Annotated in this window: 52 protein-coding genes (1 of these 52 running past the window's edge); 24 read left to right on the top strand and 28 right to left on the bottom strand. The window is 62.3% G+C overall.

The features are described from left to right. Together betT and epsC are read right to left on the bottom strand one after the other, a co-directional pair. On the bottom strand, positions 1-887 hold the 5' portion of the coding sequence (gene betT / locus BM70_RS0108050; protein ID WP_177326539.1) for a choline transporter BetT. It extends 1075 nt beyond the left edge of the window; 887 of the gene's 1962 nt are visible here — the first part of the coding sequence; it begins with the start codon at positions 885-887; its stop codon lies beyond the left edge, outside the window. 401 nt (positions 888-1288) lie between these two features. Beyond that, the gene (epsC, locus tag BM70_RS0108045; RefSeq protein ID WP_025855527.1) at positions 1289-2215 is read right to left on the bottom strand and encodes a serine O-acetyltransferase EpsC; all 927 of its coding nucleotides are present in this window, start codon (positions 2213-2215) and stop codon (positions 1289-1291) included. Between the two features lie 166 nt (positions 2216-2381). On the opposite strand from epsC, the gene BM70_RS0108040 reads away from it, so the two are divergent. The 12 genes from BM70_RS0108040 (at position 2382) to BM70_RS0107985 (ending at position 14350) form a co-directional block, all read left to right on the top strand. Continuing rightward, positions 2382-3377, top strand: a complete 996-nt coding sequence (locus tag BM70_RS0108040; protein WP_025855526.1) for a D-cysteine desulfhydrase — start codon at positions 2382-2384, stop codon at positions 3375-3377. A gap of 282 nt (positions 3378-3659) precedes the next feature. After that, positions 3660-4454 (top strand): cystine ABC transporter substrate-binding protein, encoded by a 795-nt coding sequence (tcyJ, locus tag BM70_RS0108035; RefSeq protein WP_025855525.1) that lies wholly within the window; start codon positions 3660-3662, stop codon positions 4452-4454. Then, on the top strand, positions 4454-5119 hold the full coding sequence (gene tcyL, locus BM70_RS0108030) for a cystine ABC transporter permease (protein ID WP_010214112.1): 666 nt from the start codon (positions 4454-4456) through the stop codon (positions 5117-5119). Before tcyJ ends, tcyL begins: the two co-directional genes overlap by 1 nt. 3 nt (positions 5120-5122) lie before the next feature. Continuing rightward, a complete protein-coding gene (tcyN, locus tag BM70_RS0108025) occupies positions 5123-5869 on the top strand; it encodes an L-cystine ABC transporter ATP-binding protein TcyN (protein ID WP_025855524.1) in 747 nt (248 codons plus the stop codon). 367 nt (positions 5870-6236) lie between these two features. Then, positions 6237-7001 (top strand): hypothetical protein, encoded by a 765-nt coding sequence (locus BM70_RS0108020; RefSeq protein WP_025855523.1) that lies wholly within the window; start codon positions 6237-6239, stop codon positions 6999-7001. Positions 7002-7188: 187 nt separating this feature from the next. Further along, entirely contained in the window at positions 7189-8430 is a 1242-nt protein-coding gene (locus tag BM70_RS0108015) for an SfnB family sulfur acquisition oxidoreductase (protein ID WP_025855522.1), read from the top strand. 24 nt (positions 8431-8454) lie between these two features. Beyond that, positions 8455-9648, top strand: coding sequence for an SfnB family sulfur acquisition oxidoreductase (locus tag BM70_RS0108010; protein WP_025855521.1), 1194 nt, complete (start codon positions 8455-8457; stop codon positions 9646-9648). Continuing rightward, positions 9649-11001, top strand: a complete 1353-nt coding sequence (locus BM70_RS0108005; protein ID WP_025855520.1) for an LLM class flavin-dependent oxidoreductase — start codon at positions 9649-9651, stop codon at positions 10999-11001. Positions 11002-11122: 121 nt separating this feature from the next. Beyond that, positions 11123-11938, top strand: a complete 816-nt coding sequence (locus BM70_RS0108000; protein ID WP_025855519.1) for a MetQ/NlpA family ABC transporter substrate-binding protein — start codon at positions 11123-11125, stop codon at positions 11936-11938. After that, positions 11935-13050, top strand: a complete 1116-nt coding sequence (locus tag BM70_RS0107995) for a methionine ABC transporter ATP-binding protein (protein ID WP_025855518.1) — start codon at positions 11935-11937, stop codon at positions 13048-13050. Before BM70_RS0108000 ends, BM70_RS0107995 begins: the two co-directional genes overlap by 4 nt. Further along, positions 13040-13684 carry a methionine ABC transporter permease gene (locus BM70_RS0107990; RefSeq protein WP_025855517.1) on the top strand — a complete coding sequence of 215 codons (645 nt, stop codon included), beginning with the start codon at positions 13040-13042 and terminating at the stop codon, positions 13682-13684. The genes BM70_RS0107995 and BM70_RS0107990 overlap by 11 nt, the downstream gene beginning before the upstream one ends. 39 nt (positions 13685-13723) lie before the next feature. After that, positions 13724-14350, top strand: coding sequence for a bifunctional 2-polyprenyl-6-hydroxyphenol methylase/3-demethylubiquinol 3-O-methyltransferase UbiG (locus tag BM70_RS0107985; RefSeq protein ID WP_025855516.1), 627 nt, complete (start codon positions 13724-13726; stop codon positions 14348-14350). A 71-nt stretch (positions 14351-14421) separates the two neighbouring features. Here BM70_RS0107985 and BM70_RS0107980 read toward each other — a convergent pair whose 3' ends face one another. From BM70_RS0107980 to BM70_RS0107970, 3 genes are read right to left on the bottom strand one after another with little or no spacing between them, the layout of a single operon-like run. Further along, entirely contained in the window at positions 14422-17475 is a 3054-nt protein-coding gene (locus tag BM70_RS0107980) for an efflux RND transporter permease subunit (protein ID WP_025855515.1), read from the bottom strand. Continuing rightward, a complete protein-coding gene (locus BM70_RS0107975) occupies positions 17472-18542 on the bottom strand; it encodes an efflux RND transporter periplasmic adaptor subunit (RefSeq protein ID WP_025855514.1) in 1071 nt (356 codons plus the stop codon). The genes BM70_RS0107980 and BM70_RS0107975 overlap by 4 nt, the downstream gene beginning before the upstream one ends. Further along, positions 18539-19621 (bottom strand): efflux RND transporter periplasmic adaptor subunit, encoded by a 1083-nt coding sequence (locus tag BM70_RS0107970; RefSeq protein WP_025855513.1) that lies wholly within the window; start codon positions 19619-19621, stop codon positions 18539-18541. Before BM70_RS0107970 ends, BM70_RS0107975 begins: the two co-directional genes overlap by 4 nt. Before the next feature lie 121 nt (positions 19622-19742). Here BM70_RS0107970 and BM70_RS0107965 point away from each other — a divergent pair, with 121 nt between their 5' ends. Then, entirely contained in the window at positions 19743-20903 is a 1161-nt protein-coding gene (locus tag BM70_RS0107965; RefSeq protein WP_025855511.1) for an AAA family ATPase, read from the top strand. 134 nt (positions 20904-21037) lie between these two features. On the opposite strand, the gene BM70_RS0107960 is transcribed toward BM70_RS0107965, so the two are convergent. From BM70_RS0107960 to BM70_RS0107905, 11 genes are all read right to left on the bottom strand, one after another. After that, on the bottom strand, positions 21038-21898 hold the full coding sequence (locus BM70_RS0107960) for a transporter substrate-binding domain-containing protein (RefSeq protein ID WP_025855510.1): 861 nt from the start codon (positions 21896-21898) through the stop codon (positions 21038-21040). Continuing rightward, positions 21895-22671, bottom strand: a complete 777-nt coding sequence (locus tag BM70_RS0107955; RefSeq protein ID WP_025855509.1) for an amino acid ABC transporter ATP-binding protein — start codon at positions 22669-22671, stop codon at positions 21895-21897. Before BM70_RS0107955 ends, BM70_RS0107960 begins: the two co-directional genes overlap by 4 nt. Next, positions 22668-23327, bottom strand: a complete 660-nt coding sequence (locus BM70_RS0107950; protein ID WP_025855508.1) for an amino acid ABC transporter permease — start codon at positions 23325-23327, stop codon at positions 22668-22670. Before BM70_RS0107950 ends, BM70_RS0107955 begins: the two co-directional genes overlap by 4 nt. Beyond that, positions 23308-23973, bottom strand: a complete 666-nt coding sequence (locus tag BM70_RS0107945) for an amino acid ABC transporter permease (RefSeq protein ID WP_003187615.1) — start codon at positions 23971-23973, stop codon at positions 23308-23310. The genes BM70_RS0107950 and BM70_RS0107945 overlap by 20 nt, the downstream gene beginning before the upstream one ends. Before the next feature lie 469 nt (positions 23974-24442). Then, the gene (locus tag BM70_RS0107935) at positions 24443-25225 is read right to left on the bottom strand and encodes a MetQ/NlpA family ABC transporter substrate-binding protein (RefSeq protein ID WP_025855507.1); all 783 of its coding nucleotides are present in this window, start codon (positions 25223-25225) and stop codon (positions 24443-24445) included. A gap of 127 nt (positions 25226-25352) precedes the next feature. Further along, a complete protein-coding gene (locus BM70_RS0107930; protein ID WP_025855506.1) occupies positions 25353-26279 on the bottom strand; it encodes a sigma 54-interacting transcriptional regulator in 927 nt (308 codons plus the stop codon). 49 nt (positions 26280-26328) lie between these two features. Beyond that, the gene (locus BM70_RS0107925) at positions 26329-26910 is read right to left on the bottom strand and encodes an alpha/beta hydrolase (RefSeq protein WP_025855505.1); all 582 of its coding nucleotides are present in this window, start codon (positions 26908-26910) and stop codon (positions 26329-26331) included. Between the two features lie 287 nt (positions 26911-27197). Beyond that, entirely contained in the window at positions 27198-27599 is a 402-nt protein-coding gene (locus BM70_RS0107920) for a biopolymer transporter ExbD (RefSeq protein WP_010565408.1), read from the bottom strand. Position 27600: 1 nt separating this feature from the next. After that, positions 27601-28323: a MotA/TolQ/ExbB proton channel family protein gene (locus BM70_RS0107915; protein ID WP_025855504.1), complete on the bottom strand. Its 723-nt coding sequence runs from the start codon at positions 28321-28323 to the stop codon at positions 27601-27603. Positions 28324-28374: 51 nt separating this feature from the next. Continuing rightward, a complete protein-coding gene (locus tag BM70_RS0107910; RefSeq protein WP_025855503.1) occupies positions 28375-29187 on the bottom strand; it encodes an energy transducer TonB in 813 nt (270 codons plus the stop codon). A gap of 240 nt (positions 29188-29427) precedes the next feature. Beyond that, on the bottom strand, positions 29428-30279 hold the full coding sequence (locus BM70_RS0107905) for a LysR family transcriptional regulator (RefSeq protein ID WP_025855502.1): 852 nt from the start codon (positions 30277-30279) through the stop codon (positions 29428-29430). A 106-nt stretch (positions 30280-30385) separates the two neighbouring features. On the opposite strand from BM70_RS0107905, the gene BM70_RS0107900 reads away from it, so the two are divergent. Next, complete coding sequence (locus tag BM70_RS0107900) at positions 30386-30847, top strand: nucleoside deaminase (protein WP_025855501.1); 462 nt, start codon at positions 30386-30388, stop codon at positions 30845-30847. Beyond that, positions 30834-32006 (top strand): CynX/NimT family MFS transporter, encoded by a 1173-nt coding sequence (locus BM70_RS0107895; protein ID WP_025855500.1) that lies wholly within the window; start codon positions 30834-30836, stop codon positions 32004-32006. The genes BM70_RS0107900 and BM70_RS0107895 overlap by 14 nt, the downstream gene beginning before the upstream one ends. Here BM70_RS0107895 and BM70_RS0107890 read toward each other — a convergent pair. Further along, a complete protein-coding gene (locus BM70_RS0107890; protein ID WP_025855499.1) occupies positions 32003-34351 on the bottom strand; it encodes a TonB-dependent receptor in 2349 nt (782 codons plus the stop codon). The two genes, BM70_RS0107895 and BM70_RS0107890, sit on opposite strands and share 4 nt — an antisense overlap. Positions 34352-34506: 155 nt before the next feature. On the opposite strand from BM70_RS0107890, the gene BM70_RS0107885 reads away from it, so the two are divergent. Both BM70_RS0107885 and BM70_RS0107880 read left to right on the top strand, forming a co-directional pair. Beyond that, the gene (locus BM70_RS0107885) at positions 34507-35451 is read left to right on the top strand and encodes a LysR family transcriptional regulator (protein WP_025855498.1); all 945 of its coding nucleotides are present in this window, start codon (positions 34507-34509) and stop codon (positions 35449-35451) included. Positions 35452-35640: 189 nt separating this feature from the next. Continuing rightward, entirely contained in the window at positions 35641-37239 is a 1599-nt protein-coding gene (locus BM70_RS0107880) for an alkaline phosphatase family protein (protein ID WP_025855497.1), read from the top strand. Between the two features lie 32 nt (positions 37240-37271). Here the strand turns inward: BM70_RS0107880 and BM70_RS0107875 are convergent, their stop codons facing one another. Further along, entirely contained in the window at positions 37272-38177 is a 906-nt protein-coding gene (locus tag BM70_RS0107875) for a TauD/TfdA family dioxygenase (protein ID WP_025855496.1), read from the bottom strand. Positions 38178-38359: 182 nt separating this feature from the next. Between BM70_RS0107875 and BM70_RS0107870 the strand changes: the two genes are divergently transcribed. Further along, on the top strand, positions 38360-39280 hold the full coding sequence (locus tag BM70_RS0107870) for a LysR family transcriptional regulator (protein WP_025855495.1): 921 nt from the start codon (positions 38360-38362) through the stop codon (positions 39278-39280). A gap of 33 nt (positions 39281-39313) precedes the next feature. On the opposite strand, the gene BM70_RS0107865 is transcribed toward BM70_RS0107870, so the two are convergent. Then, positions 39314-40315: an ABC transporter substrate-binding protein gene (locus BM70_RS0107865; RefSeq protein WP_025855494.1), complete on the bottom strand. Its 1002-nt coding sequence runs from the start codon at positions 40313-40315 to the stop codon at positions 39314-39316. A 288-nt stretch (positions 40316-40603) separates the two neighbouring features. On the opposite strand from BM70_RS0107865, the gene BM70_RS0107860 reads away from it, so the two are divergent. The 3 genes from BM70_RS0107860 to BM70_RS0107850 are packed head-to-tail and all read left to right on the top strand — an operon-like array spanning position 40604 to position 44639. Continuing rightward, the gene (locus BM70_RS0107860; RefSeq protein WP_025855493.1) at positions 40604-42202 is read left to right on the top strand and encodes an ABC transporter permease; all 1599 of its coding nucleotides are present in this window, start codon (positions 40604-40606) and stop codon (positions 42200-42202) included. After that, entirely contained in the window at positions 42199-43014 is an 816-nt protein-coding gene (locus BM70_RS0107855) for an ABC transporter ATP-binding protein (protein ID WP_025855492.1), read from the top strand. The genes BM70_RS0107860 and BM70_RS0107855 overlap by 4 nt, the downstream gene beginning before the upstream one ends. A gap of 14 nt (positions 43015-43028) precedes the next feature. Further along, positions 43029-44639 (top strand): arylsulfatase, encoded by a 1611-nt coding sequence (locus tag BM70_RS0107850; protein WP_025855491.1) that lies wholly within the window; start codon positions 43029-43031, stop codon positions 44637-44639. Here the strand turns inward: BM70_RS0107850 and BM70_RS0107845 are convergent. Then, a complete protein-coding gene (locus BM70_RS0107845; protein ID WP_025855490.1) occupies positions 44611-45690 on the bottom strand; it encodes a fatty acid desaturase in 1080 nt (359 codons plus the stop codon). The two genes, BM70_RS0107850 and BM70_RS0107845, sit on opposite strands and share 29 nt — an antisense overlap. A gap of 101 nt (positions 45691-45791) precedes the next feature. On the opposite strand from BM70_RS0107845, the gene BM70_RS0107840 reads away from it, so the two are divergent. Further along, positions 45792-46796: an AraC family transcriptional regulator gene (locus tag BM70_RS0107840; protein ID WP_025855489.1), complete on the top strand. Its 1005-nt coding sequence runs from the start codon at positions 45792-45794 to the stop codon at positions 46794-46796. 123 nt (positions 46797-46919) lie between these two features. On the opposite strand, the gene BM70_RS0107835 is transcribed toward BM70_RS0107840, so the two are convergent. Next, complete coding sequence (locus BM70_RS0107835) at positions 46920-47285, bottom strand: response regulator (RefSeq protein ID WP_025855488.1); 366 nt, start codon at positions 47283-47285, stop codon at positions 46920-46922. A gap of 37 nt (positions 47286-47322) precedes the next feature. Next, positions 47323-48009 carry a Crp/Fnr family transcriptional regulator gene (locus BM70_RS0107830; RefSeq protein ID WP_025855487.1) on the bottom strand — a complete coding sequence of 229 codons (687 nt, stop codon included), beginning with the start codon at positions 48007-48009 and terminating at the stop codon, positions 47323-47325. Between the two features lie 83 nt (positions 48010-48092). On the opposite strand from BM70_RS0107830, the gene BM70_RS0107825 reads away from it, so the two are divergent. Then, on the top strand, positions 48093-48617 hold the full coding sequence (locus tag BM70_RS0107825) for a DUF962 domain-containing protein (RefSeq protein ID WP_025855486.1): 525 nt from the start codon (positions 48093-48095) through the stop codon (positions 48615-48617). 133 nt (positions 48618-48750) lie between these two features. On the opposite strand, the gene BM70_RS0107820 is transcribed toward BM70_RS0107825, so the two are convergent. The 6 genes from BM70_RS0107820 to dibA form a co-directional block, all read right to left on the bottom strand. Next, positions 48751-49731 carry a sulfate/molybdate ABC transporter ATP-binding protein gene (locus BM70_RS0107820; RefSeq protein ID WP_025855485.1) on the bottom strand — a complete coding sequence of 327 codons (981 nt, stop codon included), beginning with the start codon at positions 49729-49731 and terminating at the stop codon, positions 48751-48753. A gap of 3 nt (positions 49732-49734) precedes the next feature. Further along, positions 49735-50607, bottom strand: a complete 873-nt coding sequence (gene cysW / locus BM70_RS0107815) for a sulfate ABC transporter permease subunit CysW (protein WP_025855484.1) — start codon at positions 50605-50607, stop codon at positions 49735-49737. 13 nt (positions 50608-50620) lie between these two features. Beyond that, positions 50621-51439 (bottom strand): sulfate ABC transporter permease subunit CysT, encoded by an 819-nt coding sequence (cysT, locus tag BM70_RS0107810; RefSeq protein WP_012721625.1) that lies wholly within the window; start codon positions 51437-51439, stop codon positions 50621-50623. A gap of 153 nt (positions 51440-51592) precedes the next feature. Further along, positions 51593-52603 (bottom strand): sulfate ABC transporter substrate-binding protein, encoded by a 1011-nt coding sequence (locus BM70_RS0107805; protein WP_016975030.1) that lies wholly within the window; start codon positions 52601-52603, stop codon positions 51593-51595. Between the two features lie 74 nt (positions 52604-52677). Then, positions 52678-52860, bottom strand: a complete 183-nt coding sequence (oscA, locus tag BM70_RS0107800) for a sulfur starvation response protein OscA (RefSeq protein WP_003170956.1) — start codon at positions 52858-52860, stop codon at positions 52678-52680. 295 nt (positions 52861-53155) lie between these two features. Next, entirely contained in the window at positions 53156-55081 is a 1926-nt protein-coding gene (gene dibA / locus BM70_RS0107795) for a phosphodiesterase DibA (RefSeq protein WP_025855483.1), read from the bottom strand. Positions 55082-55246: 165 nt separating this feature from the next. Here dibA and desA point away from each other — a divergent pair, with 165 nt between their 5' ends. Further along, the gene (gene desA, locus BM70_RS0107790) at positions 55247-56431 is read left to right on the top strand and encodes a delta-9 fatty acid desaturase DesA (protein ID WP_025855482.1); all 1185 of its coding nucleotides are present in this window, start codon (positions 55247-55249) and stop codon (positions 56429-56431) included. Positions 56432-56593 lie beyond the last annotated feature (162 nt).

Below are 56593 nucleotides of genomic sequence, written 5' to 3'. Positions count from 1 at the left end.
GCGTATACATCGAAACTCTTGGTCGGCAAGGCGCCCAGGTAGTCACCGATGTTCTGGATCAAGGTATTGAGCAAATGCTGGGTGGGCCCGGCGAACAACACGAACAGCAGCAGCGCGCAGGCCAGCAGCATGTTGATGTCGGACATCACCCGCACGCCCTTGTCGACGCCGGAGACGGCGACCAGGATCGCCGCGCCCATCATCAGGGTGATCAGACCGACCTGAATCCACTGGGTGTGGGCGACACCAAACAGGTAATCCAGCCCGGAGTTGAGGTGCAGCACGCCAAAGCCCATATCCGCGCCGAGGCCGAACACCGTGGCGATGATGCCAAAGCCATCCACTGCGTAACCGATGGGGCCATTGATGCGCTTGCCGATCAGCGGGTACAGCGCCGAGCGCAAGGCCAGCGGCAGGTTATGCCGGTAGGCGAAGTACGCCAGGGCCATGCCGACAAAGGCGAACACGCCCCAACCGTGCAGGCCCCAGTGCAGAAACAGGATCTGCATGGCCTGGCGCGCGGCATCAGCGTTCATCGGCGCGCCCTGGGGCGGTTGCACCAGATGCGTCAGCGGCTCGGACACGCAGAAGAAGAACAGCGTGATACTGATCCCTGCGGCGAACAGCATCCCGGCCCAGGACAGGTAACTGAATTCGGGCTCGTCGTGGTCGGCACCGAGTTTTATCTTGCCGTAGCCCGATAGCGCGGTGACCACCACGAAGACCAGATACAGGGTCATCGCCAGCATGTAGTACCAGCCGACCGTATTGGCCGCCCAGTTTTGCGCCGCCAGCAGCCAGGCGCCGGCCTGTTGCGGGATAGCGATGACAGTGATGCCGAACAGCAGGATGAAGGTCGCGGCAAAGTAGAAGACGGGCGCATTCATGCGCACCAGGCCGCTGGATGGGGTGGACGATGCACTCATAAACGATGCACCCCGAGGGCAGGGGATGTGGCTGTCAATAACGGACTCAGCAAAGGTAAGCCTCCTGTTGTGAGCGGGCAGCGAACCACCGGTTTAACTTGAACGAACATTCAAGTTAAACATACGAAGGCGGTCTGGGACTAATCGCAGGGCTGAGTGGTAGGTAATTCCTACACTAGCTCAAGGACTGGTATGACGGGCGGGGACGACAAATCGTTCAGCGATTGCGAGGGAAATTTGGAATACGGTCAACCCTGTGGGAGCTGGCTTGCCGGCGATGGCGGTAGGTCAGCAACCTATCCGCTGACGGGTACACCGCTATCGCCGGCAAGCCAGCTCCCACAGGGGTTTGCGTAAGCTTTCTATTTTTGCGTGCCGTCATCGTGTTGCAGGTTGGCCTGGGTGATATTCGCCCCTGCCGGCACGCTGCGGGTCAGCCACACGTTGCCGCCGATGGTCGACCCCTTGCCGATGGTGATGCGCCCCAGGATGGTCGCGCCGGCGTAGATCACCACATCGTCCTCGACAATCGGGTGACGCGGATGCCCCTTCTGCAACTGCCCGTCCTCGTCGGCCGGGAAGCGCTTGGCGCCCAGGGTCACGGCCTGGTAGATGCGCACACGCTCGCCGATGATCGCGGTTTCGCCGATCACCACACCGGTCCCGTGGTCGATGAAGAAGCTCGGACCGATCTGCGCGCCCGGGTGGATATCGATGCCCGTGGCCGAGTGAGCGATTTCCGCACTGATGCGCGCCAACAGCGGCAAACCAGCGCGGTACAGGTGGTGCGCCAGGCGATGGTGAATCACCGCCAGGATCCCCGGATAGCACAGCAGTACTTCATCCACGCTGCGCGCCGCTGGGTCGCCGTGGTAAGCGGCCAGCACATCGGTGTCCAGCAGGCTGCGCAGTGACGGCAGGGCCAGGGCGAAATCCTGGATCAGGCGGATAGCATGGGCGTCGACGGCGCCGTCATCCTGGCCGCTCTGGCGCGCGGCGTAGCGCAACTCCAGGCGGGCCTGGGCGAGCAGCGCATTGAGCGCCACATCCAGGGTGTGGCCGACGTAGAAATCTTCGCTTTCTTCCCGCAGGTCCACTGGCCCCAGGCGCATCGGGAACAGCGCACCGCACAGCGCTTCGAGAATCTGCGCTACCGCCTCGCGGGCCGGCAGCTCGCGGCCGCCATGTTCGCCACTCAAGCGGCCATTGCGCGCTCGCCACTGGTCCCGGGCGCCGCGCAGTTGGCTGACGATGGTCTGTAATTGCCAATGACTGGAACGCTCACTCACGGTATTCACTCCTGACGTAATGGCGCTCACTTTACGGTATGCACCCGGGCCGCCCTTAAGAACCAATGGTGCAATGCTAAGAACCATCCGGAATAAGCGATTGGCGGTTGCCCGATGAGAAAGTGCCTGCCTATAGTCGCCCCATACTTCTCAACCGTGCGTAGCCATGATCAAACAACAGCTCGACCGTTTTAACCGCCTGGAACTACTGGGCGGCGCCACTGCCCTGGAAAAGCTCGAGCGGCTGTCGGCCTGGTTGGGCAGGGATATCTACGTCAAGCGCGACGACACCACGCCGCTGGCCATGGGTGGCAATAAGTTGCGCAAACTCGAGTACCTGGCCGCCGATGCCATCGCCCAGGGCGCCGACACCCTGGTGACCGCCGGCGCCATCCAGTCCAACCACGTGCGCCAGACTGCCGCGCTGGCCGCCAAGCTAGGCCTGGGCTGCGTCGCGCTGCTCGAAAACCCCACCGGCACCGAAGACCCCAACTACCTGGGCAACGGCAACCGCCTGCTGCTGGAGCTGTTCGACGCCAAGGTGGAACAGGTGGAGAACCTCGACAACGTCGACGACCAGCTCAACGCCCTCGCCGACCGTCTGCGCAGCAACGGCAAGAAGCCGTACCTGGTGCCCATCGGCGGTTCCAACGCCCTCGGGGCCCTGGGTTACGTGCGCGCCGGGCTGGAGCTGGCCGGACAGATCGAAGACAGTGGGATCGAATTTGCCGCCGTGGTGCTGGCGTCCGGCAGTGCGGGGACCCACAGTGGCCTTGCCCTGGCCTTGAGCGAAGTGCTGCCGAACCTGCCAGTGATTGGCGTCACCGTGTCCCGCACTGACGAAGCCCAGCGCCCGAAAGTGCAGGGCCTGGCCGAACGCACCGCCGAGTTGCTGGGTGTGGATGTTCCCGAAGCCTTCAAAGTGATCCTGTGGGACGAATACTTCGGCCCGCGCTACGGCGAACCGAACGCCGGCACACTGGCAGCGGTCAAGTTACTGGCGAGCCAGGAGGGCCTGCTGCTGGACCCGGTCTACACTGGCAAGGCCATGGCCGGCTTGCTGGACGGCATCGGGCGTCAGCGCTTTGAGGACGGGCCGATCATTTTCCTGCATACCGGTGGCGCGCCAGCGTTATTTGCCTACAACTCGGTATTCAATTGAATAAAAGCGGACTAAAAAATGTGGGAGCTGGCTTGCCTGCGATGGCGGTCTGTCAGCTACAAATGTGCTGACCTTTGCACCGCTATCGCAGGCAAGCCAGCTCCCACATTAAAAAGGTCGTATATTCAATAATCGAATAACAATTTATATTTATATTATTTTCAAGTCTTAAAAACCCGCTTTATAGTCGCGCCGTAGGCGAAGACGCGCTTCGCGCTTTAAGGCAGGATACGACTACTGCGTCACCTGCTTCGCTCAACATAAAAAACACAGGGGCTCTTCATGACTATTTCTGTATTCCGTCGCACGTTGTTGGTTGGCACTTTGGGCCTGGCACTCGGGGCTGGCCTGATGGGCCAAGCCATCGCGGGTGAACAGCTGGACAGCATCAAGAAGGCTGGCGAGATCAAGATCGGCCTGGAAGGCACCTACCCGCCGTTCAGCTTTGTCGATGAAAGCGGCAAGCTCAGCGGTTTCGAAGTGGAGCTGTCCGAAGCCCTGGCCAAGGAGCTGGGCGTGAAGGTCAAGCTGCAGGCTACGCCATGGGACGGCATCCTCGCGGCCCTGGAATCCAAGCGCCTGGACGCCGTGGTCAACCAAGTGACCATCTCTGAAGAGCGCAAGAAAAAGTACGACTTCTCCAAGCCTTACACCGTCTCCGGTATCCAGGCGCTGACCCTGAAAAAGAACGTCGACACCATCAAGACCGCCGACGACCTGGCCGGCAAGAAAGTCGGTGTGGGCCTGGGCACCAACTACGAACAATGGCTCAAGGACAATCAACCAAAAGCCATCATCAAGACCTACAACGATGACCCGACCAAGTTCCAGGACCTGCGCATCGGCCGTGTCGACGCCATCCTGATCGACCGCCTGGCCGCGCTGGAATACGCCAAGAAAGCCACCGACACCGCTGCCGCAGGCGCTGCCTTCTCCCGTCAGGAAGCCGGTATTGCCCTGCGCAAAGGCGAGCCTGAACTGCTGGCCGCTGTGAACCAGGCCCTGGACAAGCTGCGCGCCGACGGCACCTTGAAGAAGCTGTCCGAGAAGTACTTCAACGCTGACGTCACTCAATAATGGAAGCAGGTTTCCAACTCGCGCTGGACTCCGCGCCCTTTCTGCTCAAGGGCGCGTACTACACGGTGATCCTCAGCCTCGGCGGGATGTTTTTCGGTTTGCTGCTGGGCTTCGGCCTGGCCTTGATGCGTCTGTCGCGCTTCAAGCTGGTGAGCTGGCTCGCCCGAGTCTACGTGTCGTTCTTTCGCGGCACGCCCTTGCTGGTACAGCTGTTCCTGATCTACTACGGCTTGCCGCAAGTGGGCATCGAGCTGGATCCGATCCCGGCAGCCATGATCGGCTTTTCGCTGAACATGGCCGCCTACGCCTGTGAAATCCTGCGTGCCGCCATCGGTTCCATCGAGCGTGGCCAGTGGGAAGCCGCCGCCAGTATCGGCATGACCCGCGCGCAGACCCTGCGCCGGGCCATCCTGCCGCAGGCGATGCGCACCGCCTTGCCGCCCCTGGGCAACAGCTTTATTTCGCTGGTCAAGGACACGGCGCTGGCCGCCACCATCCAGGTGCCCGAGCTGTTCCGCCAGGCACAGCTGGTGTCTGCACGGACCTTCGAAATCTTCACCATGTATCTGTCCGCTGCCCTGATCTACTGGATCCTGGCGAGCATCCTGGCGCATTTGCAGAATCGTCTGGAAGACCGGGTCAACCGGCATGACCTGGAGTCCTGAAGCATGATCGTGGTTGAAAAACTGACCAAACAATTCAAGGGTCAGGTGGTGCTCAACGGTATCGACCTTGAGGTCAAGGAAGGCGAAGTCATCGCCATCATCGGCCCCAGCGGTTCCGGCAAGACCACCTTCCTGCGCTGCCTGAACTTCCTCGAACAACCCACCAGTGGCCGCATCAAGGTGGGTGACATCGAGATCGACACCAGCAAGCCGATCAACCAGCAACAAAGCCTGGTGCGGCGCCTGCGCCAGCACGTGGGTTTTGTGTTCCAGAGCTTCAACCTGTTCCCCCACCGCACCGCGCTGGAAAACGTCATCGAAGGCCCCACCGTGGTCAAGAAGATGCCGCGCGAAGCCGCTGTCGCGCTGGGGCGCCAGTTGCTGGCCAGGGTCGGCCTGGCGGGCAAGGAAGACGCCTACCCACGGCGCCTGTCCGGTGGCCAGCAGCAGCGCGTGGCGATTGCCCGTGCGCTGGCCATGGAGCCGGAGGTGATCCTGTTCGACGAACCCACCTCGGCCCTCGACCCGGAGTTGGTGGGTGAAGTGCTGGCGACCATTCGCAGCCTCGCCGAGGAAAACCGCACCATGGTCATCGTCACCCACGAGATGAGCTTCGCCCGCGATGTGGCCAACCGGGTGATCTTCTTCGACAAGGGCGTGATCGTCGAACAAGGCGAAGCCAAGGCGTTGTTCGCCAACCCCAGGGAAGAGCGCACCAAACAGTTCCTGAGCAAATTTCTCGCCCACTGATCCCCCTGTAGAGCCGGCTTGCCGGCGAAGAACGCTCAGGCAACACGGTAAATCCGGTTGACCGCTTTATCGTTGACGTTCTTCGCTGGCAAGCCGGCTCCTACAAGGGAATCGTCGTCACCGCGGGTAAAACATCCCGCCGCACCTACCTGAATATCCCCGCGTCAGTCAGACCCTTCTGAATCTCTCCAACACTGCCATTTAGCCCTTTGCCGCCATTGACGCCCATCGTCCAACCCTCTTATCTAGCGCCCAGAGGATTGGATCCTATCCCGGCTATTCACTGAATCGTTCTGTTCGGCCCACCGCGCTCACTCGCGCCAAAGGTCCGGAGCGATTGCTGCTGGCTGCATCAAGGAGATTACATATGACGCCCCCCCTGCTCACCGCCCCGACACTGCCCCAGGCCATCGACAATGGCATCAATGCGCTGGCCGCCACACACCTGCAGGTCGACATCGCGCCGTATCCCGGCATGGATGAAGGCGACCTGATCGAGCTGTTCTGGAACAACTGTTTCGCCGCCTCACGCCGGGTCACCGCCTGCAAGATCGGCATGGCCACCCGTCTGCGAGTCCCGGAAAGCTTCGTGCTGGATGGCCCGACCCGCGTGCATTATCAGGTCATGCAGGTCGGCCGCGCGCCTGCACGTTCGGCCGAGACGCTCGTACGCGTGAAGACCCGTTCGCCAGGCGGACGTCCCTCGCCGCTGTACCGCGACGAGAACCAGAATCTCGCCCCCGTGGGCCTGCCCGACACCATCCGCCGCTACGGCGTCAACGCCAGCCAGGTTCGACGCGGTGTCCCCCTGACCATCGAGCCCTACCTGAACATGACCAGCGGCGATGCCATCACCCTGCGCTGGGGCGATGCGCGCCTGGACCTGCCGAAGATACAGGCCGGGGATGTCGGCCTGGCGGTGCAGGTGTGGGTGCCTTCGACATTGATTGTCGAGGCCGGCGACGACTGCCGGCTGGAGGTGACGTACTGCATTCTTGACCGCGTCGGCAACAATTCACGTTGGGCGCCATCCCGCACTTTGCGCATTGCCGGCGAGGCGCCGACCCGCCCCGCCGGGACCGCGCTGATCTACCAGCAACGCCCGCTGGGCTCACCTTGCGAACGTGGATGACAGACCTTCTATGCATATTCCCAAAAGTTAGTTTATTTAAATATTTAACGCGCTTAGGGTATATACACCGGACCACCGGACATCACTGATTTTTCTGTTTTTATTTCATTGAATGCGAGGTCGGTATGGTCAGAATTACCCCGGTGCATAACGCCAGGGCATTACGTGCAGCCAAGGAGCGGCGCTGATGTCTAACTTGGCTGTAACACCCCCCCAGAGTGATCTGGACGTAGCCCCCCTGCTGTTGCCGGCCGCCGTGCTGCGCAACGACGCAGAGGCGCTGAAGGCTGCCCATGAGCTGGCCCAGGCTGCACGCCTGCAAGCCGCCAAGCGCGACCAGCAGCGCAAGCTGCCGTGGGCGCAGATCGAGCAGTTCACCCGCAGTGGGCTCGGCAGTATTTCCATTCCCCGTGAGTACGGCGGCCCGCAGGTGTCGTTCGTGACCCTGGCCGAGGTGTTCGCGATCATCAGCGCGGCAGACCCGGCCCTCGGACAGATCCCGCAGAATCATTTCGGCATCCTGCACCTGTTGCAGGGCGCTGCCACCGAACGCCAGAAAAAGCAGCTGTTCCAGAGCGTCCTCGACGGCTGGCGCATCGGCAATGGCGGCCCGGAACGCGGCACCAAGAACACCCTGGAGCTCAAGGCACGCATCACTGCCGAAGGTGACGGCTATGTGATCAGCGGCCAGAAGTTCTACTCCACCGGCGCATTGTTTGCCCACTGGGTCGCCGTGAAAGCCCTGAACGATGAGGGCAAGCAAGTCATGGCGTTCGTGCGCCGTGGCACCGAAGGCCTGCGCATCGTTGACGATTGGTCCGGCTTCGGCCAGCGCACCACCGCCAGCGGCACCGTGCTGCTGGACCAGGTGCCGGTGGACGCGGAGCTGGTAGTTGAGAACTGGCGCATCGGCGAAACCCCGACTATCCAGGGCGCCGTCTCGCAACTGATCCAGGCCGCCATCGACGCCGGCATCGCCCGCGGCGCACTGGATGACACCATTGCGTTCGTGCGTGAACGCTCGCGCCCATGGATCGACGCCAAGGTCGAACGCGCCAGCGATGACCTGTATGTGATCGCCGACATCGGCAAGCTGAAGATCGAACTGCACGCCGCCGAAGCCCTGCTGCGCAAGGCCGGCCAGGTGCTGGACCAGGTCAGCGCCGCGCCGATCACCGCGCAGTCCGCTGCGCGCGCATCCATCGCGGTGGCCGAAGCCAAGGTGCTGACCACCGAAGTGTCGCTGCTGGTCAGCGAAAAGCTCTTCGAACTGGCTGGCAGCCGCGCCACCCTCGCCGAGTTCAACCTCGACCGCCACTGGCGCAACGCTCGCGTGCACACCCTGCACGACCCGGTGCGCTGGAAGTACCACGCGGTGGGCGCCTATCGCCTGAACGGCACTCTGCCGGCTCGCCATTCCTGGATCTGACCGACCAGACATCTGGAGAACATCATGACTTTCTCTCACCCCGTCGCGGTCATCACCAGCGACGAACAAGCCCTTATTGTGGCCAGCGACCTGGCTGAAGACTTTCGCCGCGACAGCGCCCAGCGCGACCGCGAGCGCCGCCTGCCCTTGCCCGAACTGGACGTGTTCTCGCGCTCCGGCCTGTGGGGCATCAGCGTACCCAGGGAATTCGGCGGCGCGGGGGTTTCCAACGTCACCCTGGCCAAGGTCATCGCCCTGATAGCCCAGGCGGATGCTTCCCTGGGCCAGATCCCGCAGAACCATTTCTATGCCTTGGAAGTGCTGCGTGTGAACGGCAGCCCGGCGCAACAACAACGCCTGTACGCAGAAGTATTGGCCGGCCAGCGTTTCGGCAACGCCCTGGCGGAATTGGGCACGAAAACCGCGCATGACCGCGTCACCAAAATCACTCGCGATGGTGATGGCTTTCGTATCAGCGGCCGCAAGTTCTACTCCACCGGCGCGATCTACGCCCAGCGTATCCCCACCTCGGTGGTGGATGAATACGGCGTGCAGCAACTCGCCTTTGTGCCCCGCGACAGCGAAGGCCTGAGCGTGATCGACGACTGGAGCGGCTTCGGCCAGCGCACCACCGGCAGCGGGTCGGTGGTGTTCGACAACGTGTGGGTCGCGGCGCAGGATGTGATCCCGTTCCAGAGTGCCTTCGAGCGCCCGACCACGGTCGGCCCCCTGGCGCAGATTCTTCACGCCGCCATCGACACCGGTATCGCCCGCGCCGCCTTTGAAGATGCGTTGCACTTTGTACGCACCAAGACCCGCCCGTGGATCGACGCCGGCAACGACAAAGCCACCGAAGACCCACTCACCCTGAAAAGCTTCGGCCACCTGAGCATCCGCCTGCACGCCGCCGAAGCGCTGCTGGAACGCTCGGGTGAATTCCTCGACCGCGCCCAGGCCGACAGCAATGCCGAGACGGTGGCGGCCGCCTCGATCGCCGTCGCCGAAGCGCGCGCCTTGAGCACCGAAATCTCCCTGGCCGCCGGCAGCACCTTGTTCGAACTCGCCGGCAGCCAGGCAACCCTGGCCGAGCACGGCCTCGACCGCCACTGGCGCAACGCTCGCGTGCACACCCTGCACGACCCGGTGCGCTGGAAGTACCACGCGGTGGGCAATTACTACCTCAACGATGAAAACCCGCCACTGCGGGGGACCATCTGAATGGCAAAGAAAAAAATCCTGCTCAATGCCTTCAACATGAACTGCATCGGGCATATCAACCATGGCCTGTGGACTCACCCACGGGACACGTCCACCCAATACAAGACCATTGAGTACTGGACCGAGCTGGCCAAGACGCTGGAGCGCGGGCTGTTCGACGGTTTGTTCATCGCCGACATCGTCGGCGTCTACGACATCTACCAGAACTCGATCGACGTGCCGCTCAAGGAGTCGATCCAACTGCCGGTGAACGACCCGTTGCTGCTGGTCTCGGCCATGGCGGTCGTCACCCAAAACCTCGGCTTCGGCCTCACTGCCAACCTCACCTACGAGCCGCCTTATCTGTTCGCCCGGCGCATGTCCACGCTGGACCACCTGAGCCGTGGCCGAGTGGGCTGGAATATCGTCACCGGCTACCTCGACAGCGCCGCCAAGGCCATGGGCCTCACCGAGCAGGTCGAGCATGATCGCCGTTACGACCAGGCCGATGAGTACTTGGAGGTGCTCTACAAACTCTGGGAAGGCAGCTGGGAAGACGGCGCGGTGCTCAACGATCCGCAGGCGCGGGTGTATGCGCAGCCGGGCAAGGTGCACAAGGTCGAGCACCACGGCGAGTTCTACCAGGTGGAGGGTTACCACCTTTGCGAACCTTCGCCGCAACGCACACCGGTACTGTTCCAGGCCGGCAGTTCGGACCGCGGCCTGCTGTTCGCCGGGCGCCATGCCGAGTGCGTCTTCATCAGCGGCCAGAACAAGGCCGCGACCAAGGTCCAGGTGGATAAGGTGCGCGCCAGCGCAGTCGAGGCCGGGCGCAATCCGGATGACATCAAGGTGTTCATGGGCCTCAACGTGATCGTGGGCACCACCGAAGAACTCGCCTGGGCCAAGCACGCCGAATACCTGAGCTACGCCAGCCCGGAAGCCGGCGTGGCGCATTTCTCGGCGTCCACCGCCATCGATTTCGCCCAGTACGATCTGGACGAGCCCATCCAGTACGTGAAGAGCAACGCGATCCAGTCGGCCACCAAGAACCTGCAGAACAACGACTGGACCCGGCGCAAGTTACTGGAGCAGCACGCCCTCGGCGGCCGCTATATCACCCTGGTCGGCTCGCCCGAACAGGTCGCCGGCGAACTTGAATCCTGGATCAGCGAAACCGGCCTGGACGGCTTCAACCTCACGCGCATCGTCACCCCGGAAAGCTACGTGGACTTCATCGACCTGGTGGTGCCGGAGTTGCAGCGCCGTGGCTCGTACAAGACCGCCTATGAGACCGGCACGCTGAGGGAAAAAGTCTTTCACGGCACGGCTCGCCTGCCCGAACAACACACCGGATCCCACTACCGACACTGACCCCTGTAGGAGCCGGCTTGCCGGCGATGGCGGTAGATCAGACAGACCGCTATCGCCGGCAAGCCAGCTCCCACAGTTGATCGCGTTATTAACAACGACACCTTATGACTGGAAAACCATTATGAAAAAGACGCTCCTCACCCACCCAGTCAAAGCACTGGCCCTGGCTTTCGGACTGTTCAGCTCGGCCGTGTTCGCCGCCGATGCACCCTTGAAGATCGGCACCACCGCCGCCTTCGCCATTCCCCTCGAAGCCGCCGTTGCCGAAGCCGGCAAACAAGGTTTGAAGGTCGAGCTGGTGGAGTTCACCGACTGGATCGCGCCCAACGTCAGCCTGGCTGCCGGCGACATTGACGTGAACTACTTCCAGCACATCCCGTTCCTGGAAAACGCCAAGGCCGCCGCCGGCTTTGACCTGGTGCCGTACGCGCCGGGCATCATCAACAACGTCGGCCTGTATTCGAAGAAGTACAAGAGCATCAACGACCTGCCCCAGGGCGCCAGCGTGGCGATTGCCAACGACCCGATCAACAGCGGTCGCGGCCTGCAACTGCTGGCCAAGGCGGGCTTGATCACCCTCAAGCCGGGCGTGGGCTACAAGGCTACCGAAGAAGACATCGTCAGCAACCCGAAGAAGATCAAGATCCTGCAAGTCGAGGCCGTGCAACTGGTGCGCGCCTATGACGATGCCGACCTGGTGCAGGGCTACCCGGCGTATATCCGCCTGTCCAAGACCTTCGATGCCGAGTCGGCGCTGCTGTTCGACGGCCTCGACCACCCGGAATACGTGATCCAGTTTGTGATCCAGCCCAAGAGCAAGACCGACCCGCGCGTAATCAAGTTCGTCGATATCTACCAGCATTCGCCAGTGGTGCGCGCTGCGTTGGATAAATCCCTGGGCAAGCTGTACCAGGTGGGCTGGGAAGATAAAAAATGACCGCCGCCAACACCCAACTGCGCGACCTGGGTTCTACGCCCAGGGACGCCGAGCAGACTGAACTGCATCCGGACCTCAACCGTGCCCATGTGCGCTTTATCAACCTGGGCAAGACCTACGACGGCACCGTGCATGCACTACAGGGCATCGACCTGGCGATCCAGCGCGGTGAAGTGTTCGGCATCATCGGCCGCAGCGGCGCCGGCAAATCGTCGCTGATCCGCACCATCAACCGCCTGGAACAACCCAGCAGCGGACGCGTGCTGATCGACCAGGTGGACATCGGCGCGTTCGATGAAGACCGCCTGGTGGCGCTGCGCCGGCGCATCGGCATGATCTTCCAGCACTTCAACCTGATGTCGGCCAAGACCGTGTGGCAGAACGTCGAGTTGCCGCTGAAAGTCGCCGGCGTGCCCAAGCCCCAGCGTGAACAAAAAGTCCGCGAGCTGCTGGAGCTGGTGGGCCTGCAGGACAAGCACAAGGCTTACCCCGCGCAGCTCTCCGGCGGGCAGAAACAGCGCGTGGGCATCGCCCGTTCGTTGGTGCACGACCCGCAGATTCTGCTGTGCGACGAGGCCACCTCGGCCCTCGACCCGGAGACCACCCAGTCGATCCTCGGCCTGCTGCGCGAGATCAACCAGCGCCTGGGCCTGACCATCGTGCTGATCACCCATGAAATGGCGGTGATTCGCGAAATCTGCGACCGCGTGGTGGTGCTGGAGCACGGCCGTATCGTCGAGCAAGGCCCGGTATGGCAAGTGTTCGGCAACCCGCAACATGAGGTCAGCAAGACCCTGCTGGCGCCGCTGCAACACGGGCTGCCGGATGAACTGCAAAACCGTTTGCAACCCACACCAACGTCGGCGGACGCGGCGGTCGTACTGCGCTTGCAGTTCACCGGCAGCGACACCGACGAACCGGACCTGGCCGCCTTGTTCGGTGCGCTTGGCGGGCGCGTACGCTTGCTGCAAGGCGGCGTGGAGCGCATCCAGGGGCATGCCTTGGGGCAATTGCTGCTGGCGGTAAGTGGCTCGACCCACGGCGCCGAAGAACTGCGCAAACGCGCCGGGCAGTGGGCACAACAGGTGGAGGTGCTGGGCTATGTGGTTTGATCGTTTAGTGCAGGGCGCCATCGACACCTTGTTGATGGTCGGCGTGTCATCGTTGATTGCGCTGCTGGTGGGCATCCCGCTGGCGGTGTTTTTGGTCACCAGCGACAAAGGCGGCATCTACCAGGCGCCGGCGTTGAACCGCGTGCTGGGGGCGTTCGTCAATCTGTTCCGCTCGATTCCGTTCCTGATCCTGATGGTGGCGCTGATCCCGTTCACCCGGCTGATCGTCGGCACCACCTATGGCGTCTGGGCTGCGGTGGTACCGCTGACCATCGCCGCCACGCCGTTTTTTGCGCGGATCGCCGAGGTGAGCCTGCGTGAGGTCGACCACGGTTTGATCGAGGCCGCACAAGCCATGGGCTGCCGTCGCTGGCACATCATCTGGCACGTGCTGTTGCCGGAAGCGCTGCCGGGAATCGTCGGCGGGTTCACCATCACCCTGGTGACCATGATCAACTCGTCAGCCATGGCGGGCGCGATTGGCGCGGGCGGCCTGGGTGATATCGCCTACCGCTACGGCTACCAACGTTTCGATACGCAGATCATGCTGACCGTGATCCTGCTGCTGGTGATTCTGGTGGCCGTGATTCAACTCGGTGGTGATCGCCTGGCCCGAGTGCTGAACAAGAGGTGAGGTATAGTCGGGCCATCTCAGCGCCCGGTATTGCCCACCATGACCCTCAAGCCCGACGACCTCGACCAGATCACGTCCACCACCCTCGGCCACTACAACAAGGTGGCCGAGGACTTCCGTGAAGGCACGCGCGACCACGATGTGAGCCAGAACATCGACGCGCTGCTGCGGCATATCCAGGGCACGGCGCCGTTTACCGTGCTGGACTTCGGCTGCGGACCGGGCCGTGATTTGCAGACCTTTACGCGCATGGGGCATATCGCCGTCGGGCTCGATGGCTCGGAGCGGTTTGCGCAAATGGCGCGGGAAGACAGCGGCTGCGAAGTGTTGCAGCAGGACTTCCTCAAGCTGGAGCTGCCCGCCGAGCGCTTCGATGGGATCTTCGCCAACGCGGTGCTGTTTCATATCCCCAAGCAGGAACTGCCGCGTGTGCTCAGGCAACTGCATGGAGCGTTGAAGCCAGGGGGCGTGCTGTTCAGTTCCAATCCTCGAGGCGAGAACCAGGAAGGCTGGAATGGGCCACGGTATGGGTCTTATCACGACCTGCAAGCGTGGCAAACGCTGCTGACGACGGCGGGGTTTGTGGAGTTGGAGCATTACTACCGGCCTGCTGGGCTGCCTCGGGAGCAGCAACCGTGGCTGGCCAGTGTATGGCGTAAACGCTAGATATTCGGCGCCTGCACCGGCCTCATCGCCGGCAAGCCGGCGATAGCCATTTCACAAGCACCGCAGCCCTATCAAGCCTGTTCTTTTTTCGGCTCGCGGATCTTGTACCAGGCCACATACAGCGCCGGCAAAAACAGCAACGTCAGCAATGTCGCGATGATGATCCCGCCGATCATCGCGTAGGCCATCGGCCCCCAGAACACTTCCCGTGCAATGGGGATCATGCCCAGGCTCGCAGCGGCCGCCGTCAGCAGGATCGGCCGGCGTCGATGCTCGGTGGCTTCCACCACCGCATCCCACGGCGTGTAGCCGGCGACTTCGTATTCATGAATCTGCGTCACCAGGATCACCGAGTTACGGATGATGATGCCGATCAACGCCAGAATCCCGAGGATCGCCACGAAGCCCATGGGCGTGCCCGTGGGGATCAGCGCCAATACCACGCCAATCAGCCCCAGGGGCGCGACACTCGCCACCAGGAACATCTTCTGCACGCTGTGCAGCTGGATCATCAGGAACGTCGCCATCAGGAACAGCATCAGCGGTACCACGCTGGCAATCGGGCCCTGGGCCTTGCCGCTTTCTTCCACGGTGCCGCCGGTGGCGACCTTGTAGCCCACCGGCAGGCCGGCGCTGAACGTGTCGATCTCTGGCTTGAGTTGCTTCACCAGGTCCGTCGGTTGCATCTCATCACGCACCGCCGCCTTGATGGTGATGGTCGGCTTGCGGTCGCGACGCCACACCAGCGGCTGTTCCAGCTCATAACGCACGGTGGCGAAGGCCAGCAGTGGAATCGAGGTGCCGTTGGGCGTGACGATCTGCAGGTTCTGCAAGGTTTCCGGCGTGCCGCGCTCGGCGTCTTCGGCGCGGCCGACCACGCTGATCAGGTAGATATCGTCGTGCACCTGGGTCACCGAGGCGCCACTGACCACGCTGTTCATCAACTGCGCCACGTCTTCCGACGACAGCCCCAGTTGCCGCGCCTTGTCCTGGGCGATGTCGATGCGCAGCACTTTGCCCGGCTCGTTCCAGTCGTAGATGATCTCGCCCAGGTGGGTGTTCTTGTCCAGCAAGGTCGCCAGTTCGATGGCGTGCTTGCGCACCTGGTCGGTGTCTTTGCCAGAGACGCGGTACTGGATCGGCCGCCCCACCGGTGGGCCCATTTCCAGCGGCTGCACGAAGCTGCCGATGCCCACGAAATCATCGCGCAGGCGCTTCTGCAGGCGGGCAATCAGCTCGCCGCGTTCCTCCAGGCCCTTGCTCACGATGACCAACTGCGCGTAGTAGGGGTTTTCCAATTGCTGGTCGAGGGGCAGGTAGAAACGGATCGCACCCTGGCCGATGTAAGTACTCCAGCGCGCAATATCCGGGTCGTCCTTGATGATCGCTTCCAGGCGGTCGACGGCCTTGCGCGTCTCGTTGATCGATGCGTTTTGCGGCAGGTTCAGGTCGACCAGGATTTCCGGACGGTCCGAGGAGGGAAAGAACTGGTTCTGCACAAACTGCATGGAAAACACCGATGCCACAAACAGCGCCACGGTGATGCCGATCGCCCACCAGCGGTTGCGCATGGCCCACAGCATGCCGCCATTGAAGGCGCGACCAATGCGCCCCGGCTCGGCATTGTGGGCTTTCACATTGGCGCTGAGGATATGCACGCCGATCACCGGCGCAAACAGCACTGCCACCACCCACGACACCAGCATCGCCACGGCAATCACCGCGAACAGGGTGAAGGTGTATTCGCCCGCCGAGCTGGCGTTGAGGCCAATCGGCACAAAGCCCGCCACGGTCACCAGCGTACCGGTCAGCATCGGGAACGCCGTGGAGGTGTAGGCGTAGGTCGCCGCCTGTTCCTTGGTCTCGCCTTTTTCCAGGCGCGTGATCATCATCTCGACGGTGATCATCGCGTCGTCCACCAACAGGCCGAGGGCGATGATCAACGCGCCCAGCGACACCCGCTGCATGGTGATGCCGCTGTATTCCATGAACACGAACACCAGCGCCAGCACCAAGGGAATCGAGCACGCCACCACCAGCCCGGCACGCATGCCGAGGCTGATAAAGCTCACCACCAGCACGATGATCACCGCTTCGAACAGTGCACTGGTAAAGCCGCCGACGGCCTCCTCCACCACTTCAGCCTGGTCGGACACCTTGTGCACGCCGACGCCCACCGGCAGGTCGGCGGTCAGTTCGTCCATTCGCGTGTGCAGGGCCTTGCCGAACGACTGGATATTGCCGCCCTTCTGCATGGCAATCGCCAGGCCGATCGCCGGCTTGCCGTTGAAGCGGAACATCGGCCGCGCCGGGTCGACATAGCCTCGACTAATGTCGGCAATGTCCGCCAGGCGATAGAAGCGGTCGTTGAGCCGCAGGTTGACGTTGGCCAGGTCCTTTTCCGAGGCGAACTGCCCCGACGTGCGCACGGAAATCCGCTCCGGGCCCGCCTCGATCACCCCGGCCGGCGTCACCGCGTTCTGCGATTGCAGGCTCTGCACGACCTGGCGCTGGTCAATCCCCAGGGCAGCCAGTTTGCGCGTGGAGAAGTTCAGATAAATCACTTCGTCCTGCTGGCCGATCATCTCGACCTTGCCCAGCCCCGGTACCGAGCGGATCTCGGCGCGCACCTGCTCCACGTAATCGCGCAACTGGCGCATCGACAGGCCGTCGCCGGTAAAGGCGTAGACCGAGCCGAACACGTCACCGAACTCGTCGTTGAACGACGGCCCCTGCAAACCCTGGGGGAAGGTGCCGCGAATGTCGTCGATCTTCTTGCGGACCTGGTACCAGATCTCCGGGATGGCCTTGGCGCTGGTGGTGTCCTTGAGGAACACGAACACCGTGGACTCACCCGGCCGCGTGTAGCTTTTCACGTAGTCGAGGGCGTCCAGCTCTTCGAGTTTTTTCTCGATGCGGTCGGTGACCTGCTTGAGGGTTTCTTCCTGGGTCGCACCCGGCCAGCGGGTCTGGATCACCATGGTCTTGATGGTAAACGAAGGGTCTTCCTCGCGGCCCAGGTTCATGTAGGAGAACACGCCCATCAGCAGCGCGACGAACATCAGGTACCAGACGAAGGACTGATGCTTGAGGGCCCAGTCGGATAAGTTGAAGCTCCCTTTCATCGCGGGCTGTCCTCGTCGATTTTGACTTTTTGCCCAGGCTTCAGGCTGTTCACGCCGGCGGTGACGATACGCTCGCCGGGTTTGACGCCGCCGTTGAGCAAGGCGCTGTTGGCATCACGGCTGATCAGGCTGATGTCGCGCGGTTGCACGGTCTGGCTTTGGGTGTCGAGCAACCAGATGCGGGTCTTACCGTCGACCTCCTGCAAGGCGCTCAGGGGCACTTCGATGCGCGGCGCGATGGCGGTGCTCAGGGTCACGCTGATCGCTGTGCCCAGGCGGAACGCGGGCGGTGTTTCGGCCAGGGTCAGGCGCGCGCGCCGGGTGCGCGTGGCGCTTTGGGCCTGGGGTTCGATCTCGCGCACGATGGCGGTGGTGTGCACGCTGGGATCGAGTTGGCCGGCGACCAGGAACACCACATCCGGCGGCAGACGCTCGGCAAGGCCGGCCGGCAGATCGATCACCGCTTCCTTGATGTCCGGACGGGCCAGGGTCACCACTTGCTGGCCGGCGCTGACCACCTGGCCGGCCTCGGCATTCCAGGCGGTGACGATGCCCGCGTGGTCGGTGCGCAGTTCGGCGTAGTTGAGTTGGTCCTTGGCTTGATTGACCGAGGCCTGGGTCTGGTCGAGGGACGCCTGGGTAGTCTTCAGGTCGGTCTGGGCGATATCCAGCTGGGCCTGGGCGCCGACGCCACGATTGAACAACTCCTGCTGACGACGGGCGTTGGCCTGGGCATTGATGTATTGCGCCTGCACGCGGGCCAGATCGCCCTGTGCCGAGCGCAACTGGTTCTGTTGGTCGGTGGGGTCGAGGACGGCCAGCAAGGCACCCTGCTCCACCTCGGCGCCCACGTCCACGGCACGGCGGGCAATGCGGCCGGGAACGCGGAAGCCCAGGTTGCTTTCGTAGCGGGCCTGGATGGTGCCGGCGAAGCGGCCCAGGTTTTCCTGGTCCTCGGACGTCACTTCCATGGACAGCACCGGGCGCACAGGCTCGAGCGGCGGTTCTTCCTTGGAGCAGGCCACCAGCAACAGGCTGGCGGCGAGTATCCCTGTCAGGTACTTCATGGCTGCGCTCCTTGCTGGGCGATCTCGACCAGCATGCCGGGGTGCAGCAATTGCCCGCCGGCTACCACGACTTTTTCGCCGCCCTTGAGGCCGTCGCCGATAATCACTTTGCCGGTGAGGTAACGCGCCACAGTGACCTTGTGCAACTGCGCCTTGCCGTCGCCGTCGATCAGCCATACCGCCGGTTCGCTGAGGTCTTTGGTCAACGCCGCCCAAGGCAGCTCGATACTGGCTTTGGCCGGACCATTGGCGGTGGCACTCACGACGGAGCCCAGTTCCATGCCTTTGGGCAGGGTCTGCAGGGCGATCTTGACCTGCACCGTGCCGGTGTTGGCGGCCACGGCAGGCGTGACTTCGCGCACGTTGCCCTGGACCTTGATGCTCGGGTTATCCAGCAGGCTGACAGTGATCGGCGCGTCCGGCGGCGGCTCCACCAGCAGCGATTCATAGACATTGAATACCGCATCGCGCTCGCCATCGCGGGCCAGGCTGAAAATCGGCACGGTGGCCTGCACCACCTGACCGACTTCGGCCTGGCGGGCGGTAATCACACCCGGCGCGTCGGCCACCAGCGAGGTGTAGCCCAGTTGCTCGCGCGCGTTGGCCAACTGGGCCTGGGCCGCGGCCAGGGCGCTTTGGCTGCTGCGCAGCGCGGCCTGGGCGGAATCGTATTCGCTGCGGCTGGTGTAGCCCTTGGGCAAGAGTTTTTCCTGGCGCACGAAGGCGGCGGCGGTCTGCTTGACCCGTGCCTGCTCGGCCACGACCTGGGCCTGGGCGGAATCCACATTGGTCTGCAGATCCTTGGGGTCGAGCTTGGCCAGTACTTGCTTGGCGGTCACGCGGTCGCCCACGTCCACCATGCGCTGGATGATTTTGCCGCCGACGCGAAAAGACAGATCGGTCTGCACCCGGGCCTGGATATCACCCGTGAGGGTCACCGCCGCGGCAAAATCCGCCGACTGCACAGTCTGCACGAACACCCGCGAATGCGCCTTGGGCTCAGCCTTTTTCTCGCCACAGCCGCTCAGCAGGGCCATCAGGCCAAGGCTGAGTACAAATATTGATATGCGACCGCCCATGCAGGCTCCTTTTGCGCGATGCCGACGTGCCAGTGTGTATGCGACTGTGAGCTTAGTTCAGGGTTCCTTATCTGCATGGAGGCTCCCATACTCCAATGGTTCCCAAGCCGACAGAATGCCCATGCTCAAGACCCTCGCGGTGGCCAATTACCGCTCGATCAACAAATTGGTGGTGCCGCTGGACCGGCTGAACCTGGTTACCGGCCCCAACGGCAGCGGCAAGTCCAACTTGTACCGCGCCCTGCGCCTGCTGGCGGAAACTGCCCAGGGAGGGGTGATCAATGCCCTCGCCCGCGAGGGCGGGCTGGACTCGACCTTCTGGGCCGGGCCGGAGACCATCAGCCGGCGCATGCGCAACGGTGAGGTGCCGGTGGAGCCCATCGTGCGCCAAGGCGTCCGGCGCCTGCGCCTGGGGTTTGCCGCTGAAGATTTCAGCTACGCCATCTCCCTCGGGCTGCCGGAAAAGACGCTGTCCTATTTCTCGCTGGACCCGGAAGTGAAGAAGGAATGCATCTGGGCCGGGCATGTCTACCGTCCGGCCAGCCTGCTGGTGCAGCGCTCGGGGCCGATGGTGCGTGCCCGCGACGGTCGGAACTGGGATGTATTGGCCCAGCACACGCCCAACTACCACAGCCTGTTCGACCAGGTCGGCAGCCTGCGCGGCTCGCCGGAAGTGTTGCTGCTGCGCGAAAGCATTCGTGGCTGGCGCTTTTACGACCACTTTCGCAGTGACGTGGACGCGCCCGTGCGCCAACCCCAATTGGGCACACGCACGCCAGTGTTGCACCACGATGGGCGCGACCTGGCGGCAGCGTTGCAGACGATTCGGGAGATTGGCGACCCGCAAGCGTTGCAGCGGGCGGTCAGCGATGCGTTTCCCGGCGCACGCTTGAATATCGAGCCGCTGCAGGGCGGACGCTTTGCGATTGAGTTTTATCAGGAAGGCTTGCTGCGGCCGCTGTCGGCGGCGGAGTTGTCGGATGGCACCTTGCGTTACCTGCTGCTGATCGCGGCACTGCTCACGCCTCGGCCACCGACCATGATGGTGCTGAACGAACCGGAGACCAGCCTGCATCCGGACCTGCTGCCAGCGTTGGCGCGCTTGATCATCCAGGCGTCCCGGCAGTGCCAGGTATGGGTGGTGTCGCATGCCAGCCGCTTGATCGCGGCGTTGCAGCAGGACGAGGGGTGCAATTCGATTGTGTTGGAGAAGGTGCTGGGGGAAACCCAAATCGTCGGGCAGGGGATTCTGGATGCGCCGGCCTGGCATTGGCCGGAGTAAGTGGTGGCTGGGCGGGCCTCTTCGCGAGCAAGCCCACACACACATTCGCCCGCATTCCAAAGGTGGAACTCGGTCAAATGTGGGAGCGGGCTTGCTCGCGAAAGCGGTAGATCAGTCACCGCAAGAGCAAGGGATCAACCCTGCCACTTGCCGCCTTCGACAATCACGCTTTCAGGCTTGGTGTCATCGCTCAGTTCTTTACGCACATATTGGTCGTATAGCTTGAGCAAAAACTTCTCCTCACCCAACTTCGCCAACTCGGCGTTCACCCAGTCGCGCAGTTCGATGTTGCCTTTCTTCACTGCCGGCGCAATCGGCGCTTCGTCGCCGAGTTTTTCTTCCAGCACGCGGTAGCCCGGGTTCTGCTTGGCCCAGCTGAACAGCACCAGATTGTCCTGGGCGTAGGCATCGCCACGACCGGCCGACAGCGCCTGCAACGACTCGGAGTTTTTCTCGAACTTGAGCAGTTTCCAGTCCGGGTGGTTCTTGGTCAGCCAGATATCGGCCGTGGTGCCGGTGGTCACGATGGTGGTACGGGTAGCCAGGTCATCCAGGCTTTTCACCGCGCTGTCCTTTGGCACCAGGGCCTGTACCGCGACTTTCAGGTTGGGGTTGGTGAAGTCCACCGCTTCCTTGCGCTCCGGCGTCACGGTCATGTTGGCGAGGATCAAGTCGACCTTGTCGCTTTGCAGGAATGGAATACGGCTGGCCGGCTCGACGGCGACAAACTCAACCTTGTTCTCATCGCCCAGCAGGTCCTTGGCGAATTGGCGGCCGATGTCGGTATCGAAGCCGACGTAGCGACCGGCTTCGTTGACGAAGCCGAACGGCGGCTTGTCGGTAAACACGCCGACAATCAGCTTGTCCCGCGCCTTGATCTTGTCGATGTAGCTCACAGCGGCAGCCGCTGGTTTTGCAGGCTCTTCAGCCTTCTTGTCGCAGCCGGCGAGCAATGCGACGGCGAGCAGTGGCAGTAATAACTTGGCAGTTTTCATATCAGCTCCAGTTCCTTGGTCTTTTTGGGCAGTGTTGAAACAAAGGAGAACTTCTCCAGGAACTGCTGCGCGCGTGCGGTTTGCGGGTTCGTAAAGAATTCTTCGGGGGTGTTGTGTTCAAGGATGCGACCGGCCTCCATGAACACCACGCGGTCGGCGACGGCGCGAGCGAAGGCCATTTCATGGGTGACGATCAGCAGGGTCATGCCATCGCGGGCCAAACCCTGGATCACCTCCAGCACCTCCTTGACCATCTCCGGGTCGAGGGCGGCGGTGACTTCGTCAAACAGCATGACCTGAGGGTTCATGCACAGTGAACGGACAATGGCGATGCGTTGCTGCTGGCCACCGGACAATTGACGCGGGAAGGCGTCGCGCTTGTCGGCGAGCCCCACGCGGTCGAGCAGTTTTTCTGCCTGCTCGCGGGCTTCACGGGGGTCGCGCTTTTGTACTTTCAAGGGGCCCAGCAGAATGTTGTCGAGCACGCTCATGTGCGGGAATAGGTGGTAGCTCTGGAACACCATACCCACGTCCTGGCGCACCTGACGCCAGTCGGTGTTTTTGTCCAACAGCTCTTTGCCGGCGAAACGCAGGCTGCCGCTGTGCGCGACTTCCAGCCCATTGAGGCAACGCAGCAAGGTGCTTTTGCCGCAGCCGCTGGGGCCGAGGATCACCACCACTTCACCGCTTTGCACGCTCAGGTCGATGCCCTTGAGCACCTGCTGGTCGCCGAAGAATTTGTTGAAACCCTGGAACTCGATCAATGCGCTCATGCTTGGGCCCAGCGCCGTTCCAGCACCTTGGAGGCGGCCGACAACGGGTAGCAGATAAAAAAGAAAAACAGGAACAGCGCGCCGTAGATCAACACAGACTCGTAGGTGCGCTCGATGATTTGCTGGCCGACCTTGATCACGTCCACCACACCGATCAGCACCGCCAGGGAGCTGGTCTTGATGATGCGCGTGTAGACGTTGATAGTCGGCGGCGTCATGCGTTTGAGGGCCTGTGGCAGCAATACGTAGCCGTACAGCTGTGGATCGGAGAGCCCAATCGACAACCCCGCTTCACGCTGGCCACGGGGCAGCGAATGCAACGCGCCGCGCACCACTTCGCCGACCTCACTGGCGCCCCACAACGACAGCACCAGCACCGCGCACCAAAAGCTCGGGATGCTCAAGCCGAAGAAAATCGGCAGGCCGAAAAACAGCAGGTACAACCACACCAGCACCGGGATCGCGCGGAACAACTCCAGGTACACCCGCAACACACCGTTGATCAGCGTGTTGTTCAAGGTACGCAGCACGCCATACAACACGCCGCCGACGGTGCTGAAGGCGATGCTCAAAAAAGAAATCGACAGGGTTTGCGCAGCGCCCTTGCCCAGTTGCGGCAACGACACCCACAACAACTCAAGACCCGAACTGGCCATGTTGGAGCCTCCTTTCCAGGCGGCTGAGCAGCAGCGACAGTGGCAGGAACAGCAGCACGCAAATCAGCGTCAGCACGGCGAGCATTTCGTAGGTCTTGTAGTAGAGGGCGATGTAGCTCTTGGTGGTGTAGAGAATCTCTGGCACCGCCACGGCGGAGACGACGGTGGTCTCCTTGAGCAGGAAGATGAAGTTGGCGAACAGCGCCGGCAAACTGAGGATGCCGGCCTGGGGCAGGATCACATGACGCAGCAGTTGCCAGTCGGACAGGCCGATGGACTTGCCCGACTCGATCTGCGCCAGTGGCACCGCTTCCACGCCGGCACGCAGCACTTCGGTGAGGTAGGCGCCGCCGAGGAAGGTCATGGTGATGATCGCCGCCCAGAACCCGGAGATATTGAAACCCAGGGCCGGCAGCGCGAAGTACACGAAGAACAGTTGGATCAGCAGCGGCGTGTTACGCGCCAGTTCCACATACAGCGCCACCAGGCGCGACAGGTACGGTGTGCGAAACACCAGCAAGGCTGCGTTGATCAGCGCCACCAGCAAGGAGGTGGCAATGGCGATCAGGCCCACTTGCAGCGTCACCCCCACGGCCTTTAAAAACGCCGGCAGGGTGCTGAGGATAAAAGCGAAATCGAAGGTCATCTTGAGTCCATGACGCCGCAAGGGTAATGCAGCGAGCGCGTTCCGATCCGGCGTGGGTAACGCCGGGTAGCGCGAACTTTAAAGGTATAAAAAGCAAAATTTAAATACCCAAATAGCATATTGATATCACCCAAAAAGATAACCCCCGGATTCGCGGGTTTGGCGGGTGGCGGCTATGGTTGGGGGGTCTGAGATTCGAGGGATTGAACCATGAACGAAGGGAAACCGATTGATCCGCAGGAGCTGGTGAAATGGTTGGTGGCGTTGCGCCGGGCGATCAATAGCCGCGCCGCATACCCCTTGTAGGAGCCGGCTTGCCGGCGATCGCGGTGGTTCAGTGACGAATGTGTCGACTGGCACTTCGTTATCGCCGGCAAGCCGGCTCCTACAGATGTACCTGACGCGAATAAAAAACGCCGACGCTGTAGTAGCCGTCGGCGTTCAAACCTTGAAGGGGGTTTTGTCTACATCAGAACGCAGGCACTACCGCACCGTTGTACTTCTCCTCGATGAAGGCTTTGACTTCCGGGCTGGTCAGGGCCTTGGACAGTTTCTGGATAGCGTCGCTGTCCTTGTTGTCCGGGCGAGCCACCAGGAAGTTCACGTAGGGCGAGTCGGCGCTTTCGATGATCAGTGCGTCCTTGGCTGGGTTGAGGCCAGCTTCCAGGGCGTAGTTGGTGTTGATCAGGTCCAGGTCAACCTGGTCCAGCACGCGTGGCAGCAAGGCCGATTCCAGCTCCTTGAACTTCAGGTTCTTCGGGTTGCTGGCGATGTCTTTTGGCGTGGCCAGGGCGTTGGTCGGGTCTTTCAGGGTGATCACACCGGCTTTCTGGAGCAGCAACAGGGCGCGGCCGCTGTTGGAGCCTTCGTTTGGAATGGCCACGGTGGCGCCATCTTTGAGCTCGGAGATGTTCTTGATCTTTTTCGAGTAACCGCCGAAGGGTTCAACGTGCACACCGACTACGGTGACCAGGTTGGTGCCCTTGCCCTTGTTGAAGTTTTCCAGGTACGGCAGGGTCTGGAAGTAGTTGGCATCCAGGCGCTTCTCGGCAACCTGTGTGTTGGGTTGAACGTAGTCGGTGAAGACTTTGATTTCCAGGTCCACGCCTTCTTTGGCGAGGGTTGGCTTGACCCGTTCGAGGATCTCGGCGTGCGGGATCGGGGTGGCGGCCACCACCAGTTTCTCGTTGGCCTGGGCGAAGCTTGCAGTCAGGGCAGCCGCCAGTGCGGTAAACAACAGAACCTTTTTCATGCAGTGTCCTTATCGAAATTCCGGGGCGTCTCTGACGACCGTTTTTTATGAGGTGTGCCAGCGAAGTGCTATCGCGGCGTGGGATGGACAATACCTAGATTTTTTATTCCCGAACAATATCTTTTATTCACGTTGATATTCCATTTTGTTCGCTCAGGAATTTACGCAGGATTTCCTGCTCGGCCGGGCTGGCACTTTGGAAAATCCGCTGCACCTGCTCAAGCGGCGAACCTGCCGACGGCAGGTTCAAATGCTCGGGCAAGATCTCGTCGCCGCTGCTGACCAGCAACGCAAAGTGAATGACGTTTTCCAGTTCGCGGGTATTGCCCGGCCAGCTGTGGGTTTCCAGCACGCGCTGGGCGGCATCGCTGATCAGCGGTACTGGCAGGTCCAGGCGCTGGCTGTAGATACCGAGGAAGTACTCGGCCAGGGACAGGATGTCACCGACACGCTCGCGCAACGCGGGCAAGTCCAGTTGGCCTTCGCTGAGGTAATGGAACAGGCGCTCATGGAACTTGCCCGCAGCCACGGCCTGGGCCAGGTCGATGCTGGTGGCCGCCACCAGGCGAACATCCACCGGGCTGGGCTGGTGGGCGCCGACGCGGGTGACTTCGTGGTTTTCCAGGGCGGCGAGCAGTTTCACCTGGATCGGCAGCGGCAAGTCGCCGATCTCGTCCAGATATAACGTGCCGCCATTGGCCGAACCGAACCAACCGGCGCGGCTGCTGGCAGCACCACTGTGAGCGCCGGCGGCATAACCGAACAGTTCGGCATCGGCATAGGTCGGGCTGATGGCGCCGCAATTGACCGAGACAAACAGGCCGGTGCGGTCGCTGCCACGGTGAATATGCCGGGCCAGCAACTCCTTGCCGCTACCGGTCTCGCCACGAATCAACACGGGCAAGGCGCGGGGCGCGAGGCTTTCCAGGTCTTCGCGCAGTTGCCGCGAACGGGGATCGACAAATACCAGCGCCTTGGCGCGGATGCTCAGCGGGCTTTTTTCCGCGTCGGGGAAGGTCAGCAGTGGCTGGCCGTAGGTTTCATGCAGACTCATGGCAGGCTCCCGCCCCAAATCCACTCAGGGACGGGGCGTTGAAAAATATTCAGGCGGTGCGTCGGGCGTGGTGCTCGAGGCGGCTTTGCAGGCGATAGAGGTAGGCGAAACCCTGCTCCCAACGCTGGTGGCCGGACTTCACATTGATATGGCCAGCACCGGACAGAATGCCGGCTTCGGCCCCCCAGTTGCGGGCCAGCTCCAGGGCCCGAGGGGCACTGACGGCACTGTCGTTGTCGGAACTGACCACCTGGCTCGGAAACGGCAGCAGGTCGGTTGGAATGGGGGCGAAATTACGCAGGGCCGGCGCGCAAGCGGGACGTTCGACGTCGGCCGGGGCCACCAATAAAGCGCCGCGCACCTGGCGCAGGAACTGCACCGGTGCGGTGGCCGCCCAATGAGCCACCGTGATGCAGCCCAGGCTATGGGCAATGAGAATGACCGGCGTGCTGTCGGCCGCGATGGCCTCGGCCAGCGCGGCGACCCAGTCTTCGCGGCGTGGGGTAAGCCAGTCGGCCTGCTCCACCCGCGCGCTGTTGGGCAGGCTGTTCTGCCAATGACTTTGCCAATGATCTTCTGGCGATCCTTGCCAGCCCGGCACGATCAGATAACGAATCGACTCGCTGTGCATGGGTGTGCCCTCCTGCAGCGTTTAACGTTGCTGAACAGTATAGGGACGGGTGTTATATTCGTTAAGGAATAAGAAGCTATTTATTAATAACCAAAACATCATCCCCAAACTGTAGGAGCCGGCTTGCCGGCGATAGCGATGTATCAGCCAATCCATAGGCCACTGGAAGACCGCTATCGCTGGCAAGCCAGCTCCTACAGGGACCGGTAAGCGGCAGAAATCGCAGGCAAAAAAAAAGGCCGCACCCTGCCAAGGAGACGGCCAAAAAATTGTCGAGGCATTTGCAACTAACGTGCGGTAATCACCGACAACTTGGTGATGCCCGCGCGCTCGATAGACGCCATGGCTCGCGCCACTTCGCCGTAATTCACTCCATCGTCAGCCTGCAGTTGCACCCGCACATCGGGATCCTTGGCCTTGGCCGCCTGCAGGTTGAATTCCAGCAAGTCCGGCTGGATTTCGTCCTTGTTGATGAACAGTTTGCCGGCACCGTCGATGCTCACCACCAGCGGGTCCTTCTGCTCCACCGGGGCCACGGCCTCGGTCTTGGGCAGGTTGATCGGGATCGCGTTGGTCAAAAGCGGCGCAGTGACGATAAACACCACCAGCAGCACCAGCATCACGTCCACCAGCGGCGTGACGTTGATCTCGCTCAGCACCTCATCGCTGTCTTGGGTGGAGAAAGCCATTTCAGGACGCCTCCTTCACTTTCTGCGGGTTGCCGGCCGCGCCTTTGGTCAGGGCGGGGTGCAACAGCACGCGGAACGAGTTCTTCTGCGCCAGGCTGTAGAAGTCGTGGGCAAAGTCGTCCAGGTCCGCAGCCGTCAGCTTCAGGCGACGCAGGAAATAGTTGTAGACCAGCACCGCCGGGACTGCGACGGCGATACCTACGCCAGTGGCGACCAGGGCTGCACCGATCGGGCCGGCCACGGTTTCGAGGCTGGCGGAGCCGGCGGCGCTGATGCCCTTGAGCGCTTCCATGATGCCCCATACGGTGCCGAACAGGCCGATAAACGGCGATGTGCTGCCGATACTGGCGACCACGGCCAGGCCGGTTTCCAGGGAGCGGCGCTCACGCACGATCTGCTGGCGCAGGGCACGTTCGAGGCGGTCCTGGTGGTTGATCGCCTGGCTCAGGTCAGCGGCGTGCGGGGTTTCACCCACCTGGATCGCGGCGTAACCGGCCTGGGCCACGCGAGCTGCAGCGCCGGGTTGGGTTTCCGCCAGTTCAGCGGCAGAGTCGAGACTCGACGCCGCCCAGAACTGTTTATGGAACTTGCGATCCTGTGCCTTCAGGCGACCGAACTGCACGCCCTTGAGCAGGGCCAGGCCCCAGGTGGCGACCGAAAAGACCACCAGCAGCCAGATCACCGCGCTTTCGATGGATTCAAGTGGAGATGCTAATGCCATGATGTTTTCCCTCTGTGCAGGTCGCGGCGTGTGCAACACACCGCAGCCGAATAGTTAGTGAATCTTGAAATCGATCGGTACGCTGACCCAGCCGTCCTGGGCTACATCGCCCTGCTTGGCCGGCACGAAGCTCCAACGCTTCACGGCGGTCAGTGCGGCGTCATCGAGTTGCTGGCGACCGCTGCTTTTCTGGATCTGGATCTCGCCCGGCTTGCCACTGGCCAAGACATGTACCCGCAACAGCACCGTGCCTTCCCAACCGCGACGCTGGGCCAGTGACGGGTACTCCGGCGCCGGGTTCTTCAGGTACGCAGCGTTGGCCGATGCGGGCGTGACCGGGGCCGGGGCCGGTGGTGCTGGCGGCGCAGGCGGCGCGGGTGTCGGTGGCGCAGGCGGTTGCTCGACCGGCTTCGGTGCGGGCTTGGGCTCAGGCTTTGGCACGGGCTTCGGCTTGGGTTTTGGAATCGGCTTGGGCGGCGCTGGCTTGGCGGCCAACTCATCCACGACCGGCGGCGGTGGCTCGACCACAGGCGGCGGTGGTGGCGGCGGCACGGGCGGTGGCGGTTCCACCACCGGCGGCGCCGGCTGGGAAAATTCGATGGTCATCGGCGGGATTTCCGGCGGCACGATCGGCAACACCGGGGTCGGCTTCTGGCTCACCCAGTAGATGACCGCACCGTGCAAGGCCAGCACCAGCAAACCGAGCAGGATCCCTTCGCGACGGCTAGAAAAACGCTTTGGAGTTTTCTGCGTTCGCAGCTGCCCCAACGGCGCGCGGTGCGGCCGGCCAAGGTCGACCAACTCACCACTCGGTGCCTGGCGCCATTGCGCCTCGTGTGCACTGGCGGCGGTCTGGACATTGCCCATTGATTCACTCCCTACGGTTTTGAAACAAAAAAACCGACAGGCCTGCATGGGAGGCCGTCGAGGGCTGAATCATCGGGGCCAGACGCTTATCTCTTAAAGTAATCTTTAAAGTTATACATAGATCTAAATTGAATAAATGAAACATCCAGAAACGCCAAAGCCCCGTACTGCGCGGCCTGGCGGCAAGACGGCTTTTTTCAATGCCTTTCAGGCATACAAAATATTCAGCAAAGGCATGGCTCAGACGGCGCTGTTTGCGCACAAATCGAGCAATTGGCGCTGCAAGGTCTGCCCCGCCGCGCCCAGGCCGCTGCGGCCATACAAGGCCAACCGCACGCCTTGCACCCTGGGCAAACCGCTGTCCGGGCCCAGCACGACATGCCCGGCCTGCACCACTCGGCGAGGCAGCAAACTGATGCCCAGTCCTGCCGCCACCGCTGAACACACACTGGCCAGGCTCGCGCTGGAGTAGCCGATGCGCCAGCGCCAGCCACCGACTTCCAGGTGCTGCAGCATTTCATTGCGGTACAGGCCGCCCACCGGGAATGCCACCAACGGCAACGGGTCGCGCCCCAGGGACGGTGTGCTGCGGCTGTCGACCCAGCACAACGGCTCCGGCCAGGAGGCCAGGCAGTCATCACTGTCGCCCATCTGCTTGACCAGCAACACATCGAATTCGCCGCCGCGATACTGGCGCAGCAGCGCCGGCCCCAGGCCGCTGGTGACCTCCAGGCGCACCCGCGGATAAGCCAGCACAAAAGACGAAAGCAGTGGCATCAGGCGCTCGGCGGCAAAGTCTTCCGGCACGCCGAGGCGCAACACGCCGTCGCTTTGCTGGTTGATCAATACGTCGGCGGCCTCTTCATGCAGCGCGAGGATGCGCCGCGCATAGGCCAGCAACCGCTCGCCCTCGGCCGTGGCAACCACGCGACGCTGGTCACGGTCCAGCAACTGACACGCCACCGCGTCCTCCAGGCGGCGGATCTGCTGGCTGACGGTGGACTGGGTCAAGTGCAGGCGCTCGGCGGCGCGGGTGAAATTGCCGCAATCCACCACGGCGACAAAGCTGCGCAGCAACACGGGATCGAACATGGCACTCACCATTCCATTTGCCACTGGTTGGCATGGTTATATTTAATTTCAGAATACCTCGGCGGCTGCCCATACTTCACCCTCCATCCTGCCCCGAGGGATCCCGATGACCGACGATCACCCGCACCTGCAACGCGCTATCCGACTGGCCCAGGCCAACGTCGCCCACGGTGGCCGGCCATTTGGCGCGGTGTTGACGCACAACGGCGAAGTGCTGGTGGAAGCCGTGAACGAGATCCACCTGACTCAGGACCCCACCGCCCACGCCGAACTGCTGGCGATCCGCGCGGCCAGCCGGCAGCTCGGCGCGCGCCTTGACGGTTGTGTGATCTACGCCAGCGGCCAGCCCTGCCCGATGTGCCTGAGCGCCATGTACCTGTGCGGCGTAGCAAGGGTGGTGTTTGCCGCCAGCAATGCCATGGCCGAGCCGTTCGGCTTGTCGACCGCGGCGATCGGGCAACAGGTGGGCTTGCCGTTGGGCGAACAACGCCTGCCGATCCAGCATCTGCCGGACGCGGCGATGACCCAGCTGTATCACCAATGGAAAACCCTGCATGCCGCTGAATAAATCCTTCGCCGGCTGGGGCCTGCTGGTGGTCCTGGGCCTGAACCTGCGCCCTATCCTCAGCTCCATCAGCCCGTTGCTCGGCGAAATACGCCAGGCCACCGGCCTGAGTTTCCAGAGCAGCGCCCTGCTCACCAGTTTGCCGGTGGTGTGCATGGGCCTGGTGGCGCTGGTGGGCGTGCGCGTCGAAGCACAGTTGGGTGAGCGGCGTGGCATTGCCCTGGGCCTGATGATGATTCTGCTGGCGTGCCTGGCCCGCTGGCTGATGGGCGAAGGCTCGGCCTTGCTGGTCACAGCCTTGCTCGGCGGCGCCGGCGTAGCGCTGATCCAGGCGCTGGTGCCGGCGATGATCAAGCGCGAATTCCATCACCGCGTGCCGGTGGCGATGGGCGTGTATTCCGCGTCGCTGATGGCCGGTGGTGGCCTGGCGGCGCTGCTCAGCCCGTTGGTGGCCAGCTACTTCCAGCAATGGCAGGCCGGGCTTGGCGTATGGCTGTTGCCGGCGTTGGCGGCGTTGCTGCTGTGGGCCTGGCTGCCCCTGGGCGCCTCGAAAAACCCGCAGGTGGCGCCTGCCTTCCAGGGCCTGCGCAACCGTCGCGCCTGGCTGCTGGCGCTGTATTTCGGCCTGGTCAATTGCGGCTACATGAGCATGGTGGCGTGGCTGCCGGCCTACTATCAGCAGCTGGGTTGGGGCGTATTGCCCAGTGGTTCGTTACTGGCGTTCATGACCATCTTCCAGGTGATCGCCGCGCTGTTGATGCCGGTGCTGGCGCAACGCGGGATCGACCGTCGACCCTTGCTGTGGATCAGCCTGCTGGCCCAGACCATCGGCTATCTCGGCCTGTTGATCGCGCCGTTGCAGTTTCCCCATCTGTGGGTGGCGCTCTGCGGCTTCGGCCTGGGGGCGTGTTTCGCCCTGAGCCTGCTGCTGACCCTCGACCACCATCGCGACCCTCGCCAAGCCGGGCAACTGGCGGCCTTTGTACAAGGCGTAGGCTTTTTGATCAATGCGATTTCGCCGTGGCTGACCGGTTGGCTGCGCGAGCTCACCGGCAGTTTTGCCAGCGCCTGGGTGGTGCTGACGGTGACGGCGGTAGCGATGCTGGTCGTGACACGGGTGTTCAGCCCGTCGACCTACCGCACCGCCGCCGTGCCGGGCTAGAAGTCGTAGCGGCCGGTTACTCCAAGCGTGCGCGGCGTGCCCAGCAACCCTTCGTAACCGCCGTTGCCGCCGGTCCACAGGGTGGTGTAGTAGGTTTTGTCGAAGGCGTTTTTCAGCCACAGCGACACATCCCACTGCCCCTGCTGGTAGTTACCGCGCAACCCGGTGGACAGGTTGACCACCGCATAAGCAGGAATCTGCCCATAGTCGGAATCCTCGACCGTGCCCACGGCCTTGGAGCGGAAGGCATAGCTGGCGGTGACGTAGGGTTCGAAGCCGTTATCCAGGTTCCACTTGTACTCACCGTTGGCGTTGGCGATCCACTTCGATGCACCGACCACTTGATGGCCGCTCAGATCGCAGGAGGCCGGAGCGCCCGGACGCAGACTGACTTCCGGCGGGCACGGCGCATCCTTGTACGACAGATAACTCACGTCGTTGAACGAGCCATTGAGGTTAAGCGTCAGGCCCTTGATCGGCACCAGGGTGCTTTCCACTTCAACCCCTCGTGAACGCACGGAACCGGCGTTGGTCAGGTATTGCACGCGGTTTTCCTGGTCGTAGGCGTTAGTCTGGTAGCCGTTGACCTGGGTCCAGAACAGGTTGGCATTGAGCTGCAGGCGTCGGTCCCAGAGCGTGCTTTTAAAGCCCAGTTCCGCGTTGTTGGCGCGCTCGGTGCCCACCAACAGGGAATCGGCACCGGCCGTGGGTGCCGAGCCCACCACCAGGTTGACCCCGCCGGACTTCTCGCCGTGGGACAAGGTTGCGTAACCCAGCAGGTTTTCGTTGAAGCGATAGCTGAGGTTCAGCAATCCGGAAGGGCTGGTGCTGTACTGGCTGAGGTCGCCCGAGTCGTAGGCCCCGGCGCGCCCACGTCGGGCCGTCGCCGCGGCACCGGTTACGGCCGCGCCACCCTCAGGACTGTTGCGCGTCACCCAGGCACTTTTTTCTTCGTAGGTGCCGCGCAGGCCGGCGGTGAAGTCCAGGCGCTCGGTGAGGTGCCAAGTACCCTGGGCAAACAGTGCAAAGCTGTCCGTGCGGATGTGCCCGTTGCCCACACTGCTGACATTGGCCAGGGCGCCGGTGGGCGTGCCATTCCAGATGTCGGCCTGGGGACCGTAATAGGCGAAGGATTTGTTATCCAGGGAATTGCCGAAGTAGTAGGCGCCGAGCACGTAATCGAAGAAACCACCGGTGGGCGAAGCCAGCCGGAATTCCTGGGACCACTGTTTGTCTTCGACCGACACGCCGGCGTTATACGCCGCCGGCACGTTGAGGCCGTCATCGTTGCGCGGGGTGAAATTCCAGAAGCGATAGGCGCTGACCGACGTCAGGGTGAAGTCACTCGGCAGCGTCCAATTGGCCTCCAGGGAGGTGCCGCCCTGGAACACGGTGACGTGCTGATCGTTGTCGAGGTTCACCTTGCGATGGGTACCATCGACCAGCGTCGCCCCCGCCGCATTCGCCCGTGACTGGTACAGGTTGGTGCCATTGATCGTCGGCCCGGTGCTGTACAGCACGCGGGTGCCGGCACTGGAATCTTCCTCGTTGTAGTCACCGATCCAGCGCAGGTTGAATGCCTCGCTGGGCTTGTACAGCAACTGCCCGCGAAACCCCTGGCGTGATCCGCCATTGAGGTCATGGCCGTTGTACTCGTTCTTGATATCACCGTCGCTGCGCGTGCGATAGGCCGAGAAGCGCCCGGCCAGATCGTCGGTGAGCGGGCCGGAAATCGTGCCCTTGGTCTGGAAGTAACCGTCCTCGCCCAGTGAGGTCTCGAGGCTGCGTTCCGGGGTGAAGCTGGGCGCACGGGTGCTGATGTTGATCACCCCCGCCGTGGTGTTTTTGCCGAACAGCGTGCCTTGTGGGCCGCGCAGGACTTCAAGCTGTTCGATGTCCATCAGGTCGAACACCGCCATCCCCGGCCGACCGAGGTACACGTTGTCGATGTACAGCCCTACGCTGCCTTCCAGGCCGTCGCTGGCCGGGTTGTTGCCCAGGCCGCGAATCGACACGCTGGACTGGCGTGCGTGCATATAGGCGACGTTGACGCTGGGCACCAGTTGCTGCAAATCCTGGATCCGATAGACCCGCTGGCTCTCCAGCGCCTGGCCGCCGATCACACTCATTGGGGTCGGCACGTCCTGGGCGCTTTCGGTACGGCGACGGGCAGTGACCGTCACGGTTTCCAGTTGGCCGCTGGCACTTTCGCCTGCCCGCGCCGGCGTGCTTGCCTCGTCCGCGTGGCTGGGTGACCAACTGGCGCTGCCCGCCAGCAACAACGCCAGCGGCAGGCGCTTGAGCCTCCAGGGAGAGCAAGGTACAGCGGGCTTCAACAGACTCATAAGCGGCTCCGGAACCAGGAAATACCCATCAACCAATATTCCCAAAGGTTATTTATTTATGTTTTTACGAACATTTACTGCATAAGAGATAGCCTTTATAAGGAGTCGACCTAATGCATATCCAATGCATTTCCCCGATATTTTTGATGTGAAAAATGCATATCGATCTGCGCCAACTTCGCCACTTCATCGCCCTCGCCGACCAACGCAGTTTTGTCGCGGCGGCGCTGACGGTGAACCTGTCGCAGTCGGCGTTCAGTCGCAGCATCCAGGCCCTGGAACACAGTACCGGGTGCCAGTTGGTGGATCGCGGCCGCAAAGACCTGGCACCGACCAAACAAGGCCAGGTCCTGCTGGAACATGCCCGGCGCCTGGTCAGCGGCGCGCAGCAACTGGCCAACGAGATCAGCCAGTTCAATGGCCTGGAGGCCGGCGAGCTGCGCTTTGGCTGCGGGCCGGCACCGGCGGCCGGGCTGATTCCTCGCGCCATCGGCAGTTTCATCGGGCGCTACCCAAAGGCCCGCGTGCAGTTCCAGGTGGATGACTGGCAAAGCCTGAGCAAACGCCTGCTCAGCGAAGAGTTCGAATTCTTCGTCGCCGACACCCGCCACTTCGAAGCCAACCCGGATTACCACACCCATCGCCTGCGCCCGCGTCGCTGGTATTTCTGCTGCCGTGCCGGTCACCCGCTGGCCAGTCGCGACAGCGTGAGTGCCGCCGAATTGATGAGCTATCCGCTCGCCGTGACCATCCGCCCGCCGAACCTGCGCAAGGTCATCGTCGACCTCAGCGGGCGTCCCGATTACGTGCCCAATGTGGAATGCGAAAACGGTTACAGCCTGATGGGCGTGGTGCTGCGCTCCGACGCCATCGGCATCGTCAGCGCCAACAGCGATGTGCTGCACATGGCCCGAGGCGAATTGGTGTGCTTGAGGATCGACGGCCTGGCCGAAGACCTGGAGGAGCGCTACACCCGCTACGGTATCGTCAGCCGCGCGGGGTATCGCTTGTCGCCATTGGCAGAGGCGATGATCGAGCAGATCAAGGAGGTGGATGAGCAGGATGACGAGGTGTGTTCGCTGGAGAATTTTGCGGTCTGAGGGACCGCTATCGCTGGCAAGCCAGCTCCCACAATGGAATGCGATCAACCTGTAGGCGCTGGCTTGCCAGCGATGGCGCCAGTCGTCACACCCATGCACCGACTGCATAAACCGCATTCCCCAAATGCACTTGCCTCAACCCCCTCCAACCGGCGAAAACCCTCACCTGCCCCTCATCCGGTGACCCCCATGCCCCACGTACGCAACGTGCTCTACATCATGTGCGACCAACTACGTCGCGATTACCTCTCCTGCTACGGCCACGCCCATCTGCACACGCCCAACATCGACCGCCTGGCCGCCGCTGGCGTGCGTTTCAGCCGCGCCTACACCCAGGGCACGATCTGCGGGCCGTCGCGCATGTCGGCCTATACCGGGCGTTATGTCAGCAGCCATCAGGTGGCCTGGAACGCGGTGCCGCTGCCCCTCGAAGAGCTGACCATCGGCGACTATCTGCGCCCCCATGGCATCCGCACCGCGCTGGTGGGCAAGACCCACGCCACGCCCAATCTCGATGCCCTGCAACGCCTGGATATCGACCCCGACAGCGCGCAGGCGCAGCCCCTCAATGAGGTCGGTTTCGAAGCGTATTTTCGCCATGACGGCATCTACCCCGACAGCCCGCTGTTCGACGACAAACGCGAGTCCGCGCCCTACACCCATTACCTGCGCGAGCAGGGCTACGCCGGCACCAACCCCTGGCATGAATGGGCCAACGCCGCCGCAGGAGACAACGGTGAAGTGCTAAGCGGCTGGCACATGCGCAACGCCGGCAAACCGGCCCGGGTGGCAGAGGCGCATTCGGAAACCGTCTACACCACCGACCGCGCCATCGACTTCATCACTGAGCAGGCCGAACAGCCGTGGTGCCTGCACCTCTCCTACATCAAGCCGCACTGGCCCTACATTGCGCCGGCGCCGTATCACGCGCTCTACGGCGCGAAGCATGTGCAGGCGCCCATTCAGCCCGGGCAAACCAGCGATCACCCGGTGTATCACGCATTTCGCCAGCACGAGGAGAGCCTGAACTTCTCCCGTGACGAGGTGCGGCTCACGGTGGTTCCGACGTACATGGGCCTGATCAAGCAGGTCGACGACCAGCTCGGCAGGCTGTTCGATTTCCTGCAGGGCAATGGGCGCTGGGACGACACGCTGATCGTGTTCACCAGCGACCACGGTGACTTCCTCGGCGATCATTACCTCGGCGAAAAGGAGTTCTTGCTGGAGCCCGCCGTGGGCATTCCGCTGATCGTGCGCGACCCGCGCGCCAGTGCCGATACCCGCCGGGGCACGGTGGACGAACACTTGGTGGAAACCATCGATGCGCTGCCGACGTTCCTCGACGCCCTGGGCCTGCCCGCTGCCGACCATCGCCTGGAAGGCCGCTCGTTGATTCCGCTGCTGCACGGCGAGCCCACCAACTGGCGCCACTATGCGATTGCCGAATACGACTACGCGTTCCAGGCCCCGGCCCGGGAGCGCCTGGCGCAGCCCATCGATCGTTGCCGCATGACCATGGTGCGCAGCGAACGCTGGAAATACCTGGCGTATGACGGCTTTCGCCCGCAGCTGTTTGACCTGGAAAACGACCCGCAGGAACTGCATGACCTGGGCGCCGACCCGGCTTACACCGCCGTGCGCGAAACCCACCTGGGGTATCTGTTCGAATGGCTGCGAGGGCTCAAGCGGCGCACCACCATCAGCCACACAGAAATCGATCTGCGTGGCCAACGGTTTCGCTATGGTGAGCCGGAAGCGGAGAAGGTGGTGCAAATCGGCGTCTGGTAAACGGGACGCTCCCACATTGGTTCTGCGGTGGGCTACAAGCCTTTGGTGGTCTGGCTGCGCTGCCCTTGCACGCCCACCGGCACATCGCCCTTGAGCGTGACGCGGCGCACGATGCGTTCCTGGGTACCGTAGTCATCCACCGCGTAATGCTGGGTGGCGCGGTTGTCCCAGATCGCCACGTCGCCGGTGTTCCAGCGCCAGCGCACGGTGTTTTCCAGGCGGGTGACGTAGCTTTGCAGCACGTTGAACAGCTGCGTGGAGTCCGCCTGCGAATAGCCTTTCAAGCGTTTGACAAAGTGCCCCAGCAACAGGGTTTTCTCGCCGCTGACCGGGTGCACACGCACCACCGGGTGCTCGGTTTCGTACACCGTCGAAGTGAACACCTTGCGGTATTCCTCAAGCTTTTCCACCGACACATCCGGCTTGCGCGCAGCGTAGTCGTATTCGTTGCTGTGTATCGCCCACAGGTTGTCCGCCAGCGCACGCAGTTCGACGCTGAGGTCGTTGTAGGCGCTGGCCGTGTTTGCCCAGACCGTGTCGCCCCCGGACTTCGGCGCCAGTACCGAACGCAGCACCGACGCTTTCGGGTAGGCGTCGACGAAGGTCACATCGGTGTGCCAGGAATTGGCGCGCTGGCCGCGCGTCCCGTCCAGCTCCATCAGGAAGCGCGTGCCGTCACGCACCGGCACGGTCGGGTGGGCAATCGGCTCGCCAAGCAGATGAGCGAAAGCCTCCTGGCTCTGGTCATCGAGGTGAGTCTGCTCGCGGAAGAAGATCACCTTGTACTGCACCAGCGCTTGCTGGATGGCCTCGACGGTGGCGCTGTCCAGCTCGCCGGAGAGTTTGATGCCACGGATCTCGGCGCCAATGCGGCCAGCGACCGGATGAATGTCCAGAACCTGGGCGATGGGTTGAACGGCTAGTGCGGCGTTGCTCATTGTAATGACCCTCATATGCCTGCTGATGGTGGGGACGCTTTCCAGCAACGCTCTATTCATATGCATTTTAGGTCTAGCAAATGAATCAATGCTTCGTTGACGGAATAAGAGCTTGCATTTAAAACCTCAGCTCCCTCGGTCGCAAATGCCTTCGACCTATTTTTCAGATGCCGGGAAAGCATATGGATCTTCGCCAACTGCGCTACTTCATCGCCCTCAACGAACACCGCAGTTTTGTCCGCGCAGCGGACGCCATGGGCATTACCCAACCGGCATTCAGCCGCAGTATCCAAGGGCTGGAACAAGAGTTCGGCTGCGTGCTGGTCGACCGCGGCAACAAGGACCTGCGCCCCACCCCCGAAGGGCAGGTGGTGCTGCAACACGCCCTCACGCTGGTACATGGCGCGGCCTTGCTGAGCAGTGAAGTGACGCGCATGACCAAGCTCGACGCCGGCGACCTGCGCTTCGGGTGCGGCCCGGCACCGGCGGTGAAACTGGTGCCCGATGCCGTGGCGCGCTTTATCAACGCGCACCCGAAAATCCGCACCAGTTTCCAGGTGGATAACTGGGAAAAACTCAGCCGCGCCCTGAGCCGTGAAGAGATCGAATTCTTTATCGCCGACATCCGCCAGTTCGAAGCCGACCCGAACTTCCAGACCCGCGCGCTGACGCCCAAGCGCGGCGTGTTTTTCTGCCGGCCCGGGCATCCGTTGCTGGCCAAGGACAGCCTGTCGACCAACGACATGTTCGACTACCCGCTGGCGTCGCCGCTGATCTCCCAGGGCATTCGCAAGCTGCTCGCCAACCTCAGCGGGCGCATGGATTTTTCACCGAGTATCCAGACCGAGCACTTCCCGGCATTGGTGAAGATCGTCTTGCAGTCCAATGCCATCGGAGTCGGTACCGAGGAAGCGTTCGCCGAGGACATCGCCCGGGGTTCACTGGTACTGCTGCACTGGCGCAACCTGCCGCAGAACATGGAAACCATGAGCGCACGCTGCGGCATTGTCAGCCGCACCGGATCACGCCTGTCGCCGGCGGCGAAGGCGATGATCGAGACGTTGATGGAAGTGGATAGCCAAGAGGTCAGTGTGGCGGTGTAAAGCGCCGCATCGGCGGCCCGGCCACTACCCGACTCAGAGGCCGGCCGCGGCCAGGTTCGGTGCCACCCAGTCACTCACCTGGAACGACTTGCGAATCAGCCGTTCCTTCGACGCCAGATCCACCGAGTCCTGCAATTTGCCGAGGAACACCGGGTCCAGGGTCGATGGGAACAACACGCTGAGTTTCTCGTTTTTCAAATCATTGCCCAGGATCACCGGCGGGTAGCTGGCCAGCCCCGAGACAAGGTCGATATAGGCTTGCTTGTTGTTGTCATCGGTCAACCATTGCACCGCCTGCTGCTGGGCCTTGAGCAGCTGGGTGATGACGTCGGGATGCTCGTCGACGAACTTGCCGCTGCCCACCAGCACCGACTGGATGCTGCCTGCGCCACCGAGGTCCTTGGTGGTCAACGGAATGTCGGCCAAGCCTTTGGCTTGCAACGCACTGAGGTTCGCGCCACCCCACGTGGCATCGATTTGCTTGGCGGCCAACGCGGCACCGGCGGCATTGAAGTCCAGGTTGATGACTTTCAGGTCCTTTTCACTCAAGCCCTGGCTGGCCAGGGCACTGTCGAACGACAACTGGCTGGCCGTGCCACGGAACACCGCCACGCGCTTGCCCTTGAGGTCCTGCAAGGTCTTGATGCCAGAGCCCGGCACTACGCCGAGGTACTGTTTGATATCGCGCGCGGTGGCACTGAGCAACCGGGTGTCGAGGCCATTGGAGCGGCCAATGATCGCCGCCAGGTCGCCCAGGTAAGCCAGGTCCACCTGGCCATTGGCGAACGCTTCATTGATCACCGGGCCGGCGCCCTTGAAGTAATTCCATTGAATCTTGATGCCCTGGTCGGCAAAGGCCTTCTCGAAGATCTGCTGTTGGCGCAACACATCGGTGATGCCGCCACCGCTGTGCTGGCTGCCGGCGCTGAGGTCGGGCACGGCGATACGGATTTCCTTGAGATCGGCCGCCTGCACCAGCCCGGCCAAGGCGGTGCCCGCGAGCAGGGTGATCAGACGTTTGAAGGGCAGTTTCATAAGCGCAGCTCCTGATGGGCGACGGTCGCCTGGGGGGCAGAAAGTACGCACAAGCAGGTCAAAACTTTAAATACTATAAATTCACAATTTAATAGCTTTTTGGACTATGCGAGTTAAAACGCCGGCCCCAGAGGGCCATGCATAAACAGCATTGAAAATATTCTCCGAATGCATTGGATGCGCACGGGGCTGAGGCTTTAAATGACTTTCCTTATCCCTCAATCATCTTGATTAGGTTTTTGTAAGATCAAAATCACATAACGCCCTCGGCGACAACGGAGGTCCTCCATGGCCCGAATTTCACTGTTGAGCCTACCTCTGGCGGCCCCCGGCAACGGTGCTGCAGCACGTTGGCCGAACCTGAACGAACGCCTGTTGCCGTGGCTGTTGCCGCTGGCGCTGTTTGCGCTGTGGTGGCTGGCCAGCCGCAATCACTGGATGAGCGAGCAGATTCTGCCGCCGCCATCCCTGGTGTGGAGCAGCGCGGTGGAGTTGGCGGGTGGCGAGTTGTGGAGCCACCTGGCGATCAGTTTGCAGCGCTTGTTCTGGGGCCTGCTGGCCGGTGTTGGCGCCGGGGCCGTGTTGGGCGCCCTGCTGGGGTTCAGCGCACGCGCCGAGCGCCTGGTGTTCCCCACATTCAGCGCCCTGTCGCAAGTGCCGACCCTGGCCTGGATCCCGCTGTTCATGGTGTTTTTCGGCATCGGCGAAACCTTGAAGCTGGTGGTACTGGTGAAGGCGATTGTGGTGCCCGTCACCTTGCACACGCTGGTGGGCGTACGTGACGCCCAGCCGAATCTGCGCGAGGCCGCCCGCGTATTGCGCCTGCCCACGCACTTGTTGATCCGCCGGTTGATCCTGCCCGCCGCGCTGCCTGCGTTCATGGCCGGGGTACGCCTGGCCCTGGCGGCCGGCTGGACCTCGTTGCTGGCGGTGGAACTGCTGGCGTCCAGCGAAGGCATCGGCTACCTGATGGTGTGGGCGCGACAGCTGTTCATGCTCGATATCGTCTTCGTGTGCATCGTGGTCATCGGCGTGCTGGGCGTGGTGATGGACCGCGGCATCGGCTGGCTGGACCACAAGTGGGTGCACTGGCCGCACCCGGCCACCGCGCAGATTCGTCGCGGCCCGCGCTATCACGGCTGGCAGCGTCTGCAGCCGTGGCTGCTGCCCTTGCTGCTGCTTGCGCTGTGGCAGCTGGCGACACGGCTGGGCTGGGTCGACCCGAATATTCTGGTCAGCCCGTGGACGGTGCTGCACGCCACCGCCAACGGCATTCTCGATGGCAGCCTCACAGGCGCCCTGGGGAAAAGCCTGGGGCGCGCATTGGGCGGGCTGCTGCTCGGCGGCAGCCTGGGGTTTGCCTTGGGCCTGTGGCTCGGATTGTCGCGACGCAGTGAGCGGGTACTCGGCCCCACTCTGGCCGCGTTGCGCCAGATCGCGATTTTCGCCTGGGTGCCACTGCTCACCGCGTGGTTCGGCTTGGGGGAGTTGGCCAAATGGGTGTTTATCGCCCTCGCTGCATTTTTCCCGCTGTTTATCGCCACCCAGCGCAGCGTGCTAAATCTGTCGCCACAGCTCAACGAGGCGGCGCAAGTCTTGCGCCTGGGCCTGGTGCAACGGTTGCGACGGCTGGTCTTGCCTGGCGCGGCGGCAGGGATTTTCGCCGGCCTGCGCCTGAGCCTGATCTACGCCTGGCTGGGCACCATCGGCGCTGAATATTTCATGCCGTCCAATGGCGGCATCGGCAGCCTGATGATCGGCGCACAACAGTTGCTGCGCATGGACCTGATCATGAGCGGCATGCTGCTGGTCGGCCTCACCGGCGCGGCACTCAACCTTATCGGCCAACGCATCGAAACCCGCGCAACCCGCTGGAGACACGCATGAACGCACCTATCGTCAGCTTCCACCAGGTGGGCAAATCCTTCGACGTCGACGGCTTCGAGCTTGAAGCCATCCGCGAATTCAACCTGGACATCGCCGAAGGCGAATTCGTCGCGATTGTCGGCTCCAGCGGCTGCGGAAAATCCACGCTGCTGCGCCTGCTGGTGGGCCTGGACACGCAGTTTCGTGGCGAGATCCGGGTCGACGGCAACGCAGTGAGCGGCATCGGTGGCGAACGCGGGATCGTGTTCCAGGAACACCGTCTGTTCCCCTGGCTGACCGTGTCGGAAAACATCGGCCTGGGCCTGGTCAACGAGCCGCTGAGCGCGGCCGAGCGTGAGCGGCGCATCAACGATTTCATCGAGTTGGTGGGCCTTGCCGACTTCACCCGTGCCTATCCTCACCAACTCTCCGGTGGCATGGCGCAACGAGTGGCGATTGCCCGCGGGCTGGTTGCCAGCCCGCGCATCCTGCTGCTGGACGAACCCTTTGGCGCCCTCGACGCCCTGACTCGCCAGCAGATGCAGGACGAACTCCTGGCGATCCGCGCCCGCGCCAGAATCACTACCGTGCTGGTGACCCATGATGTGGAAGAGGCGATTTTCCTCGCCGACCGCGTGGTGGTGATGGAACCCCGCCCCGGGCGGATCAAACAGGTGGTCGACATCGCCCTGCCCCATCCGCGCCAGCGCAGCAGCTTCGAATTCCACCAACTGCGCGAAGAGTTGCTGCATGAACTGATCAGCGACGGCCACTACCAGCCTCCCGTACGCGAACAGATTCGCGACCTGCCACTGGCCTTTATTGCCTGCTGAAGAGGAGCATCCTGATGCCGCAACGTCCCAATTTTCTCGTGATCCTGGCCGATGACATGGGCTTCTCCGACCTGGGCGCCTTTGGCGGGGAGATTTCCACCCCGCACCTGGACGCCCTGGCGCTGAACGGCCTGCGCCTGACCGACTTCCACACCGCCCCCACTTGCTCACCCACCCGCTCGATGCTGCTCACGGGCACCGACCACCATATCGCCGGGATCGGCACCATGGCCGAAGCATTGACCCCGGAGCTGATCGGCAAGCCCGGCTACGAGGGCTACCTGAACGACAAGGTGGTGGCCCTGCCGGAGCTGCTGCGCGAGGCCGGCTACCAGACCCTGATGAGCGGCAAATGGCACCTGGGCCTCACCGCCGAACTGGCGCCCCATGCGCGTGGTTTCGAGCGCTCGTTTTCGCTGTTGCCGGGGGCGGCCAACCACTATGGTTTCGAGCCGACCTATGACGACGACACGCCGGGCCTGCTCAAGTCCACACCGGCGCTGTACATCGAGGACGATACGTTCGTCGAGCAATTGCCCAAGGACTTCTATTCCTCCGACGCCTTCGGCGACAAGCTGCTGCAGTACCTCAAGGAGCGCGACCAGGCGCGACCGTTCTTCGCGTATCTGCCGTTCTCCGCACCGCACTGGCCCCTGCAGGCGCCTGTCGACATCGTCGCCAAATACCGAGGACGCTACGACGCCGGCCCCGAAGCGTTGCGCCTGGAACGCCTGGCCAAACTCAAGGCGCTGGGGCTGATCGACGCCGATGTCGAACCCCACCCGCTGATCGAATTGAACACCCAATGGGCGGCGCTGAGCGACGAGCAGCGCCAGGTCTCGGCACGGGCCATGGAAGTGTATGCGGCGATGGTCGAGCGCATGGACTGGAACATCGGCCGGGTGGTGGAGTATCTGCGCCGACAAGGGCAACTGGACAACACCTTCATCGTGTTCATGTCCGATAACGGCGCGGAAGGTGCGTTGCTGGAGGCCTTTCCCAAGTTCGGACCGCAGTTGCTCACGTACCTCAACCAGCACTACGACAACAGCCTCGACAATATCGGCCGCGCCAATTCCTACGTCTGGTATGGCCCATCATGGGCCCAGGTGGCGACGGCGCCTTCGCGGTTGTTCAAGGCGTTTACCACCGAGGGCGGCATTCGGGTGCCCGCGCTGGTGCATTACCCGCAACTGTCGCTCAAGGGGCGGATCAGCCATGGGTTTGGCACGGTGATGGATATCGCTCCGACCATTCTGGACTTGGCTGGCGTACGCCATCCGGGCAAGCAATGGCGTGGCAAGCCAGTCGCACCGTTGCGCGGCAAGTCGTGGCTGGGCTTCCTGTCTGGCGAAACCGCTCAGGTGCACGATGAATACACCGTCACCGGCTGGGAGTTGTTCGGTCGCCGGGCCATTCGCCAGGGCCAGTGGAAAGCCGTATATATCCCCGGCCCCGTGGGGCCGGCGACCTGGCAACTGTATGACCTGGGCCAGGACCCTGGAGAAATCCATGACCTGGCCCTGAGTCATCCAGACCAGTTGGCGACCTTGATTGGCCACTGGCAGCAGTATGTGGATGAAACCGGCGTGGTACTCAGCGCATCGCCGTTTCAGCCGGATTGAGCTGAGCCTGGGTGCGCACCTGGCGCTCAAGGCGATTGGCCCGCGCAAACGTGCCGTAATCATTGAAGCGCACGCCCATCTCGGCCATGACCTTGTGCGCCACCTTGGCGGTCATCTGACGGATGTAGAACGGCTCCTTCACCACAAAATGGTGGATGCCATGGGTGCTGCCGAAGTTGAAGCAGAACGCCTGCAGCGGCCACAGCCACCACGGGTTCAACACTTGGGTTTGCTGGATCACGTTGCCGAGTTCCACATCGCCGTAGTAGTGCATGTTGGAGCTGACGAAGTGCAGGCAAAAGGTGCGCAGCACATTGGGGCCGATGATCACCACGGCGGCGATGTCGATCACCTGCATCATCTGCAGGGTGCCGGTTGACCATTCGATCGGCGCGCCCAGCAGGCTGGCGATACCGTTGGCGGCATGAAAGCCGAGGAACACATACCACGCCCCCCAATGCAGCAGTGCCAACGGTGCGTACACCAGCAGCGAGCGCTTGAGGATGGTCAGCTTGTGCTTCCAGGTCTTGGCCCGCAGCATGCGGATGAAGGCGGACATGACGTTGTCGCCGACCATCAGCAAGCGCGCGATCCCCCACGGTTCGCCATTGGTGATGGCGCGCTCTTCCATATCGGTTTCGGTGCCCGACACCTTGTGATGGTTGAGGTGCAGGTGCCGGCGGATCCACGGGTTGATGGTGCTCGGCCGCGCCAGCCACACCAGGCCCATCATCAGGTTGTGAGGCAGGCGCTGCTTGCGAAAGTACATGCTGTGGATCAGGTCATGTTCCAGCTCGTGGGTCAGCGAGGCGAAGAACGCGTTCAGCAGCAAGCACACCCACCAGGCCACGTGGCCCGTGATGTAGAGCGCCGCCGAGCCGAGCATGCCGGCCAGCGCAAACGCCAGGATGCCCGCACCCAACGCGTCCTGGTGCAGCAGCCAAGGGTGTTGCTGGCGCAAGCGCATGCCCTCGGCCAGCACCACTTCACGAATATGCGCCGAACGCTGTTGTGCGTTCATCTGCTGGGGACTTGCAGAAGTACCGTCCATGCTTCCATCCTCTTGCTTATTGGTGCTCACATCCTGCCCCAAGCGATGTCCCAGGATGCTAGCCCCGGACGCCAACCTGTTGACCGCAAGCGCCAACCGCCATGACCGAACCCACTTCACTCGCCAGCTGGACCCGCGCCCTGCGCAAGCAGCTCGACGCCCTGGGCCTCGACAGCGCCGCGCTGTGCACGCAAGCCGGGCTCGACCCGCAACAGATGGACGATCCCAACGCGCGCTACCCGCTGTCGTCTACGACACGCTTGTGGGAGCTGGCGGTGCAGGCCAGTGGTGATCCGGCGATTGGTTTGCGGGTGTCGCGGTTTGTCAGCCCCACCACGTTTCATGCGCTGGGCTATGCGTTGGTGGCCAGCGGCAGCCTGCGCGAGGTGTTCGAACGCATCGTGCGTTACCACCAAGTGGTCAGCGATGCCCTGACACTGGAGCTGAGTCGCGAAGGCGAGCGCTACCGCTTTCGCCTGCTGCAGCCTCCGGGCAGTCCGGCGCCGGCATTGGAGGCCATCGACGCCTTCGCTGCGATCTATGTGCGCACCTGCCGTAACCGGCTGGGCCGCGAGTACGCGCCGCTGGCGGTGCATCTACGCCGGCCGGAGCCGGCCGATCCCAAGCCCTGGCACGCGGTGTTTCGTGCACCGGTGTTTTTCGGTGCCGAGGAGGACTGGCTGGAATTCGCTGCCCGGGATTTCGACAGCCACCTGGACGACGCCAACCCGGAACTGGCCGAGCACAACGAAACCGTGCTCAAGCGCACCCTCGCCCAGCTGCAACCGCTGACCTGGGAGCGCAAAGTGCGCGCGGCCATCGAGGCGCAACTGCCGGATGGCGAGCCGAGTGCCGAACGCATTGCCCAGGCCCTGCACCTGAGCCTGCGCAGCCTGCAGCGGCACCTGGCGGATGAGGGCTGTCGGTTTGATACGTTGCTCAATGAATGCCGGGAGAACCTGGCATTGCTGCACTTGCGTGATCCGCACTGCTCATTGGCCGAGATCAGCCATTTGCTCGGATTTGCCGATACCAGCAGCTTCAACCGTGCGTTCAAGCGCTGGACGGGGATGACACCGGGGCAGTTTCGGGACGGTTTGCGGTAGGCAGGTTTATGCTCGCCATAAAGGCCTCTTCGCGAGCAAGCCCGCACAGCAGAACGCATTCCAAGTGTGGGAGCGGGCTTGCTCGCGAAAGTGCAGGTTCAAGCACCGCACATGTCAGGCCAATCAACGCCCGCGATCGCGCCGCAACACCTTCTTCACCCGCGCCACCAGCGCCCTGGCCTCAAACGGCTTGAGCAAATAGTCATCGTCATGCAATTCCAACCCGCGCAGGCGATCTTCAATCCCGCCCGGCGTGGTCAGGAACAACAGCGGCGTCTCGCCCTTCTGCCGAATGGCCTGCTGCAGTTTCCAGGCATTGAGCCCCGGCAGCATCACATCCAGGATCACCAGGTCGTATTCGGCCCCTTCGACCAGCCGCTGCGCGGCCATGCCGTTGGCCGCGACTTCCACGCTGTAGCCGGCCTCGTTCAGGCCCTGGGCCATCCGCTGTGCTTCTTCGGATTCATGTTCCACTAACAGCACGCGCATAACACACCTCGATCGATAGGCCTGCAGGCTAACACCCTCAGGTAGGCGCCGCCTGCCGAAGCCGCTGTATGTCGAGGATTTCGACCTCGCCATAGCCCAGGCGCACGATGCCTTGGGCCTGCAGGTCCTTGAGCAAGGCATTAGTGGTCTGGCGCGACAGGTTCAACATCGCCGCCAGGTCTTCCTGGGGCAACTGCAGCACCCGCTTTGAATGCTCGATATCGCCGTAACCTTCAACAATCATCAACAACCGATGGGCCAAGCGAGCCGAGGCCGGCATAAGGCTGAGCTGTTCGAGGCCGATAAAACTCAGGCGCAACTTCTGGCTCATCAACAGCGCCAGGTCGCGCCAGTACCGGGGGTTCTCATCGAGGATGTCCAGCAGTGCCTGTTGTGGCACTTGCAGCAGCGTGCACGGCCCGACGGCGCAGGCATCGTGGGTACGGGGCAAGCCATCGAACAGGCAGATTTCGCCGAACCAATAGGGCCACTCCACCAGGCTGAGAATCGCTTCCTTGCCCTGCTCGTTCACCGCACTGACCCGCAGGGTGCCGTCGAGTACCGCATACAAGCCGCAAGGCGGGTCGCCGCGCTTGAACAAGTACTGTCCCGCCGTGAGCGGCCTCAACCGGGCGTGAGCCAGCAAGCTATGCTGAAAAGAGGCCGGCAGGTGGCTGAACCAGTGACCCGTGGCCAACCGGGAGCGCCATTGTTCTGCATCCATGTGAACTCCGAAGATTGTCGCCCAGCTGACAGTTCGCCACAGGCTGACAGGGCATGATCAAACATCCTACAGGAGGAACAACAATGAAAAGCCTCGTCGACCATCTCAGTCAATACGCCGCCTACCACCGCGACCCACGCAATATCGCTAGCCACTTTATCGGCATCCCGCTGATTGTGGTGGCGGTTGCGGTGCTGTTGTCACGCCCCGAATGGGCGGTGGGCAGTCTCTGGATTTCACCCGCCGTGATTGTCGCGCTGTTTGCGGCGTGGTTTTACCTGCGCCTGGAACTGGCCCTGGGCGTGTTGATGACGCTGCTGATGGGGCTGTCGGTGTGGGCCGGGCATGCGCTGGCCGCGCAAGGCACGCTGGTGTGGCTCAGCAGCGGCATCGGCATGTTTGTGGTGGGCTGGGTGATCCAGTTTGTCGGGCACTACTACGAAGGCAGGAAGCCGGCGTTTGTGGATGACGTGTCGGGGCTGATCGTGGGGCCGTTGTTTGTGGTGGCGGAGCTGGCGTTCCTGCTGGGGTTGCGGCATGACCTCAAGCAGCAGATCGAAGAGCGATCAGGGCCGGTGGCGGTACGCACGAAAAACGCCACGGTCTAACAGACACTGGAGATCAAATGTGGGAGCCGGGCTTGCCCGCGATGACGGTAGGCCAGCCAACATCATTGTCGACTGACAGTCCGCCATCGCGGGCAAGCCCGGCTCCCACAAGGGTTTTGCGGTGTTTGTAGGCTCAGGCTTTTTGCCAGACCTTGGGCTTGAAGAACAGGGTCTCGCCGCGCGCCAGGCCGGTCAGGCTGTCGTGGTCTTTCACCACTTCAGCTTCGATCAGTTCGCTCTGGCCTTCCACCTTCAGCGTCACACGCGTCGTCGCGCCCAGCGGGCGAATATCACGCACTTCAGCGGCGTGGTGATCTTCCAGTTCATGGCGCGACAGCGACACTTCATGGGGGCGGAACAGCACGTGCTGGTCTTCACCCAGGTGCAGGCGGTTCGAATCACCGAGGAAGTGATACACAAAGTCGCTGGCCGGGTTTTCGTAGACGTCGCCCGGTGAGCCGATCTGCTCGATCACGCCCTTGTTCATCACCACGATACGGTCGGCCACTTCCATGGCTTCTTCCTGGTCGTGGGTCACGAACACCGAGGTCAGGTTGATGTCTTCGTGCAGGCGTGCCAGCCAGCGGCGCAGTTCTTTACGCACCTTGGCGTCGAGGGCGCCGAAAGGTTCGTCCAGCAGCAGCACCTTGGGTTCCACCGCCAGGGCGCGGGCCAGGGCGATACGCTGGCGCTGGCCACCGGAGAGTTGCTCCGGGTAGCGATCGGACAGCCAGTCCAGTTGCACCATGTTCAGCAGCTCATGCACCTTGACCGCGATCTGGCTTTCGCTCGGGCGCTGGTTTTTCGGTTTCATGCGCAGGCCGAACGCCACGTTGTCGAACACGGTCATGTGGCGGAACAACGCGTAGTGCTGGAACACGAAGCCGACGTTGCGATCACGCACGTCGTGGCCGGACACGTCTTCACCGTGGAACACGATGCTGCCGTCATCCGGGGTTTCGAGACCTGCGATGATGCGCAGCAAGGTGGTCTTGCCGCAGCCGGACGGGCCGAGCAATGCCACCAGCTCGCCACTCTGGATGTCCAGATTGATGCTGTTCAGGGCCTTGAAGGCGTTGAAGTTCTTGCTGACATTACGGACTTCGATCGACATGACTTATTCCTCAGCCGCAGCGGCGCGCAGGCGATTGATACGGTTCTCGCTCCACTGCTTGAGCAGCAGGATGAAGAGCGCCAGGATGAGCAGCAGACTCGCCACCGCAAACGCGGCAACGTGGTTGTATTCGTTGTAGAGAATCTCGACGTGCAGCGGCAGGGTGTTGGTCACGCCGCGAATGTGGCCGGACACCACCGACACCGCGCCGAACTCACCCATGGCCCGCGCGGTACACAGCACCACGCCGTAGATCAGGCCCCATTTGATATTCGGCACGGTGACATGCCAGAACATCTGCCAGCCATTGGCGCCGAGCAGGCGCGCGGCCTCTTCTTCCTGGGTGCCCTGCTCCTGCATCAGCGGGATCAGTTCGCGGGCCACGAAGGGCACGGTCACGAAGATGGTCGCCAGCACGATGCCCGGCAAGGCGAACACGATCTGGATATCGTGGTCCTGCAGCCAGGGGCCAAAGAAACCCTGGGCGCCGAACATCAGCACGTAGACCAGGCCGGCGATCACCGGCGACACCGAGAACGGCAGGTCGATCAGCGTTACCAGGATGCTTTTGCCACGGAACGAGTACTTGCTCACGCACCATGCGGCGCTGACGCCGAACACCAGGTTGAGCGGCACCGAAATCACCACGGCGATCACCGTGAGTTTCAGTGCGGACAGCGCGTCCGGCTCGAGGATCGCGGTGAAAAATGCGCCGAGGCCGTTTTTCAGGCCCTGGGTGACCACGATAAACAGCGGCAACAGCAAGAACAGCGCGAACACCAGCCAGCCAAAGCCGATCAGGATGCGTCGCGATGCAGCGCTGCCACGACGGGCGGCGTTGGCCGAGGACGCGGCGGAAATAGACGATTGGGACATGTTCCGCGCCTCCTTATGGACGTTCGATGCGCCGCTGCAACAAGTTGATCAGCAGCAGCAGGACAAAGGAAACCACCAGCATCAGCACGCCGATGGACGTGGCACCGCGGTAGTCGTACTGGTCGAGCTTGACCATGATCAGCAGCGGCAGGATCTCGGTTTTCATCGGCATGTTGCCAGCGATGAAAATCACCGAACCGTACTCGCCGACGCCACGGGCAAACGCCAGGGCGAAACCGGTCAGCCAGGCAGGCAGCAACGCAGGCACAAGGATGTAGCGGAACACCTGCAACGGCTTGGCGCCCAGGCAGGCGGCGGCTTCTTCGACTTCCCGGGGGATATCGGCCAATACCGGCTGCACCGTGCGCACCACGAACGGCAGGGTGACGAAGGTCAGCGCCAGGGTGATGCCCAGCGGCGTGTAGGCGATCTTGAAGCCCAGGTCGGCGGCGAACTGGCCAACCAGGCCGTTAGGCGTGTACAGCGCGGTCAGTGCGATACCGGCTACGGCGGTGGGCAACGCGAACGGAAGGTCGATCATCGCGTCGATGATCTTGCGCCCGGGGAAGGTGTAGCGCACCAGCACCCAGGCCAGCAGCGTGCCGATCACACCGTTGATCAACGCGGCGTAGAGCGCCGTGCTGAAGCTCAGTTGCAACGCCGCCAGCACGCGCGGTGCGGAGATGATGTTCCAGAACTGATCCCAGGTGAGTTGAGCGGCGTGTACAAACATCGCCGCGAGGGGGATGAGTACGATCAGGCTGAGGTACACCACGGTGTAGCCCAGCGTCAGCCCGAAGCCGGGTATGACGGGGGAGATACGACGCGACATAAGAGTCCTTGGTTAAGGGAACAAACATACAAAACCCGCAAATGAATGCGGGCTCTAATTGTAGGAGCCGGCTTGCCGGCGATGGGGCCTTGAGGCTTGCAGTGTTCTCTCTGGCCTCATCGCTGGCAAGCCAGCTCCTACAGGGGCGTGCGTTTACTGTGCGGTGTAAATCTGATCGAACACGCCACCGTCGTTAAAGAATTTCGGTTGGGCAGTTTTCCAGCCGCCGAAGTCTTTGTCGATAGTCACCAGGTCCAGTTTCGGGAACTGCTGGGCGTATTTGGCGGCCACTTTTGCATCGCGTGGGCGGTAGAAGTTCTTCGCCGCAATCTCCTGGCCAGCCGGGCTGTACAAGTGTTTCAGGTATTCGGTGGCGATTTCGGTGTTGCCCTTTTTCTCGGCGTTCTTGTCGACCACGGCCACGGGTGGCTCGGCGAGGATCGACAGGGAAGGCACGACGATATCGAACTTGTCGGCGCCGCCGTCTTCTTTCAGGGCCAGGAACGCTTCGTTTTCCCAGGCCAGCAACACGTCACCCTGGCCGTTGTTGACGAAGGTAATGGTCGAACCGCGCGCGCCGGTGTCCAGCACAGGTACGTGCTTGAACAGCTCTTTCACGTATTCCTGGGCCTTGGCTTCGCTGCCGCCAGCCTTCAGGCCGTAGGCCCAGGCGGCGAGGAAGTTCCAGCGGGCGCCGCCGGAGGTTTTCGGGTTCGGGGTGATCACGGACACGTCTTTCTTGATCAGGTCGCCCCAATCCTTGATGCCTTTAGGGTTGCCCTTGCGCACCAGGAACACGATGGTCGAGGTGTACGGGGTGCTGGCGTCCGGCAGGCGGGTCTGCCAGTTTTCCGGCAGGGTCTTGCCCAGCTTGGCGATTTCGTCGATGTCACCGGCCAGCGCCAGGGTGACCACGTCGGCGCGCAGGCCGTCGATCACGGCACGGCCTTGTTTGCCCGAACCACCGTGGGATTGCTGGATCTTGACGTTGTCGCCTGGGTGGGACTGTTTCCAGAAGTTGGTGAACTCAGCGTTGTAGTCCTGGTACAGCTCACGGGTAGGGTCGTACGAGACGTTGAGCAACTCGTAGTCCTTGGCAACCGCGGAACCTGCAAACACGGCGCTGGCCAGGGCGGCCAGGGCATAACGGCGAATCGACGACATAGAAACTCCTGAAATTCTGGGGTGTTGGCTTTTTCTTATAGTTGCGGGTCTAGCATGCGAATCGCCGTTCTTGCTTAGCTCGGTTTGTTACCCGGGTTCTGCAGACGGAATTTTTCTTTGCGTTCAATCTGTACCACTTGGGCGTTGTGCACAGTGATTTCCACCGCGCCAAACCGCAGATCGCGCAACGCGCTCTGGATCTCACGCAAAATGGCTGCTTCGTCCTGGCCGTCGACGCTACGTAGAGATGCGCTCATGGTCTCGCTCCTGAAATGAATAGTGCGTGCCTTGCAGTGGCAGCACTGCTTGTGGCGTGGAGGCGATAGTAGATAAGCGCGGATATTCTTAAAAATACTATTTAAGAATGTTTATATAACCAGAAAGAATTTTCTGGTGGGACGTGGGGTTGCGCGCGGGTTTGGTGCCCGAGCACCGAAAATAAAGCCTTGAGGAGATCCACATGTGGGAGCGGGCTTGCCCGCGAAAGCGGTGTGTCAGCTAAAAATGTATTAACTGATCCACCGCATTCGCGGGCAAGCCCGCTCCCACCTTTTAACTGCATTTCAGGTCTGGATTGGGGGGGGCTCGTGACCAATCAATTTCGTGGGCCGGCACCGGCCTGCCAAACCAATACCCCTGCCCCATATCGCAGTCCTGATCCAACAGAAACCGCGCCTGTTCAACCTGCTCGATCCCCTCGGCATGCACCTGCATGCCCATGCTTTTAGCGAGGGCGATCACCACGCGCACAATGGCCGCGTCGTCTTCGTCCCAGGGCAAACCGGCAACAAAGCCCTGGTCGATCTTGAGCTTCTGCACCGGCAGGCGCTTGAGGCGCAACAACGACGAGTAACCGGTACCAAAATCATCAATCGCCAGGCGCAGGCCCAGTTCGCGCAGGCGATGCAGTTGTTCCAGCGCCACTTCCGGGTCATCCATCACGGCGCTTTCGGTGACTTCCAGCTCCAGGAACGCCGGATCCAGACCGGTGTTATGCAGCACCTGGGCCACCTGCTCATACAGCTCGCGCCGGGCAAACAGGCGGCTGGACACATTGATGGCGATAAAACTCAGCGGCACGCCCTGTGCCAGCCAATCACACATCTGTCGGCAGGCCTGGTCCATCACCCAGGCATCAATCTCGGCAATCAACCCGGTGCGTTCGGCGATCGGGATAAATTCCCCCGGCGGCACCAGGCCGCGCTCCGGGTGCTGCCAGCGCACCAACGCTTCGACGCCGATCAGGCGGCTGCTGTGCAGGTCGTGCACCGGTTGGTAATAAACGCAGAGCTCCTGCTGTTCGAGGGCGCGGCGCAGCTCGCCGGCGATTTCCACGCGATTCTGCGCGTGAGCGGTGAGCTCTTCGGTGTACAAGGCATAGCTTTCGCGACCGGCGCTCTTGGCCTTGAACAGCGCGGAATCGGCGTTGCGCAGCAACTGTTCGGCGCTGAGAGCGTCGTTGGGGAAGAGGCTGATCCCAATGCTGGCGCTGATAAACAACTGATGTCCGTCGAAAATAAACGGTTGTTTCATTACATCCAGAATGCGTTGTGCCAAGCCCGCTGCCTGAGCCACCTGTGGACAACTTTCCGCCAGCACGGCGAACTCATCCCCACCCAGGCGCGCCAGGGTCACACCTGGGCCGAAGATCGCCTCGAGCCGCTCGCCCACCAGCTTGAGCAACTGGTCGCCGACGTTATGGCCGAGGCTGTCGTTGATGATCTTGAAGTGGTCCAGGTCCAGCAACAGCAGGGCGCAACCGCGCTTGTGGACCTGCGCCGAGGCCAGTGCCTGCTCGGCGCGGTCGGTGAACAGCAGGCGGTTGGGCAGGTCGGTCAGCGGGTCGTGGTGCGCGAGGTGAACCAGCTCGTGCTCGGAATCCTTGATGGCGCTGATATCGGAAAACACCGCGACATAATGGCTGACCTTGCCCAGGTCATCGTGGATCACGCGGATGGTCTGCCACTGTGGATAAATCTCGCCGCTTTTGCGCCGGTTCCAGATTTCACCGCTCCATTCGCCGGTGCGCTCCAGGCTCTGGAACATCTGCTGGTAGAAATTCGACGAATGGCGACCGGACTTGAACAGGCTGGGCTGCTGGCCCATGACGTCTTCGCGCCGATAGCCGGTGATCTCCATGAATGCCCGATTCACGTGCACGATCAGCCCCTGCGCGTCGGTGACCAGCACGCCTTCGCGGGTGCAATCGAATACGGCGGCGGCCTGGCGCAGGCGCTCGCGGTTTTCCTTCAGGGGTTGCTGCAGCTGGTTGGCACGGGCAAATCGGGCGCACAGCAAGTAAATCGCCAAGGCGCTAAGGGCCACCCACACGTAGCCGCGCACCTGCAGCCAGTGGTTCAACTCGGTTGGGTTATCGAGAAACTCGATCAATACCCGATGAGTGAGACCTATCCACAGAACAGACACCAGCAGGTATACCAGCCCTGCACGTAGGGCACCTCGGTATGAAAACAGCATATGGTCAGTAATCCTTACCAAAAAACAGAATCGCCCTACAAAGGCTGCGGATTATAGAATAAGAAACATCCAGTCACTCCTATCTGAAAGGGCGGCTGGTTTTCTCTGTAGGCTTAGTGATAATGCGTGAGCTGTTCTTTTCTTTATCTGAGGGCCATACAGCCTATGTGGTACAACGGTTTTCTTGACTTGTCAGCCTGGCAACTGGTGGCAGTCACTCTGTTGATGACCCACGTGACCATTGTTGCGGTCACGGTCTATCTGCATCGCTATTCAGCCCATCGCTCCCTGGAGCTCAATGCCGGCCTGAAACACTTCTTCCGCTTCTGGCTGTGGCTGACCACGGCGCAGAACACCCGCGAGTGGACCGCCATCCACCGCAAGCACCACGCCAAGTGCGAAACCGTCGACGACCCGCACAGCCCGGTCATCAAGGGCCTGTCCACCGTTCTGCGCAAAGGCGCCGAGCTGTACCGCGCCGAGGCGGAAAACCCCGAGACCCTGCGCATCTACGGCAAGAACTGCCCGGACGACTGGATCGAGCGCAAGATCTACACCCCTTACCCGCTGCTGGGCGTGGCGATCATGGGCGTGATCGACCTGATGCTGTTCGGCACCATCGGCATCACCATCTGGGCGATCCAGATGATGTGGATTCCGTTCTGGGCGGCCGGCGTGATCAACGGCCTGGGCCATGCCGTGGGCTATCGCAACTTCGAATGCCGTGACGCGGCGACCAACCTGGTGCCGTGGGGCATCATCGTCGGCGGCGAAGAGCTGCATAACAACCACCACACCTACCCCAACTCCGCCAAGCTGTCGGTGAAGAAGTGGGAGTTCGACCTGGGCTGGGCCTGGATCAAAGTGTTCAGCTTCCTGCGCCTGGCCAAGGTGCAGCGCGTCGCGCCGATCGCCCACCGCGTGGAAGGCAAGGGCAGCCTGGACATGGACACCGCCATGGCGATCCTCAACAACCGCTTCCAGATCATGGCCCAGTACCGCAAGTTGGTGATCGGCCCGCTGGTCAAGCAGGAGCTGGAAAAGGTCGATCACTCCGTGCGCCACCAGTTCCACCGTGCCAAGCGCCTGTTGTCGCGGGAAACCAGCTTGCTGGATGACCGCCATCACTTGCGCATCCAGAGCATGCTGGAGCACAGCCAGGCCCTCAAAGTGATCTACGAAAAGCGCCTTGCGTTGCAGCAGATCTGGCTCAAGACCAGTTCCAATGGCCACGACATGTTGGCGGCCATCAAGGAATGGGTGCATGAAGCCGAGGCCAGCGGCATCCAATCCCTGCGGGATTTTGCCCACCAATTGAAGACCTATTCGCTGCGTCCTGCGGCAGTCTGACCGTGCGGCGGGAGGGCTTGCCCTCCCGCCCACCAGCTTTTTGGCGTCATTTCTCGGACACCGGCAATCGGTCCTGTTGACGGAACTTCACTGCAATTCGCCTCTCTCAATGAACACTTCGCCATCATGGTGGCCCCTTGTAGTGACCGCTGCTCCAGTGTG

This window comes from Pseudomonas sp. CHM02 (assembly GCF_000612585.1).
In the GTDB taxonomy this organism is placed as follows: Bacteria; Pseudomonadota; Gammaproteobacteria; order Pseudomonadales; family Pseudomonadaceae; genus Aquipseudomonas.
The sequence above is the reverse complement of the archived record's forward strand: the minus strand, read 5'-3'. Positions and strand labels throughout refer to the sequence as shown.

Excerpts from the sequence above, each read along its gene's own strand:
- BM70_RS0107885 (WP_025855498.1), top strand. The coding sequence starts at position 34,507 with ATGCATATCGATCTGCGCCAACTTCGCCACTTCATCGCCCTCGCCGAC.
- BM70_RS0107935 (WP_025855507.1), bottom strand. The coding sequence starts at position 25,225 with ATGAAAAAGGTTCTGTTGTTTACCGCACTGGCGGCTGCCCTGACTGCA.
- tcyL (WP_010214112.1), top strand. The coding sequence starts at position 4,454 with ATGGAAGCAGGTTTCCAACTCGCGCTGGACTCCGCGCCCTTTCTGCTC.
- BM70_RS0107905 (WP_025855502.1), bottom strand. The coding sequence starts at position 30,279 with ATGTTCGATCCCGTGTTGCTGCGCAGCTTTGTCGCCGTGGTGGATTGC.
- BM70_RS0107830 (WP_025855487.1), bottom strand. The coding sequence starts at position 48,009 with ATGGATGCAGAACAATGGCGCTCCCGGTTGGCCACGGGTCACTGGTTC.
- BM70_RS0107910 (WP_025855503.1), bottom strand. The coding sequence starts at position 29,187 with ATGGGCAATGTCCAGACCGCCGCCAGTGCACACGAGGCGCAATGGCGC.
- BM70_RS0108005 (WP_025855520.1), top strand. The coding sequence starts at position 9,649 with ATGGCAAAGAAAAAAATCCTGCTCAATGCCTTCAACATGAACTGCATC.
- BM70_RS0107985 (WP_025855516.1), top strand. The coding sequence starts at position 13,724 with ATGACCCTCAAGCCCGACGACCTCGACCAGATCACGTCCACCACCCTC.
- BM70_RS0107845 (WP_025855490.1), bottom strand. The coding sequence starts at position 45,690 with ATGGACGGTACTTCTGCAAGTCCCCAGCAGATGAACGCACAACAGCGT.
- cysT (WP_012721625.1), bottom strand. The coding sequence starts at position 51,439 with ATGTCGCGTCGTATCTCCCCCGTCATACCCGGCTTCGGGCTGACGCTG.
- BM70_RS0108015 (WP_025855522.1), top strand. The coding sequence starts at position 7,189 with ATGTCTAACTTGGCTGTAACACCCCCCCAGAGTGATCTGGACGTAGCC.
- BM70_RS0107865 (WP_025855494.1), bottom strand. The coding sequence starts at position 40,315 with ATGAAACTGCCCTTCAAACGTCTGATCACCCTGCTCGCGGGCACCGCC.
- BM70_RS0107895 (WP_025855500.1), top strand. The coding sequence starts at position 30,834 with ATGCCGCTGAATAAATCCTTCGCCGGCTGGGGCCTGCTGGTGGTCCTG.
- dibA (WP_025855483.1), bottom strand. The coding sequence starts at position 55,081 with ATGCTGTTTTCATACCGAGGTGCCCTACGTGCAGGGCTGGTATACCTG.
- BM70_RS0107850 (WP_025855491.1), top strand. The coding sequence starts at position 43,029 with ATGCCGCAACGTCCCAATTTTCTCGTGATCCTGGCCGATGACATGGGC.
- BM70_RS0107945 (WP_003187615.1), bottom strand. The coding sequence starts at position 23,973 with ATGACCTTCGATTTCGCTTTTATCCTCAGCACCCTGCCGGCGTTTTTA.
- BM70_RS0107900 (WP_025855501.1), top strand. The coding sequence starts at position 30,386 with ATGACCGACGATCACCCGCACCTGCAACGCGCTATCCGACTGGCCCAG.
- oscA (WP_003170956.1), bottom strand. The coding sequence starts at position 52,860 with ATGAGCGCATCTCTACGTAGCGTCGACGGCCAGGACGAAGCAGCCATT.
- BM70_RS0107805 (WP_016975030.1), bottom strand. The coding sequence starts at position 52,603 with ATGTCGTCGATTCGCCGTTATGCCCTGGCCGCCCTGGCCAGCGCCGTG.
- BM70_RS0107970 (WP_025855513.1), bottom strand. The coding sequence starts at position 19,621 with ATGGGCGGTCGCATATCAATATTTGTACTCAGCCTTGGCCTGATGGCC.
- BM70_RS0107925 (WP_025855505.1), bottom strand. The coding sequence starts at position 26,910 with ATGCACAGCGAGTCGATTCGTTATCTGATCGTGCCGGGCTGGCAAGGA.
- BM70_RS0107950 (WP_025855508.1), bottom strand. The coding sequence starts at position 23,327 with ATGGCCAGTTCGGGTCTTGAGTTGTTGTGGGTGTCGTTGCCGCAACTG.
- BM70_RS0107835 (WP_025855488.1), bottom strand. The coding sequence starts at position 47,285 with ATGCGCGTGCTGTTAGTGGAACATGAATCCGAAGAAGCACAGCGGATG.
- BM70_RS0107930 (WP_025855506.1), bottom strand. The coding sequence starts at position 26,279 with ATGAGTCTGCATGAAACCTACGGCCAGCCACTGCTGACCTTCCCCGAC.
- BM70_RS0107855 (WP_025855492.1), top strand. The coding sequence starts at position 42,199 with ATGAACGCACCTATCGTCAGCTTCCACCAGGTGGGCAAATCCTTCGAC.
- BM70_RS0107990 (WP_025855517.1), top strand. The coding sequence starts at position 13,040 with ATGTGGTTTGATCGTTTAGTGCAGGGCGCCATCGACACCTTGTTGATG.
- BM70_RS0107965 (WP_025855511.1), top strand. The coding sequence starts at position 19,743 with ATGCTCAAGACCCTCGCGGTGGCCAATTACCGCTCGATCAACAAATTG.
- BM70_RS0107880 (WP_025855497.1), top strand. The coding sequence starts at position 35,641 with ATGCCCCACGTACGCAACGTGCTCTACATCATGTGCGACCAACTACGT.
- BM70_RS0107975 (WP_025855514.1), bottom strand. The coding sequence starts at position 18,542 with ATGAAGTACCTGACAGGGATACTCGCCGCCAGCCTGTTGCTGGTGGCC.
- BM70_RS0107995 (WP_025855518.1), top strand. The coding sequence starts at position 11,935 with ATGACCGCCGCCAACACCCAACTGCGCGACCTGGGTTCTACGCCCAGG.
- BM70_RS0108010 (WP_025855521.1), top strand. The coding sequence starts at position 8,455 with ATGACTTTCTCTCACCCCGTCGCGGTCATCACCAGCGACGAACAAGCC.
- desA (WP_025855482.1), top strand. The coding sequence starts at position 55,247 with ATGTGGTACAACGGTTTTCTTGACTTGTCAGCCTGGCAACTGGTGGCA.
- BM70_RS0107890 (WP_025855499.1), bottom strand. The coding sequence starts at position 34,351 with ATGAGTCTGTTGAAGCCCGCTGTACCTTGCTCTCCCTGGAGGCTCAAG.
- tcyJ (WP_025855525.1), top strand. The coding sequence starts at position 3,660 with ATGACTATTTCTGTATTCCGTCGCACGTTGTTGGTTGGCACTTTGGGC.
- tcyN (WP_025855524.1), top strand. The coding sequence starts at position 5,123 with ATGATCGTGGTTGAAAAACTGACCAAACAATTCAAGGGTCAGGTGGTG.
- BM70_RS0108040 (WP_025855526.1), top strand. The coding sequence starts at position 2,382 with ATGATCAAACAACAGCTCGACCGTTTTAACCGCCTGGAACTACTGGGC.
- BM70_RS0107870 (WP_025855495.1), top strand. The coding sequence starts at position 38,360 with ATGGATCTTCGCCAACTGCGCTACTTCATCGCCCTCAACGAACACCGC.
- BM70_RS0107955 (WP_025855509.1), bottom strand. The coding sequence starts at position 22,671 with ATGAGCGCATTGATCGAGTTCCAGGGTTTCAACAAATTCTTCGGCGAC.
- BM70_RS0107960 (WP_025855510.1), bottom strand. The coding sequence starts at position 21,898 with ATGAAAACTGCCAAGTTATTACTGCCACTGCTCGCCGTCGCATTGCTC.
- BM70_RS0107820 (WP_025855485.1), bottom strand. The coding sequence starts at position 49,731 with ATGTCGATCGAAGTCCGTAATGTCAGCAAGAACTTCAACGCCTTCAAG.
- BM70_RS0107920 (WP_010565408.1), bottom strand. The coding sequence starts at position 27,599 with ATGGCTTTCTCCACCCAAGACAGCGATGAGGTGCTGAGCGAGATCAAC.
- BM70_RS0107860 (WP_025855493.1), top strand. The coding sequence starts at position 40,604 with ATGGCCCGAATTTCACTGTTGAGCCTACCTCTGGCGGCCCCCGGCAAC.
- BM70_RS0108020 (WP_025855523.1), top strand. The coding sequence starts at position 6,237 with ATGACGCCCCCCCTGCTCACCGCCCCGACACTGCCCCAGGCCATCGAC.
- BM70_RS0107875 (WP_025855496.1), bottom strand. The coding sequence starts at position 38,177 with ATGAGCAACGCCGCACTAGCCGTTCAACCCATCGCCCAGGTTCTGGAC.
- cysW (WP_025855484.1), bottom strand. The coding sequence starts at position 50,607 with ATGTCCCAATCGTCTATTTCCGCCGCGTCCTCGGCCAACGCCGCCCGT.
- BM70_RS0107840 (WP_025855489.1), top strand. The coding sequence starts at position 45,792 with ATGACCGAACCCACTTCACTCGCCAGCTGGACCCGCGCCCTGCGCAAG.
- BM70_RS0107980 (WP_025855515.1), bottom strand. The coding sequence starts at position 17,475 with ATGAAAGGGAGCTTCAACTTATCCGACTGGGCCCTCAAGCATCAGTCC.
- BM70_RS0108000 (WP_025855519.1), top strand. The coding sequence starts at position 11,123 with ATGAAAAAGACGCTCCTCACCCACCCAGTCAAAGCACTGGCCCTGGCT.
- BM70_RS0107825 (WP_025855486.1), top strand. The coding sequence starts at position 48,093 with ATGAAAAGCCTCGTCGACCATCTCAGTCAATACGCCGCCTACCACCGC.